The sequence below is a fragment of the Enterococcus ureilyticus genome, assembly GCF_001730315.1.
GTDB classification, from domain to species: domain Bacteria; phylum Bacillota; class Bacilli; order Lactobacillales; family Enterococcaceae; genus Enterococcus_L; species Enterococcus_L ureilyticus.
This window is the reverse complement of sequence record NZ_MIKC01000012.1, coordinates 230,687-288,357: the sequence shown is the minus strand read 5'-3', so window position 1 is coordinate 288,357 and position 57,671 is coordinate 230,687. Positions and strand designations below refer to the sequence as shown.

The following is a 57,671-nucleotide window of genomic DNA, read 5'->3' as shown; positions in this document are numbered from 1 at the left end:
GTCTGGTGAGAAAACTTCCCCTTCTCTTCCGCCTGTATTGATGATTGTTGTTGAATAGATTTTTTTCATGATTTTTTCCTCCAATTCCTATTATCATAACCGCATCGTACAATTAAATTGTACACAACATTTATAACGATGTACAATAGTTTGCTTCAAAAAAATTACAGTTACTAAAAACTTCAAAAAGTTGGCATTGGAACAATCCACTCTTTTTGAAGCCTTTTGGTTCATATACTAATGATTGATTTCACCAATTTGTTTACTTAGAGAGTTGATTTGTTCAATCAATAAAAAATAATCTTTTTCATCAAAATCAAGTTGATTTAAACACCCTTCTACTTGATCATAAATCTCCATTTCTAATAGACTCGCTTTTTCTGAAAGCGAAATGATCACGATTCGCTCATCTTTTGGCAATCGATCGCGATGAATGTACCCATTTTTTTCCATTCTTTTCAGCATGGGCGTCAATGTTCCTGTATCAAGCGCTAGTTTTTCACCAATATCCGAGATTCTTTGATCTGAGTATTCCCACAAAACGAGCAATACTAAATATTGGGGATAGGTTAAATGAAATGGCTTCAACGCCTTTGCATACATTCTATTGAATTGTTTTGAGGCTGTTTGTAAAGAAAAACACAGCTGTTCTTCTAATCTTCTACTTTTTTTATCCACTGGATCCCTCTTTTAAATTGTTGATATAATAGTTAGATTCTACACAATATCGGTTTTAAAATCAATTTTTTGTACTTTAAAAAAATTGAGATAGCTTTACAAAAAGCTACCTCAATTTCCAATTTATTCTTCTATCGGTTCATTTTTAAACACCAATTGTTCATTCAATAAACTAATCGTTACTTTTGTTTTTGGCAATACTCGTCCTGAAACGATTTCTTTTGCTAAAGGTGTTTCAACTTCTTTTGTAATGAACCGTTTCAATGGGCGTGCACCATATGCTGGATCATAACCACTCTCTGCGATCCAGGTTTTTGCCTCATCAGAAATGACTAATTCAATTTCTTGATGCTCTAAACGTTTCGCTAATTGAGCTGTCATTTTCCCGATAATGCCTTTGACATTTTCTAAGCTTAGCGGTGTGAATAAGATTGTATCATCGATTCTATTTAGAAATTCTGGTTTAAAGTTGCCTCTTAAAATCGTCATTACTTGTTCTTCAACTTCTTCTGGTATTGTCCCTTCTGACGTCACACCTTCAAGTAATAGTTGCGAGCCAATGTTACTTGTCATAATCAAAACAGTATTCTTGAAATCAACGACTCGTCCCTTAGAATCAGTCAGGCGACCATCATCTAATACTTGGAGTAAAATGTTGAACACATCTGGATGTGCTTTTTCGATTTCATCTAATAAAACAATTGTATAAGGGTTTCGACGAACGGCTTCTGTTAATTGACCGCCTTCTTCGTAACCGATGTAGCCTGGAGGTGCTCCGACTAAACGAGATACACTGTGTTTTTCCATATACTCACTCATATCGATTCGAACCATATGATCTTCCGAATCGAACAGATCTTCTGCTAAAGCTTTAGCAAGTTCTGTTTTCCCAACACCTGTTGGTCCCAAGAATAAGAAGGAACCTAATGGCCGATTCGGATCTTGTAAACCAGCACGTGAACGAATCACAGCATCGCTAACAGCATCTACTGCTTCATCTTGCCCAATAACACGTTTATGAAGGGTTTCGTTTAATTTCATTAGTTTTTCACGTTCGCCTTCAACTAGTTTTGTTACCGGAATACCTGTTAAACGGCCAACCACTTGAGCAATTTCATTTTCAGTCACCGCTTCTTGTACCATGCGTACATTGTCTTTCGCATTTTTAGCTTCAAGTACTTTTAGTTCCTCTTCTAATTGAGGAATCGTTCCATGGCGGAGTACAGCTGCTCTTTCTAAGTCATAATTGTTTTCGGCATCTTCAAGTTCATGTTTAGCTTTATCAATTTCGCCACGCTTGTTGCTGACAGCATTGACTTCTTCTTTTTCAGTCTCCCATTGCATCTTCATCGCATTGGTTTCTTCACGAAGATCTGCTAATTCTTCTTGCAATGCGTTCAATCGTTTTTTGCTAGCATCATCGGATTCTTTTTTTAAAGCTGCTTCTTCGATCTCTAATTGCATCAATCGACGTGTTACTTGGTCGAGTTCAGTTGGCATAGAATTCATTTCAACCCGGATCGTTGCACTCGCTTCATCAACTAAATCAATGGCTTTATCTGGTAAAAAGCGATCCGTGATATAACGATCTGACAAAGTTGCAGCTGCGACTAAGGCATTATCGTGGATATTTACGCTATGATGGATTTCAAAACGTTCTTTTAAGCCACGTAAAATACTAATTGTGTCTTCAACAGTTGGTTCTTTTACTAGAACTTTTTGGAAACGACGTTCTAATGCTTTATCTTTTTCCATGTATTGACGATATTCATCTAATGTTGTGGCACCAATCAAATGTAGTTCTCCGCGAGCCAACATTGGTTTTAATAAATTACCAGCGTCCATACTACCCTCTGTTTTACCAGCACCAACAATATTATGAATTTCATCGATGAATAGGATAATGCGTCCTTCACTTTTCTTCACTTCTTTTAAGACTGCTTTTAGACGTTCTTCAAATTCACCACGGAATTTAGCGCCAGCGATCAATGCCCCCATATCTAAAGAAAAGATTGTTTTGTCTTTTAAATTTTCAGGCACATCTTTACGGACGATTCGTTGTGCCAATCCTTCTACGATTGCTGTTTTACCCACACCTGGTTCACCGATCAAAACAGGGTTATTTTTTGTTTTACGAGAAAGAATCCGAACGACATCACGAATTTCTTCGTCACGACCGATAATAGGATCTTGATTGCCGCTTTTCACTTGTTGGACTAAATCTACCCCATATTTTTCTAATGCTTTGTATTGTTCTTCTTGATTTTGAGAAGTCACACGATCTCCCCCTCTCATGTCTTCGATATTTTTGCGTAGTTCTTTTTCAGTGATTCCTTGACTTGTTAGATATTTAGTCAAACGATAATTTTTTAGTTTCATCAATGCTAAAATCACGATTTCTGTTGCTAAAAATTCATCTTGAAATGATTCACGTAGCTTATCTGCTTCAGCTAATAAGTTGAACAGATTTTGACTCATACTTTGACCATATTGAACATTGCTGCCTTGTATACTTGGATATTCGTCGATAGCTTGATCTATTTCACGTTCAAAAGCTTCTACATCAACGCCAGCATCTGTATAAAAATTACGACCAAAATGATTTGGCTGTAAAAAAATCTTCCATAAATGAGCAATATCGATTTCCTGATGATGACGAGTAACCGCAACCTGTTGCGCCTCAGCAATAGCCTCTTGTAATGTCGTTGTCATTTTTTCGATGTTCATAGAATTACCTCCTAAATTTAAAAGCTGAACAGGCTCACTTAGCTCCGACTGAAAAATAGGAAAATATAACTGAGGTGCTTTTTGCCTCATTTATATTTTATCTTTTTTCCGAAGAGCTAGCCCGCGCAGCTGATAATGTAAAGTGGAACAAGCTTGTCCAGCTTTGACAGGAAAAAATATCTATCAATCTCCACTCTCTAAATAGTATCCCTAATTTATCAAAAAGACAGTAGGTCTTTTGTACTATTTATTCAAAGTCTAAAGTCTGATTAATTTTGACCTTATGAATTTATTATACTCATTTGGTCAATAAAGGTCAAATAAAAACCATTGAATTTTGACCAATGTTTCTACTTAATTTTATCATACAACTTATTCATTTTTTCGCAACTATTATTATCGCTCAAACAAAAGAAGAAGGTATAAAGTCTAACACGCTTTACTCCTTCTTCATCTATTAATATGATCTTTTTTATTTAATAAAAAAACCTTCTATTTTTTCTTTTTCATTGATCGAGATTGTAAAGACTCTTTTCTCTTTTTCATATTTGGCAACTAAAACAACCACATAAAAATTGTCTTTCTTTTCAACAGTACTTTTATCAACTGTTTCAAACGGTCCTGATTTTTCAAGAACTGGTGCAATAGCTTTCTCAAAATCCGCTCTATTCAATTGTTCTAGCATTTTATCAGAAAAGGATTCACTAGCTTTATCATAATTCCCATCATTGATCAATGTTACAATTTCCTCAGCTTTAGCTGTCATTTTATTTGAAGTCTCTTGATCGACTTTTTCTCCGCAAGCGGTTAAGATCGTCATTCCAATAAGGATCGTGATTACTGATGATAAGACTTTTTTCATTTTAGGACACTCCACTCTTTTTTTAATTTTCTAACATAAAAACCTAAGCCTATCACAATGATGCCAAAAAGGCTTTCCGTTAAGATGAGTGATAGACTCCCAGAATATTGTGCAATCGCAATCACTGAATCAATCAGTCCGTGTAAAACTATTGCAAACCAAAGATAGTGAAGCTTTTGTTCTTCAACACTTTTCATTACAATTATTGATAATTCTACATGGAAAGTTATTGCAATTATTCTTTCTAAACTCCCCCACAAAAAGTCACTAGTTGCAATCTCTGGATGCACTGGACTTATTAAATAAATGAGAGCGTTCATCCCTAAAAATAAAAACGCTTCAATTCCGCCATGCCCTAGACCAAAAAATACAGCTGTTTGAAAAGAAGCATACGCTTTTAAACAATAGTTCATCATGACATATCGACCCACTTCTTCAAAAAGTCCAGCAGTAAAAGCTAGAAAAAGAAGGTAAACAATTGGATGCATCGTTTGAAAAAGATTGAATTCTAAACTATTCTTTGACAAAAATTGTAATAAAGGAAGCCTAAGGACTAATTGGAAAATTATGAATGTCAAAACACCTAAAAGAAACGCTTTTACATAGCTACGTTTGACTAAACAATAGCTCAAGATAACTATTGGAAGAATCCCACCCACACTTAACGCTATCACAGCACTAAACAGTTCACTCACCTCTTTTCATGTACTTCTTCAATAAAAGTATACATCTTAGTGCGCATTCTGTAATAGTTCTGTTCACAAGTGGTTCTTTTTCGTTCACAAGTGGTTTTTATTGAGTTTCAATGTTTGAATCAAATAAGGGTGCTCTATACATGTTTCTATCATTAAATTTGGCGAGTGATTCACTATTTGCTCTAAGGAAAATAGTCCATAACCTCTTTGATTCCACTTACTTTCTTTGCTGGATTTAGATTTGCGAAACATTTGATCAATCGGCAGAATATTTTTTGGACAACTATTTTTTGCGACAAAAATCTGATTGTCTTCTACTTCAAAAAACGCAATGATCAATTCTCTCTCATCAGATGCTTCTGCGGCTTCGATAGCATTGTCCACTACGATTGAAATACTTCTGATAAAATCAAGCAGATCAATATAAATTTCTGTTATTTCTTCTGGTATATCCACTGTGACATTCAAGTTTTTTTGACAAGCATCTATAACTTTGACACTCAACACACTTTTGATTTCAACAATTTTTATTTTCGTTAATTTAGTCAATTCAAGTTCTTTATTAGAAATAATCTTTGAAGTTGGTTTTATTACTTCATAATACACCTGCTGAATCGAATCTAAATCTTTTGAACGGATACTTTCCTCTAGAGAAAGAAGCACGTTCGAATAATCGTGACGAAAAGTCGCCAATTCTTCGTGTAAGATTTCCAACTTCTCTGTATATTGCTTCATCTCATAATATTCAGATTCTTTTTGCTTTGCTAAGAGTTTCTTATTTGTTAATTTAAAACTATAATAAAAGAAAAAAAGTGCCAATCCAAACGCAACAAACAACAAAGGATAGGCTAATGGCTCAAACTGCCAAAAATAATGCTGGAAAAAAAATGATGCAGGATTGAATGCCATAAAAAGAAAAAAATTACAAATCAGGATGCAAACAATACTTAAATACAGCATTGGGCTTTCAACCAAATAAGCAAATACTCGGCTGATTTTCTTTCGGAGTATCATGATTAAGCAAAACATAAACAAAGCAACAACCAATGGGAGGACTATAAAACTTGAAAAATAGGTTGGAAATTGAGAATAGATCAATAACCACGTAAAGATTTTATTCAATTCACTTTGTAAAAAAGTAATCAAAAAGACCGTTACCCCAGAAAAATATATATTTTCAACGATAGATAGTTTATGTTGCTTTTGCCTTACCCCTAAATAAAACAATAGTAAAAAAATAGTAACGACTGAATAGATATTGTATCCACTACTATTAAAAAAGCCTGTTACAATTGTCAAAATAGTATTCAAGATAAACAGTCTGCTCCAAGCTATTTTGCTATTGATCAACTCTAAATAAAATATAAAATAAACGAATCCTATTACTAAACTTGTACTTATTATTATCCCCATAACCATTGACCAACCATTCTCGATTTTTTACAAACCTGTTATCCAGTGATCACACACTGATTTCAACATTCGTCTTGAAACTGGAATTTTCATTCCATTAGATAAAATCAATTCCCGTTGAGTATGATCTATTTCCCCAATTTTATCTAAATTAACAACATAAGATTGATGACAACGCATAAATTGACTCTTGCTGGTTTCGATTTCTTTCAGTTCACCATAAAAGCGCAGCGATCGTTGTTGGGTGAAAAGGGCTAAGCGATGCGCATCTGTCGTCATTGCGTAATAGAAATCTGAAACAGGTACTTTTATTGTTGCATGACTGTTACTAACGATCAAATAATCATCGATCACTTGTTTTTGATTCAACTCCTGATATTTGATCAGACATTTTTCGATTTCTTCTTTCAAAATTGCTGGTTCAGTCATTTTTTCTATAAAGGCCAAGGCAGAAACCATATATTGATAGGATATCGGAGCAAATTCTGAATGTGTCGTTATAAAAACAATTAATCCTGTATCATCAATCATACGAATTTTCTTAGCAACCTCAAATCCATTATATACAGACTTTTTGATCTCGATATCGAGAAAATAAATGTTTGGAGATATTGAGTTGGGGATCTGTTCTAAGATTTGTTCGCCTTTTTTGGTAACAAATATAAACTCATAACTAACATTTTTTTCCTCACAAATGTCGGTTATGATGCGCTTTAACGCTTGTGCCTGAATAACATCATCTTCCAAAACAAAAATACTCATCTATTCTCACCCCTCGATCAATCAACGCTATAATTTTTTCAAACTAATTCAATTATACTAGCTTTTTTATAAAAAAACAGCGCAAGATAAACAAAATAAAAACAGAGAGGAAAATTTAGTAACCATTTCCTCCCTGCATTTATTTAGCAAAAATCTTCACTCATAAAATCGTTCTTACTATAATAATTCCCCAAAACGCTTCACATAGATTTTTTTTACGACCATAACCAATAGCAAATAACTTACTATTGTTAAACCTAGCCAAGCGAAATAATTTAATGGCAATCCTGTTAAGCCTAAACTTTCTCCAAAGCCTGTAAAGGGCAAAATTGTCCCGACCGCAATCCCTAATGAAGTAATTGTCGTTAGAATAAATGATGCGCGACTTTGTAAAAATGGAATCTTAGGTGTACGCAAGGTATGAATCACCAATGTTTGTGACCAAAGTGATTCAACAAACCACCCTGCATGGAAAATGGCAATAAAGGTTGCTTGTTGGGCTGGTGCTAAATCATGATAATTTCCGCCAACTAATTGGGGACAGATAACGAAATACATTAATAAGTAAGTCGTAATGTCAAAGACTGAACTAGTTGGTCCTAACCATTTCATGAAGGAACCGATTTTCGATGCATCCCATTTTTTGGGTTTTTCTAAATAGTCATCATCAACGTGATCCCAAGGAATCGACATACAAGAAATATCATAAATCAAATTCAAAAACAGCAATTGTAACGGTAGCATTGGTAAAAATGGTAAAAAGATACTAGCAACTACCACCGAAAACATATTACCAAAGTTTGAACTAGCTGTCATTTTAACATATTTCATGATGTTTCCAAATGTAGTTCTCCCTGCTAATAAACCACGTTCAAGGATCATCAAATCCTTTTCTAGCAAGATGACATCTGCCGATTCTTTTGCAATATCAACAGCCGTATCAACAGAGATGCCAACATCTGCTTCTTTCATTGCTGGTGCATCATTAATCCCATCTCCCATGAACCCAACAGTATGACCTGACTCTCTTAGAACTTGAACGATTCTTGTTTTTTGTTGCGGGGTTAATTTCACAAAAATATTATATTTTTCTGCAATCATTTTTAGTTCAGAATCATTCATTCGTGCGATTTCGCTTCCAGAGATCAACTCTTCATGGGCTAATCCAACCTGCTTACTCACTGATTTTGTTACTAATGCATTATCACCGGTTAAGACTTTGACCCCTACTCCGTGATTTTTTAGTGCTTCTAATGCAACTTTAGTCGTCTCTTTGGGTGGATCAAGAAAGGCAAGATAGCCGATCAAAACCATTTCATTTTCATCTGAGACAGAAAATTCATCGATTGTTGCAGGATTTGTTTTTTGGGAAACAGCAAGTACACGTAAACCGTCCTCGTTTAATTCTTCAACTGTTTTTAATAGCTCTTTTTTCAGCTCTTCTGTTAAAGGTGTTACTACGCCTTGATAGTCAACATAGCTAGAAATTTCCAGCATTTCTTCAACAGCACCCTTTGTGATCATTTGCGTTTTTCCAGTATTGTCTTCAATCACGACACTCATACGACGACGTTTAAAATCAAAAGGAATTTCATCTACTTTTCGATACTCAGAGGAATCGATTGAAAGTTCAGTTTTTGCTGCATCAATAATAGCGACATCCATTAAATTTTTCAATCCAGTTTGATAATAACTATTAAAAAAAGCATGGCGTAATACGCGATTATCTTCTTTTCCATCACAATCTAAATGATATTCTAAGATAATTTTATCTTGCGTTAATGTTCCTGTTTTATCTGTACACAAAACATCGATTGCACCAAAATTTTGAATAGCATTTAGATTTTTTATGATCGTTCCTTTTTTGGCCATTCTTGAAGCCCCTTTGACAAGATTGGTTGTCACGATCATTGGCAACATTTCAGGTGTTAGTCCAACTGCTACTGATAACCCGAAAAGAAAGGCTTCAAACCAATCTCCTTTTGTTAAACCATTGATTAAAAAAACAGCTGGTGCCATGACTAACATAAAACGAATCAATAACCACGAAGTTTTACTAATGCCTAATTCAAAATTCGTTTGAGGATTTTTATCAGAAACATCTTGCGCCACTTTACCAAAAAGTGTATCATCTCCCACAGAAACAACTATGCCTTCAGCACTACCACTAATTACATTACTGCCCATAAATACAATATTTTCATATTCTGTTTCTGAACTGCCTGCTTTTAGTTTATAGTCTGCTCTTTTTTCTACAGGGTAACTTTCCCCTGTCATAGCTGATTGTGAAACGAATAAATCTTTCGTTTTCGTTAAACGAATATCGGCTGGAATCATATCTCCTGCTGATAATTTTATGATATCACCGCAAACAATTTCTTCGATTGGAAGCTCTACTGTCTGTTTTCTACGAACAACAGTGGCTGTAACCTTGACCAAATTGTTCAATTTTTCAGCCGCTTGATTTGATTTAACCGATTGAATTAGTGTCATTGTACCACTGATCAAAACCATTGCTAAAATAATCAAGACACCGATGAGATCCCGATCTTCAGGTGGTGCAATCACATAATCAGTGATAAATGAGATGATTGCCAACGTGAGTAAAACGATTGTGAAGGGTGTAAAATAAGCTTTGATTATTTGAACAATCAGAGGCGTTTTTTTACCATGTGAGATAATGTTTTCCCCAAACGTTTCTCTCGATAAGACTGCTTGTTGATGTGTTAGTCCTCGCTTTGAAGAATTGAAATAGGTTACGATATTTTCTGCTGAATTTCTTGCAAAATATTCATAAGATTGGTTCTTTTCTTTAGTTAATGTTATTCTTTTTTCCATTTGTTTTTCCTTCTTTCTAAACTCTTACCAATGAGATAATAGATGATCGCATAGCGATTTAAGTTATCTCAATGATCAGATATTCAATCTTTTAAGAATCGGACCAATGGAAAAAGAGGTATGCTTATCGGAGTAAGTTTCTGAACTGCCCTAGAAACAAATAGACAATAATAAACTTATCTTCTTTAAAAACGGGGTTCTTTTTACAAAGGTCCTTGATCATCTGACTACTGTCATCCATTTGTTTCCATCTCCTTTAGCGTTATATATCTAATAAATTTAAATGATTCGATTTTCTTATTAGTGTAGATTCTTTTCTCAAATGTTTTTAAGACGACATTTCCGTTATTATAGGCTTGTCCTATACTTTGATATCCAAAATGTTCATAAAAACCCCAAGCCTGCATACGCCCGTTTAGAATTATGATTTGGCACCCCATAAGTTCTGCTACTTTTTCAGCAAATTCAAGTAATTTTTTTCCAATACCAAAGCCTTGATGCACTTCATTAATAGCTACTTGTTTGATTTGCCCTATTGTTCTACTCTTTTTTGAAAGAATTAATGTTCCCACAACATTTCCTTCGATCATAGCTGTCATATGAATATCTTTTTCTTCGTTCAAAGGCAACTCTTTGATCCATTCTTTACCAGCACTAGACTTAAGCAATTCGTTTCTTAATTGGACTCCTGCCCAATAGGCTTCACTATTCCAATTGATAATTTTAACCATCACTGTTTTACCATCTTGATTCCTCCGTTCTTTTAGTTAGTCATTTGATTGATTTCTATAACTTCTGAAAGCTGAGACAACTCAGAAATAATCGTATTGATTGCTAGACTACCATTTCTTGTAACCTCAATTTCCAAAAACAACCGGACTTTTTTTCCAGCTAAATCTGTACAAGAAAATTTAGTGAATGTTAGACAGTATTTATCTAACAACTGGATAATCTCAGTTCTAAGCATGACTTCACTGCTGTTACTAGCAATAACAGAAAGATAATGAATTGTCTCTGTTTGATCGTCTTCTCTTTGAACTGTATAATCATCTATTTTGAAAGATAAATTTCTCAACAGGATGTTCACTAACATTAAGATAACAGCACAAACTACGCCTTCTGTTACAAATCCAGCACCAATCATACTGCCCACAGCTGCTGAACACCATAATGTTGCTGCGGTATTGATGCCAGTTACGCTAAATCCTTCTCGTAAAATCACTCCCCCGGCAAGAAACCCAATACCACTGACGACTTGAGCCGCAATTCGTGTTGGACTATTATCATCTTGAATCAGCGATGATAGCGAAACGAACTGACATGAACCAAACGTTACCAAAGTCATCGTTCTCATACCAGCCAACTTTTTTCGCCATTGTCTTTCCGCACCGATGATCATTCCTGCAAAGATACTCGCAACAATATTAATTAAAAATGCATAGGCTTTCTCCTTTCTTCGGTTTGTTTGTTTTCAGCTCGTTACGTCCCTCTCTTCGATCGACAAGTACTGTTCAACATCTGCTCTGCTAATGGCAATCGTTGGGTTTCAGTACGTCGGGCACTTCTCTCTCTTCGATCGACAAGTACTGTTCAACATCTGCTCTGCCAATGGCAATCGTTGGGTTTCAGTACGTCGGGCACTTCTCTCTCTTCGATCGACAAGTACTGTTCAACATCTGCTCTGCCAATGGCAATCGCAGTGTTTCACAGCAAAAAACCTTCCGCCAAAAACTCAGCGGAAGGTCATAAATAGGCGTACAAAAAAAAGCCTGCATGATCTAATCGTTGAGTTTTGGCACTATACAACGTAAAAAGCAGAGCTTTTAGCTACCTTATGAAAAGCCTTGTAATCGACAATCCCTGTTCTACCCATTGGCATCTCTCGATGTTTTTGGGCAGTAGCCTATGTTTGTATAGGAGCCTCACCTAACAAATCTATTTAGTTGTCTTACAGAAAGAACTATACCACCATCACAAAACAAATGTCAATGTTTTTCCGTTTATTTTTTGAATAAGCAATAATCGTTTCACTACAAAATCAAAAAATCACTGTCAAAAAATACTTGAATAGAGCGTTTTTTACAGTGATTTTTGATAGATTAATTTTTTTCAACTTTGACTACTGAATTACCAACTACTTGAGGTGGGATCGACATTGTCATGGCAGGTAAACCAACTAAGGTAAATTGAATTTTATCTCCCTTTTTCAAATCATTTTCAGTAATACCATCTGCCAATTGTTCATTTGATACATTTAAGATTACGCCATCATTTTTCATCATACCGATTATTTTTTCTGGATCTTCAATTACTTCAACTTCATTTAAAACCAAACGTAGAGATTTGTCTACCGTCTCGTTTCTCCTAGCATCTTCCATTAAAGTGGCTATAAATACTGATTTTGCTTGTTCTTGTTCCACGTTATGAGATGTTTCATCTGTCACTTGATTTTGTTTACTACTCATAGATGTTTCTTCACTTCCTTTTGCAGAATCATGGTTATTTTTCGTACATGCTCCTAAAGAAATCAATGTAATGATAGTTAGCACTGCTAATGTGATTTTTTTCATAGGATATCCCTCCATTATTGATATCTAATTATAAGCTATATTTTTGATTCCAGTCTAATATCATCCTTAGTTCTCTTAAAAAAATAAAAAATGATTGAGACAGAACTCTTCGAGTTACATCTCAACCACATGGCTTCCATAAAAGCTGTAGTAGTCTGACCACCTTTAACCATTTCTCCGGTCATTGCCTGACATCGTAATTTCTTGTGCTAAATAACGAATCCGCTCCATGATTCGACGAGCCTTCAACGGCTCTTGTTCCCCACGCTGAGTCACGGTCAAGTGCTTTTCTAAATCCTTTAAATTTAGATTCGATGAAAAAAAAGTCACTAATTGTTCTTGCATCCGATATTGTAAAATCACACTAAGCACATCATCTCGAATCCAAGACGTCATTGATTCCGCACCTAAATCATCAATCATCAAAACAGGGGACTTTTTAACGGCATCCAATTTTGGGCCTACCATATCTTTGCCGATTGCTTGTTTCATTTCGACAGTAAAGGTTGGAAAATGAACAATCGTTGTAACGAATCCCCGTTCAGCTAAGCTGTTGGCAATTGCACCTAGTAGAAAAGATTTCCCTACACCAAATGTCCCTTGTAAATAAAGTCCTTTATGAAATTCTTTTGGATTAGAAGTGTAATCATTTAGAAATTTCATTGTTTCGGCCATCGCTTGAGCACGACCTTGAGATGCTGTATCAAATCTACTTAGGTTCGCTTCTCGCACATCCTTTGGCATATCCATGGCCCGAACTCGTTTACGAATTTCATCTTCTTTTTGCTTGGCAATCAGAGCTTCTGTCGGCACATAAGTGACATCGATATAATGGAAATTCAAGGTTAGTTTTGGCTCATATCCAGGTGCGATCATTGTTGGATCATTCAAATTATATTTACGTTTTTCTTGAACAAATTCATATAGTTTTGAATAACTTTTTCGAATATCATCATCTGACAAACGTTCACGATTTTCCTGAATAAATTGTTGAACATCCGTATCTTTCAATACAACTTCAACTAACTCATTGTACCGTTCGTTCATGTCTCTGTTTTGAATGATTTTTGACATTTCTTTCCCTACATCTTCCATTAATTATCGCCTCCTTTGCTTAAGAAATCTTGTATTTCTTTATCCAATCGCGCCTGCTCTTCTTTAGATAATTTTTGCTCCTCAACTGGATTGTCAACCCAATCTGGTAATGTTTCTTGGCGAATTGGTCGATTATTTTGACCATAGCGCTGTCTTGTTTGCTTTTGTTCTTTGCCTTTTTTAGCAATTTCTCGTACATGATCAATTGCTTTTTCTGGAGAAAAAATGCCACTTTGAGCCCATTCGTTTGCGATTCGATTCACATAATCGGCTTTCAATGTTGGTTGCTTTTGAATATTATAAACATAGTTGATCAAGACATTGATCACACTGTTTGGCAAGCCTGATTTGCTGACTAAATATTTAACTAAAGAGCGTTCTTGTGGAGTCGTATAGCCGCCACGCTCATTTTTCAATGCTTCCAAATAGTTTAGCGGAAAATTGTTCTCACTGTCCATGATCATCTGAATATCTTGCATTGAAAAGCCATTCATTTTTAATGAATTGTAACGGTATGTTTGTTGATCTTCAGCTGATAAATCAACTGTCTCATTTTTTTGAAACTGACTTGGTTTTTGTTTTTTATCAGGATCATAGGTCCTATAGACCGCACGCTCAAATTCTTTTGTGTCAATTTTTCCTGTATAATAGTCAAATGATTTAGAACAGAAATCGATCATGTCTAGTTCTGTAATTCCAAATAAATTATGAAAAACAAAAACTTCTTCTTTAAAACCAACATGATTATCTGGTAATTTGATACCCAGTTTTTCGATTCCTTGTATAAAATAGGACCAATCAAATTGTTCACTGACTGCACTTATTTTCTGTGCTGGACGTGGATCCTCAAAAGCTTGCTCCATTTGACTTAATTGGTTGCTTTGTGCCACAATTTGTTCTTCTTTAAATAGATAAGCATCTTTAAAGCCTACCGAAATTTCTTCAAAACCGTTCAAATTAATGAACTTTGGTTTGAACCGATCAAATAATTTATCTAATTTCCGCTGACCTACACTGTTTAAAAGTGTTAGCGATAATACTTCATCTTTAAAAAAACGTTCTGCTGTTTCAGGATGGTTCAAACGATATAAAAACAAAGTCCCCAGTTCAGCATCATTTTTTACAAAAGTACTTAATAAACCAATGCCTTCTAATTTCTTTCTAGCCAATTGAATTTGTTTAATACTCTTATCCATTATCGTAATCAATTCTGCGTGAAACAGCGACTCACTAATCCCAGTTTTTTCAGCTTCAGATAACAGTGTTAGATATAAACCAAAGGCATCCACACCGATAATAGGTTGGTATAAAAGGGTCAATATCTCTTGTTCCTGATTAGAAAGCGGACAAGCAATCGCCGCTTGAAATATACTTTTAGGATGGACTTCTTTCCAATTGTCTTTCAAGGAAAGACCTCCTTATTCATTTGTTGCATCGTCACTTGATGATTTCGCTTTGTCTACGATATCCTGCAATTCTTTTAGGAATACACTCATATCTTTGAACTGACGGTAAACACTGGCAAATCGAATATAAGCAATCTCATCTAGATTAACTAAATCTTCCATAACATATTCTCCGACTAACGTCGTTGAGACTTCGTTTTCACCTAAACTACGTACTCGATTTTCAACATTATCGACGATTTGCTCCATTTGTTCCATAGCAACAGGTCGTTTTTCAGCAGAGCGAATCAATCCGCGTAAAACTTTCTCTCTATTAAATTCTTCTCGATCCCCATTTTTCTTGATGACTAACAATGGCGCCGCTTCAATTCGTTCGAAGGTTGTAAAACGGTAATTGCAATTTTCACATTCTCTGCGACGACGAATTGCACGTCCATCATCTGCTTGACGACTATCGATCACTCGAGAATTATTATGATGACATCTTGGACAACGCATAGTGTTCACCTCGTTTATCTTATATTTTATAATATACATTATTTACGTATCTATATTATAACATGAAATGCTTGAGAAGCCATACATCTAGTAATAGTTCCACGAGAAATTAATGCTCATTTAATCCTGGTATTCAAAAAGAAAGAGTTGGAATAAATAATGAAAATTCCAATATAAAACATATTCATTTTTCTTTTTTTATTAAAAAAATCAAAAAAAGCGACAATAAGATTTATTCATCGCTTTATAATTACTGCTATTTAAAAAAACATAAAATAGATAGAGAACTTATCATCTACTTAAAAGTTTTTTTCAGAAACCCATGCTTCAATTAACTTTTTTGTTTTTTCAATATTTTCTTGATTATCAAAAACAATATCCGCATTTTTTTTCTTTTCTTCAATCGATAATTGGCTTTGGATTCGTTGCAAAGCTTCATTTTCACTTAGATGATCTCTTTTCATCAAGCGAAGTAACTGGAGCTTTTCTGGAATATACACGACAGCCACTTGATCGACAAATTTGTCATAACCGCCTTCATAAAGTAATGGTATATCAACGATTATTAACGATGCTTTATCTTTTTTTGATTCGATTTCAGCTAAGATTCTTTCTTTTATAAATGGAGACAGAATTTTATTGAGTATTTTTCTTTTTTGTGCATCGGAAAATATAAGTACACCTAGCTTTTTTCTGTTTAATGAACCATCAGAATTGATAATATTTGTTCCGAAAACCGAAACAATCTCAGCCAGTCCGATGCTTCCAGGCTCAACAACTTCTCTTGCTATAATATCCGCATCCACGATGGGGAAACCTAAATTTTTAAATACATTAACAACCGTACTTTTCCCTGTAGCAATACCTCCAGTTAAACCTAATATCAGACCCATCCATCAATTCCTCACTTTCAAGGTTTGACATTTTGGACAAAAATGCGTTCCTCGTTGAGCAACCTTGATTTTTTTAATCGGTGTCCCACATCTCGAGCAAGGCTTTTCTGTTTGACCGTAAACATTTAAAGAAATTTGAAACGTTCCAGCTTCTCCGAGAGCATTTAGATAGCTTCGAATTGTTGTTCCACCAGCCTCAACCGCACGACCGAGAACGTCAATGATCGCATGATATAAGCGCTCAATTTCTTTGGCTTTTAAGGTGTCTGCTGGCTGCTCAGGATGGATCTTCGCTTCCCACAATGCCTCATCTACATAAATATTGCCTAACCCTGTCACTAGACGCTGATCCAATAATAATGGCTTGATTGCCTTATGATGCTTCTTTAGACCTGAGCGGAATTCTGATAATTTAAATTGAGAAGGGACAGGCTCAGGACCTAGAGCTAAAATCCCTTTATATAGCCCTGCTTGATTTTTTTCTACTAAAGTCATCCTACCAAATTTACGCACATCTAAGTATCTTAATTCTGTTTCATCAGTGAATGTAAAAATAACGTGAGTATGCTTATTTCGGTCATTCTGGGGGTCATGGGTTTCATACTTTCCTTCCATTCGCAAATGAGAGATCAAATCATAGTTTGTTAATTTAAAAATCAAAAACTTGCCACGACGCTCCATGTTTTCAATTGTTTGCCCGATCAATTGTTGTGCAAAAACATCAACTTCTGGTGTTTCGATGATCCTTGGCCATAAAACAGTTACTTCTTTGATGGTTTTTCCAACGACTAATTTTTCTAACCCTTTTCTGACTGTTTCAACTTCTGGTAATTCAGGCACCTTTCATCGCTCCTTTAGAAAAAAAGACTGAAACCAACACAGCAATGTTTTTAACATTGTCGTTTAGTCAGTCTTTTCCACTTATTTTATTGCCTTATCTATTTAGCGTCATACCATGTTTTGCCCCAACTACTATCCGTTAGCAACGGTACGTGTAAAGCAACAGCATTTTCCATCACATCTTTAACTAAGTCATTTAATTTTTCTAACTCAGATTCAGGTGCTTCAAAAACAAGTTCATCATGTACTTGCAATAGCATTGTTGCTTGCATATTTTCTTCTTTCAAACGTTTTTGCATGTTGATCATTGCAATTTTCAAAATATCCGCAGCACTTCCCTGAATCGGTGTATTAATCGCTGTCCGCTCTGCAAATGAACGTAAATTAAAATTACGTGAATTGATATCTGGTAAATAACGGCGGCGATTATATAACGTTTCTACAAATCCTTTATCTTTAGCATCCCGAACAATAGCTTCCATATACTTTTTCACACCAGGATATTTTTCAAAATACGTGTCAATATATTCTTGTGCTTGCTTTCTAGTAATACCAAGGTTTTGCGACAACCCATAATCACTGATTCCGTAAACTATGCCAAAATTTACAGCTTTTGCTTGGCGACGCATATTCGGTGTTACATCTTCCGGTTTTTCAATACCAAAAACACGCATAGCTGTGCTAGAGTGAATATCTTGACCTTCAATAAAAGCTTCTTTCAAATGTTGATCATCTGAAATGTGTGCTAAAACACGTAGTTCAATTTGAGAATAATCGGATGAAAAAATCAACCAATCATTTTCTCTCGGTACAAAAGCTTGACGAATTTTCCGTCCTTCTTCTAAACGGATTGGAATATTTTGTAAGTTAGGATCAACTGAACTCAAACGTCCTGTTTGAGTCAATGTTTGAACATAGCGTGTGTGGATCTTGTCATCAGGTTGAATCACTTTTAATAGCCCCTCAACATAGGTTGATTGGATTTTGGCGATTTGACGATAGACCAAAATATCTTCGACGATCGGTGCTTGCTCTTTTAATTGTTCCAGCACGTCAACTGCGGTTGAATAGCCAGTCTTTGTTTTTTTAATAACAGGTAGACCCATTTTTTCAAATAAAATCACGCCCAATTGTTTAGGTGAATTCAAATTGAATTCTTCGCCAGCTTCTGCATATATTTTTTGTTCGATTTCACGTAGTCGATCTGAAAATTCGATACGCATTTCTTTCAATCGATTCGCATCCACACGAATACCTGTGATTTCCATATCACCCAATATTTTTGAGAGCGGTAGTTCCATTTTATAGAATAGATCAGCTTGATTCTTTTCAACTAATTCTGCATCTAGTTTTTCAGATAGAAAATGAATAGCGTTGACTTTCCGTGCAAGATGGCTGAAAAAAGCCTCATCATCTTCTGGTAAGCCTTTTTTCGCACCTTTTCCATAAACTGATTCATCCGAGTGGATATCAGTATAACCATAGTGCTGCGCTACACCCTCAATATCCGCATTGTTATCATTTGTATCTAATAAATAAGCAGCTAATAAGACATCAAACGTAATACCTTGAGGTTTCCCAACGTAGCGGTTAAGAGACACATAGGTACGTTTTGCATCGTACACTATTTTTTTATATTTTTCTGATAACAGCCAATCAACAAATGGTTTGCTTTCAAATAATTCTAAACTGTTTGTTGTGTATACTTTGTTCCTTGTTCCCCACGCAACACCTACAATCGGTGAAGTATGGTAATTATCTTCCAACATTTCAACATATAAGGCCATATCATCGGTAAACATTTCTTCTGTGAATGTATCTACCACATCAAAATGAACATCTTCTAGCTCAACTACTTCTTCTTCAACATTCAATTTGCTTAGCATTTGTTTGAATTCCATTTCTTTATAGAAAGGAATCAATTTTTCTAAGTCTTTTCCTTCATATTTTAGTTCATCAATATTGATTTCAACTGGAGAATCGATATTGATCGTCGCTAAGCGCTTTGACATAAAAGCTTGTTCTTTGTCGTTAATCAAATTCTCTTTCATTTTGCTTTGCTTCAAGCTATCGATGTTTTCATAAACGCCCTCAACTGAACCGAATTCTTTTAACAATTTAATAGCTGTCTTTTCACCAATTTTTGTTACCCCAGGGATATTATCTGAAGTATCTCCGGCTAAACCTTTCATATCGATAATTTGACTGGGGGTCAACCCATCATATTTTTCAGCTACATGCTCTGGTGTATAGGATTCTAAATCACTGACACCTTTGATCGTAATATCTACTTTTACTGAATCTGTTGCTAACTGAGTCAAATCTCGATCACCTGATAAGACGACCACATCAAATTGGTCCTTAGGTACTTTAGTCGCTAATGTTCCAATGATGTCATCTGCTTCATAATTATCTAATTCATAATATTTTACACCTAAACCAGTTAACAATTCACGAATGTAAGGCATCTGCTCTTTAAATTCTCCAGGTGTTTTTGAACGTCCTGCTTTATATTCTGGGTAAAATTCGGTCCGAAATGTGGTTTTCCCTGCATCAAATGCGACTAAAACATGAGTTGGTTTTTCTTTTGTCATAACATTTTCAAACATATTATTAAACGCATAAACCGCATTTGTATGTAACCCATTTTTATTTTTAAAACGTTCTAAGGAATTGTGTAAAGCAAAAAATGCTCGAAACGCCACGCTGTTTCCATCAACTAATAATAATTTATTTTTTGTCATTCTTTTATCTCCTCATCTTAAGCAAACTGGTTTCCTATCTATTCTAACAAAAATTTGGTAACTTTGCAGTAGGAAGGAACTAAAGTTCGTAAAGTCTATTAGAATTATTAAATTAAGTGCAACACGCTTTTAAATACTTTAAAAATAAGAACATTTTAGTTAAGTTAATCGCCTTGAATTTATTTTTATAGTAGGTCAATCTTTCTGTTGGACATTTTTTTAATGCCCTTTTCTTTCATTAGCTTCTTTGATAAAATAAAAAATATATTTGACTATAACGATTCAATACAATGGAGAGAAGGAATAATTTTGAAAAAATTAGGTCAAGACTTAACTCAAAGTCGAACAAGTGTATTTTTATTTACGTTTTTTTTGTGTACAATTATCAATATATTCTTACAGAAGACTCTAACAGTGTCTGATTTAATTGGTATCTTTGTGGAGACAACAGTCATTGCCTTTGGTATATGGCAAGTGAGAAAAATGAAACGTTACGTTAGGTAGTCTTTCTTTAATAAGTTATAATGGACTTGTTATTTTTGATTCCTTTCATTTGGTTAAAGATAACAATTTATCATAAAATACCTTAGACTAGTAATTAAAACAAAAAGAAAACCCCCTCTGCACACTCAGAGGGGGTCAATTAGGAGTTCACACAAATGAAATTGATTTTTTGTAACTATTGTCTCTTTCTTCTATGTCTTTATACTACAAGGTAAATGTGAAAAATATATGAACGAAACATTTCTAAAGTGTAACTTTTTTAATGACCATCATCTTAATTCTTTATTATTCAACAGAATCAGTAACTGCTGATTTGTTCAAAAACATTCTCATCAAGGTAAAATATTTCCAGCTGCACAATAGATTTCATACCATTCTTCTCTGTTTAATACAATCTCAGAAGCTTTTGCAATTTCTTTAATTCGCTCTTTATTCATACTTCCAGCAATAACTTGCATGTTTGCAGGATGTCTTAAAATCCAAGCAGTAGCTAAGCCAGTGGCTGTGCAATTATGATTTGCCGCAATTCGATCTAAAACGCTGTTTAATTCTGAGAATTTCTCATTTCCAATGAATACCCCTTCAAAGAAACCATATTGATAAGGCGACCATGCTTGAATTGTCATCTGATTCAATCGTGAATAATCTAAGAGACTTCCATCTCTGTCAGTACTTGGTTCATCTGTCATGTTCACATGGATTCCTTGATCAATCATTCCTGTATGTTTGATCCCAAATTGCAATTGATTCACTATTAGTGGCTGCTTCACTGTCTTTTTCAATAAATCGATTTGCATGGGTTTTTGATTGCTAACACCAAAATATTTTACTTTTCCTTGTGCTTCTAACTGGTCAAAAGCTGCTGCAACTTCTTCAGGTTCTACTAGTGTGTCTGGTCTGTGTAATAATAAGGCATCTACATACTCAACATCTAAACGCTTCAAACTGTTTTCAACTGACCCTACGATATGCTCTTTGGAAAAGTCGAACATTCCTTTACGAATACCACATTTTGTCTGGATAATGATATCTTCTCTTTTAATCGACGTTCCTTTCAACGCTTTTCCAAAAATAGTTTCGCATTCTCCTCCACCATAAATATCTGCATGATCAAAAAAATCGATCCCATTTTCATATGCAGTTTCTATAATCTCTCTAGGATTTTCAGCGCCATTCATTCTCATACAGCCGAGAATAACCGATGCTACTTGTAAATCGCTTGTTCCAAATTGAATTTTTTTCACTAGAAAACCTCCTCAAATTATATTGACTAGTTTAGTTTAACACATTTTTATGAAAGGGTTTCATTTTCTAACTTTTTTTAATATCTTTTCAATTTTAATAAATCCCTCCTCAGAAAATTCTGGCTCAATAAGTAAGGTTGGTAAATTGTACTTTTGCTCCACTTCCTGACAAAGGACTGTTGTTAAAATGATATCTGAGTATGAGATGTTTCTAGAAATTCTGGCATAAATAACAGCTAAATTGAATTTGTTAAGAAAAAAAGTATTAATTCTCTTTCCTAGTTGCGTTTCGATTTCAAGTGGTAAATCCGTCATCAAACAGACCACAATTTTTTTCTCATTATAAACAGGTGGAATACGAGAACTTAAAATCATAAAATACCGATGGAATAAAGATTCTTTTGGTATATTGCGATAACACGGGGACTCTTTTACCAACTCACTTATCCCTTCTTCAAGTTTACTTGAAAAGCTAGGATAGCATTCTTGGAGAGCTTTAATTGGCTGATTCCTTTCAAATGAAATATTTGAAACTAATTCATAATGTAAATGGAATCCTAAAAATGCATTAACGCTTTCCATTGAATAGGTGAAATTATTATTCCAAAAGACTCGTCTAAATTTGTGTGCTGCAATCAATGTTTTATAAAAACAAGATGTCTGCCTTAAATAATGCTCTTCAATAATATAGGCCTGTATGCGTGATTCATAGTACTGAAAAAAATATGCTTGAGAAATTAAATACAAATAAGCTAATTCTTCAAAAGGCAAGTGCTTCGTCATTTGTTCCATTCTCATTGCCTTCATAAATTTCAAGAAAATAGAACTATTTTCAATATATTGCTTCCAGTTAGTTCTTATCTGAACTTTGTTCCCTTTTTGATAACGCCAGCTTGCAATTTGAATCATTCGATAAAGACCTTTTTTTTGAAGATCATTTATTTGTATTTGAAAAAATAAAATGAATTGTTCTGTTAGGCATTTGCTTCGATTTTTCCCATTAAGTAAAAACTTCGTTTCCGTCCCTTGATAAACAAACCAGTAAAAATGGAAAATCATCGCTCTTATCTGTTCCTCATTTCCTTTAAATTCGTACGTTCCTCGTGTCAACTGAATATTAAATTTTTTAAGCCACTCGTTGATCTTTTTCATACGTTTTCTCATACTTGACTCACCAATCAGCGATCTTTCTGCTAATTGTTTCATTAAAATATTCTCCTCTTCGATAATTGCTTTCAGAAAAACAATCTCAGGTAGATTGCTTAAATAGCGAACTAAAAACGTTTCTACATAATGTGCATTGTCTTTTTTTAAGTAAATATATTTTTTTGAATTAGCACAAATGGTTAAATGCTGATCCAATTGATATCGTTTGAATAATTTTTGTAATTTGACCAATGATCTTTGGATCGTTTTTGAATTGATTCCTACTTCATTTGAAAGTTGTTTTAATGAACAACTATTCTCATTTGATTTGAGTACATTAAACAGGTTAAGTAACTTGATTGATTCAAAATCAAGGATTTCTTTAAAGTCCATTCCAAACCTCCGCTATAAAAATGAGCCTCTATTCTATCACTCATTTTCACAAAAAAAGTAATGAATAGGCATATTAAATATACGCACTATTCATTACTTTTCATTTTTTTAATTATGGATACGTAAAGTCATAGCATTTGCTGCAACTATTACAGTGCTCAGAGACATCAAGATTGCTCCAACTGCTGGGTTTAGTATTATTCCCCATGGTGCTAGAATCCCTGCCGCTAGTGGAATCGCAATAATATTATAACCAGCGCCCCACCAAAGATTTTGAATCATTTTGCGTCGTGTTTGTTTGGCTAAATCTAGGAAACGGAGAATATCTTTTGGATCACTATCTGTCAAGACTACATCAGCTGAATCAATTGCAACATCAGTTCCCGCCCCAATCGCAACACCGATTGTCGCTCTAACTAAACTTGGTGCATCATTAATTCCGTCTCCAACCATCATTACTTTTTTGCCTTCGCTTATATATGTTTGAATGATTTTCTCCTTATCTTCTGGCAATAACTCTCCATGAAATTCATCAATCCCTAGGTAATGAGCGACTGATTCTGCTGCTTTTTTATTATCACCTGTTAACATTATAGGAACGATTCCTTGTATTTTTAACTCAGTAATAAATTGCTTTGCTTCTGATTTTACCACGTCTCCTAATGCAATCAACGCCACAAGTTGCTCCTCAACGATCAAATAACTTAAGGTATTTCCCTGTTCTTGATAGCTTTGTTTTAATAAACGGTCAAAGGTAAAATTTAATCGATCCACTTCTTTTTCATTCACAATTTTTACGGATTGTCCGTTGACCATCCCTGTTAAACCAATGCCGGAAATACTTTGAAGGTTCTCTGCCTTGTCTGGTATAATTCCTTGTTCTTTTATATACTTCATGATGCCTATCGCTAATGGGTGATTCGCATTATTTTCCAAGGCACCGATCAATTTTAGGGCCTTTTGTGTAGTCATCTCTTTGCTGAGCATTTCAACCCCAGTTACAGTAAATTTGCCTTCAGTCAGTGTTCCTGTCTTATCTAACATAACATATTGAATGTCATTTGCTTGTTCAAGGGCATTACGGTTTTTCAATAATAATCCATGTTTTGCTGCAATTGAAGTGGAACGTGCCACAACCAAAGGAATAGCTAAACCTAGCGCATGAGGACAAGCAATAATAAGGACCGTCACCATTCGTTCAAAGGCAATGCTTACATCTCTATCGATGATCAGCCAAGTAAAAAATGCGAACAGTCCCGCAGCGAATGCTATATAGAACAACCACTTTGCCACTCGATCTGATAACGATTCAAGTTTTGATTTTTCGCTCTGAGCTTTTTTTACCATCCCCATAACTTTTGAAAGATAGCCTGTTTCGCCAGTTCCTGTTACTCTTATTTCAATTGTTCCACTTCCGTTAACCGAACCTCCGATAACCTTATCCTCTTTATTTTTTGTCACAGTTTTTGACTCACCTGTAACCATTGATTCGTCCACTAATGTTTGACCGTTAATGATCACACCATCAGCTGGTATTTTATCGCCCGCCCGGACTATTAAATGATCATTTTCTTTTACTTGCTGCAATGCCACCTCTTCCTCGTTGCCGTCTTTGTTTAATCGTTTCACTGTGTTAGGTAACAGTTCAGCCATCTTTTGCAAAGCATCACTTGCATTGGAAATAGCATTCATCTCGATCCAATGACCCAACAACATAATAACAATCAAGGTGGCCAACTCCCAGAAAAAATCCATCACATGATTTTGCGGCATTAACTTATTCATTATGAATGCGTACACGCTATAAAAATAAGAGACAGAAATACCCATAGCGATCAAGGTCATCATCGCTGGACTTTTTTGTTTCAGCTCCATCTTAGCACCATTTAAAAAAGGTTCCCCTCCATAAAAAAATAAAATTGATGCTAAAACCAAGACGAGCCAATCAGAACCAGGGAAAGTAAACTGAAAAGACAAATCCACACCCATCATTGGTGAAATAAAAATAATCGGTATAGCAAGAATTAAAGAAAACCAGAACTTTTGTTTAAAATTCCCCATATGCATAGAATGATCCATACTAGACATATGTTCATGCGACTGATGCCCAAATATACTGTGATCCATACTTTCCAAGTTATGCATTTGATGATCACTATGTTCTTCATCGTTCCTCTTCATTAAAATTCCTTCTTTCCTTCTTTTCAATTCATTTATGTCAGAGCCAATCTCTCATTTTAAGCATAGCACAATCTAGCATTTGGAAAAAATAAAGTAACTCATTTCATATAAACAAAAATTTCTTGCGTATTTTATATTAAGTCACTCTGATTAATGCCAAGTATAACTCTTAAAAAGCCAAATAGCATAATCTCTTTTTTCTTTAATCCTACTATATTTTCTTACACAAGATTCCTTAAAATATTTATACACGTTTTTTTCAGATTCTCGTTTTATTTCACTATACATTTGTTGGATTGCTTTTCGATTTGCTTTATATTTTTTACGGTTTCCACCAGTAAATCCATAAAAAATATCAATTCCTTCTGATTCTTTAGTAATGGGAGAATGACGAACTAATTCATTTTGAGTTTTTTTGAGCTTTTTTAGTATGTCTTCTGTTGCACTTTGCTCAAAGCCTTCTTTGATGATCATCTTGCATAATCGTGTATATTCGATCTTTGCCACATGATTATATACATGGCTTGCATAATCTAAGCCTTTATATAAAACATTTGCGCTAAACGACATGTTGACTAGTAGCTTGTACTGTTGAATACACGTCTCTTCCATTCTTTCTTTATTTTCTTGGTAAGGAATCTCATTATTCAGTCTAACCAAGAATTGATATAAAAGATGATTTTTTTGCTCCTCAATTTTAGCTATTTTTTTCATGTGTACTTCTCCTCCTTAAATAATGAATGTTTTTCGGTATTTTTAAAAAAGAAATTAATGGACTAAAGTAAATTTATTGGGTCTTATTTTTTTATTTTCTTAGTGGTAAAATTTACTTACACTCTCATTTTATAAAACAAAGAAAAATAATTGAATATATTTCGGTATAAAGATCATATCACTCCAAACGATTTATTGCAACGACAAATTGAAATAAAAACGGTACATTTATTCTTAAATAATGATATAGTAAAAGAAAGAAATTTTAGTCAGCTTTACGAAGAGCGTAGAGTATTCATACCAAGGAGGTATTATTTTGGAGATAGATTTAAAAGCAGCTGGGAAAAGAATCAAAGAAATTCGAGATCAACATAAGTACTCAATGGCTCTTTTTGCTAATTTAGTAGGAAATGCAAGTGCCAGCACAGTAAATAACTGGGAAAAAGGAAATAATCTACCTAAACCAGAAAGATTAGAAAAAATTGCGATTCTTGGCAACACAACAATCGATTGGATTCGCTATGGAGCGTTCAAAGATTATGTGAAACAATTATTGAGTGAAGCGAATTTACAACATCAACTTGAGAATGAACAGCTTGAACTATTAATACACTCACTAAAAAAACAGAAGATCAGCTATAGCCAAGATTTAAAGATACTGACTACTGCAAACGAGCTATTCCCAGATTTATTTGAAATAAATTATCAATCAGAACTTTCCGAACAATTCTCCCTTATTTCTGAAGATTCCACACTTTACAGAATCGAACAAAACGATCGTTATAGAACAGACTTTTTACCAATGATCGAAGAATTATTGTATCATTCTAACCAAAAAGAGATTAACGCTTCTGTCTTATTTTTAGTCTTTGATTTATTAAAACGATCAGAATCATGTAAACTTTTTTCAGAGGTTCCACAAATTTTTGCTTTATTATCAGAAGTTATCACTAACGATATAGTTTATAGAACGAAACACACCATGAAATCCATTGATTATAACAGTTCTATTAAAAAACCTAAGCAAGGTAAACTATTAACTGAGAAAACAGTGACAAAAAAATATGCTCAGGTAAAAAAAGAACTCATCTATTTACTTGATGAATTTTATGCTGATTATAATATTTAAAACGAAAATAAGCTTTTTTTAACTATTACAATTATTGTTTCTTATTAATAGTAAGTTTCGCATATTACAATTAGATGTTACCATTATTGCCATATTTTAAATTTCATTTTTTTGATTGATCTGATAGTTTAAGCCTAATTATTCTTAAAAAAATATGGTATACTTTGTCTTGTATCATAAACGATGATGAACGGAGACAATATCTAAGCTGTCAAACGTTTAAAATAATCAATAAAAAAGCGAGGAACATCACTTGAAGAAAAAACTACTGATTACACTGTCATTTATTTTATTAGTACACGCTGCACCAATGAGCGTATCAGCAGAAGATATCGATCAAAAAATCCAAAATCAAACAAAGAAAATAGACGAAATTATTAAGACCGAAAAAGATGCAAAAGATTATCTAACTACTTTAGAAAAAGAGATTACGACGATCGAAACAGAATATCAGGCTGTTCTTTCTGAAAAACAAAAGCATGAAAAAGAAATGAATCAGTTAAATACTGATATTGCGAATTTAGAAACAAAAATTCAAAAAAGAAATGAGCAATTACAAGCTCAAGCTAGAGTAACACAAACAAACCATGAACAAGAATCTATGTTGACTGTGTTACTAAGTGCTGAATCTTTTTCTGATGCTATTTCAAAAGCCATCGCTGTGAATACATTAGTTACAGCAAATAATGATATTTTAACGGCTCAAAAAGAGGATAAAAAGGAACTGGATACGCTGAAAGTTTCATTAACTGAAACCTTAACAACTCTTGAGAAGAAAACAGAAGAACTTGAAGAAAAAGAAACTGCTTTGGCCGAAGCGAAGCTTGAGCAAAACGTAAAAATCAACGAAATTGCTGCAAGTCTTGCTACTGAAACAGCTGAAAAGGATAAATTTGTCAAACAAAAAGATGAAGCTGTAAAAAGAAAAGAAGCCCAATTAAAAGCAATTGCTGAAGAAAAGAAAAAAGAAGCTGCGGCTAAAGTTGTTGCTGAAAAGCAAGCTGCCGAACAAGCAAAAAGAGACGAACCAACTGTTCAATCGGCTCCTGTACAAACAACTGAAGAAGCTGTTACAGTTCCCGATACAACGACGAATACGAATAATACTCAACAAGTACCTACTCCTTCAGTATCCTCTGGCGGTTGGTCTGCTCCTGTAGCTAGTATGAGCATTACTAGTGGATTTGGTGGTCGTGAAGACCCTACCGGAATTTCTGGCTCATTCCATGATGGTATTGATTTTGGCGGAGCAAGTGGCACGCCAATTATGGCCGCTCGATCTGGTGAAGTGGTTAGTGCAAATTATGGTGGTATGGCTGGCAACCATGTTGTAATCAAACATGATAATGGCTACTACTCTTACTATTTACACATGAGTAGCTTAAGTGTAGCCGCTGGTCAAAACGTTAGTGCTGGTCAAACATTAGGCGGTATGGGCACTACTGGAAATTCTACAGGAGTTCATTTGCACTTTAGTATTTCAACCAGTTTATGGGGTGGATTTGTTAATCCGGCTCCCTTCCTTGGATTATAAATAATGTGAAACGATAAGAAAGTCAGAGCGATTCTGCTTTCTTATCGTTTTTTTCATCTAGTCAAGCTAGTCGTCACTTTTATCAATTTGTTTAACCTCTACTAGGGAACATGTTATAATAAAGGTAGATAAAGAAAGGTGCTGATTAAAATGATCAATAACTATTCTACTATTTTAGTTGCTGTTGATGGATCTAAAAATGCTGAGTTAGCGTTGCAACATGGTGTTGCTATTGCTAAAGAAAAAAATGCTACCTTATATTTATTATCTGTTGTTGACGAAAATGCAATCAGTCATAGTTCTTATGCTTATTCAAAAGTACTTGCACAAGAAAAAGAAGCTATTGAAAAAGAGTTACTAAAAAACATTTATTATGCCACTGAACAAGGTCTAGATGAGGTCATTCCAATAGTCGAAATCGGCAATCCTAAAGAAATGATTGCTACCACTGTACCTACGAATCAGGCAATTGATTTAATCGTTGTAGGTGCAACTGGTAAAGGGATGATCCAATCAAGCCAGCTTGGCACGACAACAAGTTATGTTGTACAGTTCGCTCCTTGTAATGTACTCGTTGTAAAATAATCAATGCTTTAAAAGCATGTGGTCCACTCGTATTCGGTGAACCACACGCTTTTTTTTCTACAAATCCATTAATTTTCCAATTAAAATAAACCGATGCTGCTGATTAGAAATGAACCCTTTTTCACATAATTCTTTTTGTCTATCGAGTAACGCTTCAAAATGAGTTTCTACAGAAAAATTTGGGTATTCCCATGGAATTCTTTTGATATAGTAAATGAGTCCCTCCATATCTAGGAAATGTTGTGCTAGAAAAGATTCCGCAGCAAACAAAATATCAAAATTTTCTTTTAGCAGCGCTTTTTTCGCTGTTTCTAAAGACCAGTCAATCCGTTGTCGTTGAACATTGTTGAATAGCTTTTGTGAAAGGGCACGTCCATTTTGATCGCCAACTTGCTGTGTAATAAATAACCCGCCCGGCCTCAATACTCTGCTCACTTCAGTCAAATCATAAGATTCATGACTATTTAAGACAATATCAAAAGAATCCTTTGGAAATTTCAATTGATCATCTTCCGCTACAAATACGACTTTTGCGCCTAATGGTTGTAATGTTTCTTTTAATAAACGATAGTTGGGCCGCCAGCCTTCGGTTACGGTAGTTTGATGATACGGATGCTCAAATGTCAGCAGTAATTCTCCCCCACCAGTTCCCATATCTAATAAGTCCATTTCCTTAGATAAGTGTTCACGAACAAGCCTTGAATAACTCCAAGGTAATTCATCTTGACGCCAACGATTGCACATATAAGAAAAATCCCAGCCATTAAATGGCAATTGCTCAATCGTTTGCCAATATTTTTTTAAGTCTTCATTGTTCATAACTAACTCTCCCTTACACTGTCTAATTCTTCATTGTAAGTTGGATACAGTTATAAAGGTTGTCCTGATAGCAATCATCTTACTCTATACAGTTTCTATCAGCCCTCTAACTGTATCGAGTTGTTACTTCGTTGCATCACTTTTCGTTGCATTTCACTCAACTCCTATCATTTTTTCACAAGACTTAATCCGTCCTAAACTTATAATCAAGCAAAAGTGATTCACTTAAATTCCATCTATACCAAAGATAATGCCAGTTAATGTACATACAAGCACTTTATCAAATTAGGCCATTTCGATCAACCACTTCTTTAAACCAATGTCCACTCTGTTTTAGAGTACGTTGGTCATTTTCCAAGTCTAATCGGTAAAAACCATAACGATTTTTATATCCGTTCAGCCAAGACCAACAATCAATAAATGTCCATGAATGATAACCAAAACAATTACTTCCTGCTTCAATCCCTTTATGCAGTTGCGCTAAATGTTCTTGCATAAATTCAATTCGGTAATCATCTTGAATCATTCCTGTTTGGTCCATGAATCGCTCTTCATCTGCCACACCCATGCCATTTTCAGAAACATACCAGGCAATATTTTTATATTCATTTTTAATCATCAGTGCCACATCATATAAAGCCTCAGGATAAATTTCCCACCCGCGATAGGGGTTGATTTTTTTACCTGACCAATCGTAATGCTCATAAAAATCAGCCGGGGAAAGAGCAGGCTGATTGATTTTTGTAGGTGCTTGAACCCGACGAGGTTGATAATAATTCATGCCAATAAAATCAACAGTATTTTTTTTGATCGTGTTTAAATCGTTTGTTTCTACTTTTGGCAGTAACTCATTCGCTGCTAAAAGTTCAATCAAATTTTCAGGAATTGTTCCTAAGACTGTTGGGTCTAAAAAGCTTTTTGTGTTTAATAAATCAGCCAGTTGAGCTGCTTCTAAATCTTCTTTGCTCTGACTTTTTGGGTAGCAGGGGGAAACATTTAATATAATACCAATTTGGCCAGAGTATTTGCCTTCTTTAAATGATTTGACCGCTAAAGTATGCGCCATCAACGTATGAAAACCTACTTGAATGGCCTTTTTCAAATCATGTATAGCTGGATAATGATAGCCATATAAATAGCCACATTCAACATGAACCATCGGCTCATTAAAGGTCGTCCACAGTTCGACTAAATCACCAAATAATTCAAAGCAAGTGTTGGCATAAAAGGCAAACGCTTCAACTGATTCTCGCGCTTCCCAGCCCCCTTTTTTCATTAACCACCAAGGCATGTCAAAATGAAATAAGTTAATGATTGGTTTAACACCATTTGAACGCAACTCATTAAAATAGCTCCGGTAAAACGCAACAGCTTCTGAATTCACTGTTTTACCATCCGGCAATAATCGCGTCCAAGCAATTGACGTTCTGAAAGAATTTAGGTGAATAGCGTTCATTCGTTTGGCATCCTCACAATAGGTTTCATACATATTTGAGGTATGTTCAGGCCCTTGATTTTTCGAGAATTTTTCTGGATTCATTTCATACCACTTATCCCAAGTTGAGGGTGATTTTCCGTTTAAAGAACCATGGCCTTCTGATTGTGGAGCGGATATAGCTGCGCCCCACAAAAAATCTTTAGGAAATGTTTTCATTCTCTCTTCTCCTAGTTGGTTATTTTTAAATAATCTAAAAGTAACGTACAAAACATCATATTTGCCCAAGAAAACCATTCACGTGTATATTGAGCAGGATCATTCACATTGATCCCTTCGTGCATATGATTCGTACCTGCATCAGTTTGAACTAAGGTATTTAAAAGCTCGACTTTTTCCGTTTGATCTTCAGTTGTCAGCCCTTGAATACATAAAGCAATCGGCCAAACATAATTTTTTGGCGTATGCTCACTTCCGATTCCCTTTAACTTATTTCCTTCAAAGTAGTAGGGATTTGTATCGGATAAAATCAAGTCTCGTGTATTTAGATAAACTTCGTCCTCCATCGAACAATAGCCTAAATATGGTGCGGCTAACAAACTAGGGACATTGGCATCATCCATTAAAAGATAATTACCCAAACCGTCAACCTCATAAGCATAAACTTTTTTCCCTTGATATTCAACAACTCCCCATTCTATAATCCCCTGCTCAATTTCGTTTTTTAATTGTCTAGCCTTTTCAGCTAAAATAACATCATTATACATTGTCTCAAGAATCTCTGCCAGATAATCTAAGATAACTACCGCAAACATATTGGCTGGGATAAGATAATGGTAGGTACAACTATCATCACTAGGACGAAAGCCAGACCACGTCATACCAGTATAACCACAAGGTTCGCCTAATCCATTATTAGACAGAGTATCTTCTGGTCTTTCACCGAATCGTTCAAAGCGATAGCTTGAATTTTCATGATTCTGCTCTATTTTAAAAACATTGATGATTGTTTCAGCCGCTTGTTTAAAGTTTTTAGTGAAATGGGTTGTTTCCCCCGTCTTTTTCCATAATAAATAAGCAAGCTCAATAGGATAACACAAGGAATCTACTTCGTATTTTCGTTCCCAAATCCAGCCGTTCATTTCGGTGCTATCGTGATGATAACAATGCCCGTTTTCCGATTCATTAAAAGCATTCGCATAAGGATCTATCAAAATACACTTGATTTGGCGGTTAATTAATCCTCTAATCAATTGTTTGACCTGTTCATCTTCAGTGGCTATAGCGAGATACGGTTTGATCTGTGCGGACGAGTCTCTTAACCACATAGCAGGAATGTCTCCGGTAATCACAAATGTATCATCTGCGGTTGTTTTAACAGTTGTCTCTAATGTATTATCAAAACAATTTGCGAACACTTCACTCCATCTGGGATTGTCAACTTTCTCAGCGACTTGTTTTTTTAAATTTTTAATTATTTTTTTTGAATAACTGACCGTCATAAATAGGCTCCTCTTTATTTTCCTTTTAAAATCACTTCTGATTTTATCCAAGATTTGATTGTATCTTCATGATACATCGCTAATATCTCAGTATATAAAATATCGATTACTGTTAACACTGGAATTTGTGGAGAAATCCCGCCCATATCTTTTTTCCCCATGGAACTAGTTAAGCAAAATGCCTCAGAAAGCTTTTTATACGGACTTTTTTCATTCGCTGTAATAACGATTACTTTGGCATTTTTTTCAGAAACAACTCTGATTGCCTCCAAAATCGTTTCATTGTCACCAGAAATTGAGGACATGATCACAAGGTCTCCTGATTGAACGCCGTGAGCCATCATTGCAATTGAATGCTCGTCTTTGATCACATTAACAATTTTACCTAAACGAGAAAATTTAAACTGAAAATCTTCACCACAAAAAGCATTATAGCCCGTGCCCCAGTAATGAATGATTCGCCCTTTGTCAATCATCAGCGCAGCTTTTTTCACTTGTTCCTTATCTAGTTTCTCGATAATGTCATTGAGAAGCAAAGAATAATTTAAATTTACATAGTTGATGCTTGAATCCGTTTGCTTCTTAGTTCCTTTACTAGAATATTTATACAAATAAATCAGTTCTTTATAATTCGCTAAACCAATTTTTTTACAAAAGCGAGTAATCGAAGAATTGGAAACACTCAATTTTTGGGCAAGCTCTTGGATACCCAGCTCCTTATTTCCATCAAGAAAATAGTGCGCAATCACCCGCTCAACATCCGTAAATTTCTTTTCGTTTGCTTGAATGATCAGTTCAATATAACTTTCCATAATCAAGCCCTCCTTTCACAATCTGGAAACAAAATAAGAGATATTTGGATTGAAAATACGGTTGGGTCAAAAGTATTTAACTTCGAGAAATCAACAGAAAAGAACAAAAATGACAAGAAAAGTAGGATTTTTAGCTTTGATGTAGAATGGTTCCTACTGATTGCTCTTCAAATTCCTATGACCAAGTAGATACTATTCTGCATCCGTTCGTATCCCATTTTATTTCACAATAATTTCAGCTTATTTCCGATGGAACTGCTTTTGTTTCCACCTTTTGATCAAAACCTAGAACTAATTTTGCGCGTTAAGTAATTGGCTTTCATCAAATTTCATATTCATCCGTACAAATGGTGCATAGATGAAAATATCCAGTACAACTAACACGGCTGTTAAAATTACAGGACTAAGATGGAACGCACCTAAAATCCAAGTACTGATAAATATCGGCTCATTTCCAGAATTTAGAACGACCAACGGAACGACCCAACCAATTTTGGTTACAATATATGCGACAATTGCATTAAATACTGGTACAAATACAAATGGTATAAACATCAATGGATTTAGTACGATTGGAAAGCCAAAAATAATTGGCTCATTGATTCCGAATAATCCAGGAATAAATGAAAGTTTGGCTACTTCACGACCACTATAGGTTTTTGGTGTGAAAATCAAAATGGCTAAAATCAACCCAAATGTTGCACCTGATCCACCAATCATTGCGTAAACATTTGTCATTGTGTTCGGGGCAACAGAAATGTCCGCAAAACTTTTTGTTTCAGCAAATTTTGCCACGTTTTCTAAGAAGATCGGCAACCATAATGCTGACACAACGCCCCACACAATATTAAAGCCATGAAGTCCTAAGAACCACAAGATTTGCTCTAATAAAATAACTACAATAATTGCGGGCAAGCCTGTTCCAACTGAGGTCAATGGTTGCACAAATAATTGACTAACCATGTCCATGAAGGAATTAAAATCAAAGGCTTCAATCAAAACTTTCAAAATAGAACAAACCAATAAAACTATCGAAATTGGAATTAAGGCAAAAAAGGAATCAAACACGTTTGGTGGTACATTTCCGGGTAGTTTGATGGCAATTTTGTGTTTTGCCAGTACTGAATATAAGAAAACTGCTAGCAATCCGACGATCAAAGCTGTAAACATTCCTTCATAACTAAAGAAATTATTTGCATAACCTTGAACGATTTCAGCGGAATCATCTGCAAAGTTCACATTATTTGGTACCATAACAAAGTAGGCTGCAAAGGCAAGTAACGTTGCTAATAGCGGGTTGATATTGGCCTCAGGATGTTTTTTCATCAACTCTTTTGCATAATTATATGCAGTAGAAAATACAATCAATAACGCGACGATTCCCAGTGTTCCTAGATAAACATTGCCGAATATTGCAGAAGCTGTTTGACCGATTGCCGTTTCCCCAAAGAATGCATCAATCTGCATTTTGATCAAATTCGAAAATGAGCCAACTACAGTAAAGGGAATACTGCTAATAAATGCATTCTTAATTGCTTGTAAAACGCTGTTATTATCTACTTTATTTGCAATTTTTAATAATGGATCTTGAATCTTTTCGATATTTATTTTCATCTTAATTCGACCTTTCTACTGCGTTCTTTCTATTGCAACTGTTTTAATTTCACCTGGTTTAAATTTCCCTAATTGAATTTCATGCAGCTTTCCTAATGTTTCAATTGTATTACCATTTAAATCAACAAAATGGATGTTGGATTTATTTTTCAACATTATTTTTTCGTTTTCAACACTCGACGCTAGCGATGGATTATACAAACGAATCTGGACCCATTTTTGATCTCTACTCAATTCTAATGCACTATATACCAAATTTGAGTCACTTAAATCAATAAGCGTGTTCAATCCATTTAATTGGTCTACTTTATTACTCTGGAAATATTGAATCGGATTGGTAAAACGATTCAATGTTTGGATTTGATAATACGGACTTTCGTTTGAATACAACTGATATTCTTTTTGCACCATCACTGGGTCAAACACTTCACTAATAATTAGTGATATATCCATCTCTAACTCACCTAACAGCTGACTGTCAGGCGTTGGAATATAGCGGTATTGATTCCCAGAAGCATCTCCTGGCCTCCTTAACAATTCGGGTCTGCCTAAGAATCCTACACCTCTGAATAAAGTAATATATAAATCACTATCAATTACTTGATATTCTTTGATTCCTCTACTTAAAATCGTCCAACTAGTCGTTGCATCATGAATAGTTGAATAGTGAATCATTGGATAGATTTCTGTTGGTTCTTCTTTCCAACCAAGCTTTTTCCAATCATGGATATGTGGGTCTTGATTCTTTCTTTCTACGATTCCAAATAACGTATCCGCATAACTGACTTGACTTTTTACTGGTGTTTTCACAACTAAACGCATCCGGTGGTCCAACACTTGATTATCGATTTTCAATTTCATATCAATACGTTTTGATTCTTTACTTAAGGTCACAACAAAGGTATAGTTGACTTTAGCGTTTAATTGCTCTTCTTTTCTAGATTGTAAATCTTTCGGCAAGGACCAGCTACCTTTTAAAGTCATAGTTGAAAGAAATGGCCCTGTCTGAACAACAACGTTACTCGTATCAAAGTTTAAATGATGAACTTTATCATGGTAGGCTGGTGAATAATCATAAGTATCCCCTTCATCACCAGATTCTTCCACATACAGGCAATTTTCATATGTTTTTTCTTGTCTTTTATCTAAAATACAGAACTGTCCGTCTGAAAAAGAAAGTTTGTACGCTTCATTTTCGACAACCGCTCGCTCATTGGTTATCATTTTATTATGAACCAGTTCAGCTTGCTCTTCTATTGTAACGATTGTGTATGCTAATGGATCTGTTTCCTTTATGAAACTAATTTTATGGATATAGTAGTATTTTGCTTCATCATAGTCACGTTCTAAACGTCTGACTTCACCTGCATAAACTTTTTCTGATGATAAAATTTGATGCTCTAATTCTTGATGATTGTCATCAAATAATTTGATATGTTTCAATTTTGTACTCACTTCAACTATATAAGGATCGCATCTTTTATATGGCAAAGTATTAAAGAGAATCAAATCATTTGGTTTAATTTCAGCTATTGATTCAGAAATTTTCCGTACGAGATAGTCAACTGTTGAGTATGACAGCTGATCTGCTTCTTTGTATCTAGCTAAAATCATTTCGTTTGTTTTGTCCGTATTACAACCGCCAATACTATCGTGAGCATGATTTTTTAATAATAGTTTCCAAATGTAATCCAGCAATTCTCGTTTAAACGGAATCCCTAAATCATCCGCCATCAGCATCAATGGTTCTAACTGAAAAATCAAACGGTTTTCGACCTTATCATTTAACTGTTTCAAGTCATATCTTGATGAATAAATAGAGCGGTGAATTTTTGAAACGCTACCACTCATAAATTCACCTTGAACAGTCGGTAAATTTTTGGTTTGTTTTCTTAATAAATTAAAAATATGAGGATAATTGCTTTCTTCAATGGTATATTCTTTTCCAAATTGCTCGTTCACTTCTTGAATAATCTCTTTTAGGTTTCGATCGACCGCTCGCTGATCTCCACCCACTGGTAATGTCACTACATCTGTTGCGCTATCTTGTGAGACAATATCAAGGATCTCTTTTTTCTGGTACAGCTCACCTTCAACAAGTGCTACTCCTGCATAGTAGCCATTGCGAATATTGATCGTCAATACTTTTGAACCATCTTCGGCTGTCCAATAGAATTCTCGACTTTTTGTAACTTCGTTTGGCATCCCCCGCCAAAATACAGCATCTTCAATGCCAAAACCATTATAAATTTTAGGCATATCTTTCCCTTGACCAAATGAATCTGGTAAATACCCTAATGAAGTATGGCCACCCAAACGTTTTGACATTTCAATGCCGATTTGCAAATTTTTTACAACTGATTCACCGGCTACTACAAATTCATCCATCTGCGTATACCAAGGTCCAATAAATAGTTTGTTTACTTCCACTAATTTTTTAAGTGTTGCTTCTTGATTTGGATATACTTTTAGATAGTCATCTAGAATACTTAATTGCCCATCCAAATAATAGTAGTCGAGTTCCTTATTTTCTAATGCGTAAATCACCTCATCCATATGGTAAGAAAATTGAATAAATGCTTCATTATCACTAAAATACCACTCACGATCCCAATGGGTGTGAGCGACGATGTGTACCTTCTTCATCATCTTTTCTCCTTTCATCTCACTTCTCATTAAATATACTCTGGATTGTTTGAAAAGAAAACGATTTCGGTAATATTTTCAAGTATTTTCTTGAATCTAGAAATATCATGAAAATATTACCAAAAAAATACGCCGATTTTCTTTTTGGCAACTTCCTTTTTCCACTTTATTTTCTTTTGTTTGTCATACTAAATAAGAAGAAGATTCCTATCTATTATGCTAGACAGAAATCTTCTTCTTGATTAAACTATGTCAATACTTCGTATTCAGCGATCGTACTTGAAATAATCCCAGAACGTTTCTTTTCTTCAGCTACATCCTGTTTTGGTTCCTTTCTTTGATGCATATTTTTAAACGACTGGCTTTGTACCCAATTTTTTTGATGCTCTTTTGAGCTCCAACGGCTTAAAACAACAAGCTCGGTTATTTCTGGATCATGAGGCAATGTACGGTGCATTAATTGAAAATTTAAGAATCCATTGACTGCCTCCATGCTTTCCTTTGTATGAGCGGCTGTAAACTGTTGAATAATTCTTTGAGAATGAGCTGTTTCTGTTTGGATCGTATTTGTGACTATATACATAGTTATTCCTCCATTTCTTTTTAGTGTGTTTCAATAAAGTAGTCTTCAATAATTTGTCCTTGATCAAAATGAAGAACTCGTTGACAGGTTTGATTCAGAAATTCTTTATCATGGGTGATTACCAATACTAAAATATTTGCCTGAAGCAGCCAACGAATTGTATTGCTGACTTCTTCCATATGCAATAAATCCAACCCACTGGTCGGTTCATCAAAAATAAGTAACTTTTTACCAGATAAAACAGCACTAGCAATTGCTACACGCTGCTTCTCACCTCCCGATAGTGTTTGGGGATGTCTCGTCAAAAGAGATTCTAGGTTAAGCATTTTCACAACTTTATCAACGTCATGTATATTTTTGGCATTTAAACGAATTTCTTTTTCTACTGTTTCAAAAAACAACTGTAAATTGACATCTTGCATCACAACAAAACTTTCCTTGATCAACTCTTTGGCTGACATTACAGAGCCATTCAACTGGATCATTCCCTGTTTTACCTTGACCAATCCTGATAAAATCTTAGAAAATGTCGATTTTCCTGCTCCATTATGACCAATAATTCCTGTAATAGAACCACTTGTCAATCTTAGTGAAGGAATGTTCAACACAGAAGCTTGCTTGCGGTAATGAAAATCAAGACCTTCGCAGGTTAACACAACTTCCCCAATCTCTTTTGTTTCTACCCTACACTTTGTGAAATACGTCTGCTCAAGGGATCTTAATCCCATTGCCCGGATATCAGCTGGGGATTTTCTGTCCATTTCTTGTCTAGAATAACTTTTGATGATTTCACCTTTATCCATCACTAAATATCGGTCTGCAAGCTCGGTTAAATAATACAGCCGATGTTCAGAAACAATGATCGTCATTCCTTGCTCTTTTAATACTTGTAAGTAGGTTTTCAAGCGATCAATTGTTGCTTCATCTAAATTGCTTGAAGGTTCATCCAATAAAAATAGCCGATGCTTCAACATGCTAGCTGATGCAAAAGCGATCAATTGTTTTTCTCCACCAGACAAATGAAACATACTTCGCTCTAAAAATTCCTCTAATGAAAACAAACGAGTTATTTCCTTGATTCGTGCAATCATTTCATTTTGAGGAACACCATAATTTTCCATAGCAAAAGCCAGTTCAGAATACACATCACTCGTAAAAAATTGGGTCTTAGGATTTTGGAACACCACGCCGATTTCTCGAACATATGCGTTGAATTCTTTCGTCAATAGATCTTGCTCTAAGACAGTTCCTGTTCCCGTTAGATCACCAGCATACAATTCAGGTATCAAGCCGTTTAAAATCCTTAATAACGTCGATTTACCACAACCGCTTTTACCACATAATACAATAAATTCACCCGCTTTGACCTCTAAATCCACTTGTTGGATGATCTTAGCTTGGTCCTCATAAGCGAACCCCACATTATGCAAGTCAATCATTCAATCAACCTCCCAATAATTCCAGATAACACTAAAATGCCGATCAAAACGTAATCTTGTATTTTCAAACGAATCTCATAAATACTTGTATGAGTCGTCGGATTAGCTAAGCCTCTTACTAAAGCGGCAGAGGATAAGTCTAGTGAAGTATTTTCAGCAGACATTAAAATTGGAACAATGATATACTCCATCGTTTGAAATGGATGAAGAAACAAATCCACAGTAGAAACTGCAATCCCCCTATATTTCATAGCATTACGAATACTTTTAAAATCTTGAAAAAGAGTGGGAAAAAAACGGAACAACACGGTTAATGGAATAATTAAACTAAACGGTATGTGACATTTCTTCAAAGCGGCGATCCACTCACTGATTCTTGTTCGATTCATTGCAAAAGCGGCTGCCATAATGGTGGGCAGCATCCGTCGATTGCCAACAAACAAGAAGTCAAAAAAAGCGGCAAAAGAGTTGTCGATATAGGGGAAAAGTAAATAGTCGCCTAAAACGAGCAACCAAAAAATACTATAAAAAATTGTTCCTTTTTTTAGGCTGCCATTTAAAATAAATAGGCTATATAACAGTGACACAAATAAGATCTCGGCTTTAAAAGGCAATGGGAACATCAACAAAAAACTGGCAAACAAAATCGTACATAATTTACTTCTGGGATCAAACGTTACGTATGTTTTTTCCATAATTTTTTCCTTTAGTTTTATCAAAGTGCTTTTCATAAATTTTTTGGCCAATCAATAGCCCTACAATACTACACAGAATTACAGAGACAACACACACATAAAAGGTCGTTGTTGTGATCGGCGCAAAAACTTTATCGATATAAACAGTATCTTTACCACGTGCTACCAGTGAATCAACATATGCATTTTTCATGAACCATAAGGGTAAAACTGGCCCCATTAAACCAAAACTAAAAACCGTATAACTAAGTAGCGTTCGGATTTTTTCCGATAATTTTGTACGATATTGAATCCAATCAGCTGCTACCGCACACACTATATTGGGCAAAAAGGATAACGGAAAGTGACCGGAAACTAAGAAGAACAGCCCCATTACACTACCCATGATTGTAATTGCCCCAAAACGAGGAATTCGATGGAGCACTAATAGATACACGATTCCAGCAAAAAGAGCAGTGGCACTTGGGATTAACACTGAATTAAATGCGGGAATCGTAAAACGTAAAATAACCATTGCAATTGTTACGACTAAAAAATAAATTGCTGTATAAATGCCAACTGAAATAAAATCTTGAATTTTTAACTTTTTCATTTTTGTATTGACCCTTCTTGTTTTAATGTGAATAAAAATAATAGCTGTCCATATGTTTCACTAATAATTTTTAACTGATAACGTCCCGCTTTTTCAAACTGCGCACCAGATAGTAAAAGTTCCTCTTCAAGTAACTCAAAGTCTAAAGAATAGCCATTTTCAGAAATTTTCTTTGATTTGACTAATTCAAAACGAGCAGTTTGCTGTTCTAATTCTTTCACCAAGCCATTGTCGATCGATAGAGAAATCGTCTCGCCAAGTATATAGTCAGATTTAGATAGGTGTGGCGAGAATCGCATGGGTTGCTTTAAACGAGTCCTAAAATGAACATCTTCAAAGCCCTCCGCTAGGATGTCGAGGCTCACTTCTTCCTCTTTTTCCCACTTGTCAAACAGTTGATACCTTAGTTGATTTGAATTCGCTAAAAGACCAAATTCTAAATGATTTTCTGGTTTGTGGTACAAATAATCAGGCCATAAAAGTGGGACAGTCTTACCATTTTTAGTTATTGTAACACTATATATATATTTACCATAAGCTTCATGAAACTGATCATAAGTTGTTATCTCATATTCTGGTAAAAATTGAACCATTGCAGCATAACTATAATGAGAAAAATAATACATTTCATTCACGTATTCAAGTTGACTTTGAATAGCTTTGCCATTTTTTTCCTGACTATTTTCAAGTAACTCTCTTGCCCCATAGGTACCATCTAGAAATAGCCGTTTTCTTTTATAGCTGCTGACAAATGTTTGTTCATCGTCATTCACAGGTTTTAACGAGTGAATCGTTTCTAGCTTTTCTTTGAACTCTGGATAAGCTTCAGGAGAACTACTGGCTAAGATATAGTCAGTAACCGTGATATAAACTGGTATATTTTTAATGCTATAGCTATTGTCATCAGTCAAAAGTATTTTTTGTTGATTTGTATGCGGAAATCTACTGATAATTTGCTGAAATTTTTCAGACAACGTATAATCGCTTTCTACAAAACCTGAGCAATCTGCTTGATAAAAATCAAAAAACGACAATGTTGATTCACCAAATAAATAACTTGGTAGCTGTTTATCCTCAATGTAGGTGTGCTCATCAAGCTTCACCGAACAACGCTCTGTTGCTTGTTTATCATATTTAAGTGAAAATGTTGCCAGATTTATTTCTTTCATTGAATCACTCCTTTCCTATTTCGTTAGTATAGCACAACAAAATGATAATGAGAATCATTATCATTGAAATATAATCATTTATACATTCTTACGTTTCATAATGAAAAAGGAAGAACAAAACAAGTGTTTTGTTCTTCCATGTTTGATCAGCAATGTCTCTAATGTGTTGTTCCAGTATTCTCTTCAATATCTTCTTTCGTTATTACTGCTGCTTCAATTGCATAGAGCAATGAATCGGCAATTGTTTGAATTGGCATTGAAGGTGTTCCAACCGGTCGATCGATGACTTGAGTCGGTTCAAACGGCACATGGATAAAACCACCTTTGATTTTTGGGAATTCTTTGTCGATCATATACAATAAACGATACATGATATCATTGCAAACGAAAGTACCAGCTGTATATGAAATGTAGGCAGGCAACCCGTGATTTTGAACATTCTTCATCATCGCTTTGATTGGTAAAGTCGTAAAGTAAGCAGTTTGACCATCCTCTTCAAGTTTTGCTCCAATTGGTTGATTTCCTTTATTGTCAGGAATTCTTGCTTCAGCTAAATTGATGGCTACTCGTTCAAAGGAAACAGCACTGCGCCCGCCAGCTTGCCCAACACAAATAACGATATCAGGTTGATGTTCTTTGATTGCAACTTCCAATACTTCTCCACTCTCTTTAAAAACCGTGGGAATCTCTAATTTGATTATTTTTGCTCCTGCGACTTCATCAGGAATCATTTTTACCGCCTCATACGCTGGATTGACAGAATCCCCGCCAAAAGGATCAAAACCCGTTACTAATACTTTCATAATAAAAACCTCCTAAAATTTAAAAGCTTAACAGGCTCGTTTTGCTTCGACTGAAAAATAGGAAAAATCTAAAGTGACGCTTTTTTTGTCACATTCTATTTTTATCTTTTTTCCGAGAAGCTAGCCTGTGAAGAGTTGTTTGACTTATTATTTAAATAAGATCATATAAATAACTTGAAAAACAAACATAAATAATGCGATAAACCATTGATTTTTAATTACACCATATTTATCCTTCATTTCTAACATTGCTACTGGTACGATATTAAAGTTTGCAGCCATTGGTGTCAATAATGTGCCGCAATAGCCACATGTCAAAGCTAGCATACCAATCAATGCTGGATTTGCTCCATAGGCTAAGACAAATGGTGCACCGATGCCAACCGTCATCACTGTAATTGCAGCAAATGCGTTTCCCATAATAATCGTAAACAACATCATGCCAAAAGCGTAGATGATAATCCCAACAGTGACATTTCCTTGCGGTACAATCGTACCCACCGCAGATGAAATCACTGTACCTACCCCAGCACTAGTAAACACCGCCCCGAGTGATGCCAGTAGCATCGGTAACATACTTAATGGCCCAACTGTGCCAAGCATATCTGCTGCATCATCCAAAAATGTAGTAGGTTTATTGTTTTTAGAATAAAGCATCAGGATCATAATTGCTACTAAAACACCCACGCCCACACCAACAAGTGCGCCAAGTTTTGTAAACAATGCAAATATAATGGCAAAAACCCCAATACTTAAAGCTGGAATAAAGATTTTCATTCCCAACTTATCAGACATTTGCTGCATATATTCTTTAGAAGGTAGTTTACTTTGCCCCTTACTAACTTTTTTCAAAATAGCTGGAATCGTCATTGAAAAAATTAGGATACCGCTGATCAAAGATGGGATAAAACGTCCACCACCAATTACGATCCCCAAAGCACACCAAAAATAACCTGTTCCATAACGATGAGGATTACTTTTATCTACTAAATTCTTCACGCCTGTGTATATCAAAATTAAGCCCATTAAAATATATAAAACTTCTAATAACTTCTCACCAAGCAAAATATCTGAGTTCATAAAATAATTCATGATAGCCCTCCTTTTTGTTTGGTAGTACCATAATATTTTTTCATCAAGCGACGATCCTTGGTATAGAAATAAATGCTTGCCGTAACTAATGCTACTAAGGCTACAGGAATTTCAACAGCTGCGAGTTGCACTAAGCTGACTTCATACCCTAATTCTTTTAAAGTTGATTGAACCAACAGTCCTCCAGAACCACCGATAAATAATACTTGACCAAAGAACCAGCAAATATTTTCCATTGCTGAGGCCATTCCTTTTAACTCTTCTTCATACTCTTTATTTAATTCTAAATTTTGAGATTCAACTGCTCCCAGCGACATTGGTAAGATAATTGGTCGAACAAATCCTGCCACTCCACCAAAACTAACGTTGAAAGCGGCAAAAATCATTCGAAAAACGCCATAAATATCAATAATCAATCCAGCTGAAACTTTTTTGAATCGTCTGATCAAAGAAGCTGCTGATTCTTTTAAGCCGTTTCTTTCTAAGGTTCCTGTTGCTAACATAATAATAATAAAAATAGCCATTCCTCTGTTACTTACAAAACTTGTACCTAGAATATCTAGCATCCCTTCCAAACCAATGCCGCCCACCAAAGCGGTAACAACTAAAGCAATCATTACAATCAAAATTGAGTCTAGTTTCATAGTAAAGCCAACTATGACAATTAGTACACCTAATAAACTAAGAATATTTTCCACTCGTCACACTTCTTTCTTCATTTGATAGTTTGGTTCATTTTTTGAAAGGTATCAGAGTTATCAACTCAATCTGATTCCCATACAAAGAATGACCTCTTTATTATACACATTTTTTGATTATTTTTTAATTTTTACCATAATAATGAAATAAAAAAGTTACTCTGAAATCAAGAGATGTTCAGATATAACTTTCTTTCAATCTATATTCAATTAAAAAAGTTTATTATCTCTTCCTCAATGCTCTATCAGTAAACCCCCACTTCTTCTTCGGCTTTATCGTAAATCAGCTTGGTTTTATTCGCATCTAATTTTTCCCAGTTTTCTCCATAAATATGTTCCAAGCGTCCATAGGTGTCATAGGAGAGAATATAACGATGGTCGTGTTTTTCATCATTGATGATTGTGTATAGTTTGTCCTCATCATCTTGGCTGATCTGCCAAGTCCCCCCTTCGAACTCATCTGCTTTAGGCATTTTACTATTTTTCTCCAACAATTGTTTGACATTATCTGTAACATATTCTGAATGATCTTTTAAATTTTGATCACGTTCATCAGATAATAAATAATAAACAACAAAAAACTTTTGCGACATTATTGGCCGAACTTGAATATCCGCCCACAATTCCTCGAATTTATCTTGTGGTAATAATTCCCAACCCTCTCCATAAACATTTTCGATTTTTTCATCATTTGTTTCTTGAAGAATGATGAACGGTTCCTCTTCATCTAGTAAATTCAATGCTGTGACAAAGCCATATTCTGAAACGTTATCTGGTGAAGAATAGAAATCATATTTGGATTCGATCGTTATTTTGGGTAACTCTGAAACTACCATTTGCTTAGCTTGTTCCTTGGCTTTTCCAACTAAATGTTCTTCTACAAACGTATCACGATCCGTATCTTCTCGATTGATAAAAAAGTAATAAAGAAATTGATCATACAAATTCTCACTTTCTTTTAAATCTGATACTTCATCTGTAAAATAGCTAGCTTTGGATTCACTTTCTCCACTGACAAAGGATTGAATATCAGAAGGAGTGGTATAAGAATTCCGTTCTTCAAGTCGAAACAAACTATTACCAATTTTAAACAGTGCCAAGAGGATCAAACAAACAGCCCATATATTTCTGCCCACACCCTTTTCTTTTTTGAGAGGACCTTGGGGCGGTTCTATCACTTGTAACATAGCCAATTCTTTTGATTGAAATAATGCCGGGTCTTTTTTGGCTAATTCTGCCCAGCATTCTTTTACACGAGAATGACGTTTTAAGCGAAAATAAACATAGCCTGTTAATAAATCAATCGTTGTCGTTGGAATGGTTACTTCGCTTTTATCATAAATCAAGACAGCGTTGGCAGATCCTTCATTTTTGACCCATTCATAATAGGTTCTAAAAAAAACACTCGTATTCGTCTCATTCAAGGCAAGGACTTCAGCCAATAATTCATTCAATGAGCTGACCGTATGTTCCTGTTCTAGTCTAAAATCATTCATCAAAAGATGCGCAATTTGCAAATTGATGACATCTTGATCTTTTGTCGTCACAGCGTGACATGAATTCAAACGCTCTTGCCAAAGAGCTTGATCTGGAAGACCATTGTCGAAAAGGTGAAAAAGTTCATATCGATCCGTAAAATAGGCAATCCGCTGTTCTAATTGAATATTCTGATAGATGTCAAATGAAAAAGATGGAACCTGCTTGATCGCTGCCCATGTATAACAAAAATAATCGCCAGATTTATAATCTTTGATCAACGAATCAAAATCAAAAAATTCACCAATATACTCAATAACTTGCTTGGATAATACACGATAATTTGCCAGTAAAAATCCCTTCATTATATCTGAAATGTCACCATGTTCATCAATTGACCACTCCAGATCTTCTGAAAATAGCAACGTCCATTTTTCTACTTCAGAAAAGAACGCCATTTCGTCATAAAGTGCTGCTAATTTATGATCAAAGTGTTCAACGTTGTTCGTTTGGCTTTGAGTGATTGTCTCTGGTTTCGTTATGCTTTGATTATTTTCCTTGCGCTCAAACGAGTCTTGTTCGAATGTTATTTCTTCATTATTTTGAACAGTCTGTTGTGTCTTTTCATGTTCTAACTTACTTGTCTTTAGCTCGACTTTTTGTTCTATATCGTTCGGTGGCTCTTCATCTGCTGCTTCAATTGCGGCTATAGTTGTTGATTTTTCGATAGGTCGACCACTTTCAATAATCGTTCCTGCTAGAAAAATAGCCGAATCAAAGGCTTCTTTTAGCTTTTGAAACGCAATCGCCTCATCTTCTACATTTATTGTTTTTAGTTTTGCAGCATAGGCCCGCTTTATCTTTTTTTTATCTGAAGTTGGTTCCAACCCCAATATTTCCCAACAATTCATAACCCAACGCACCTTCTCTTTCTCCAGAACCTGCTTCTATTTAGCTTATCTACCATTATGACAAAGAAAGGATGGAATAACAATACTAGAAATCCTTGATGTCAATGTTAATTCAACACTTTTCCAGATAAAAAAAACACGAATCATCAACTTTTTTTAGAAGTCAACAACACATGTTTTTCAACTACTCTTTCATAAATTGTTCCAAGTTTTTAGTCATTGTTTCAGCTTGATTGTGGTGTAGATAATGTGTACCAGAAAGTTCGACTACTTTTCCTTTTGAAACACTTGCTGCTTGTTCTTCATGAAGTCCAAGCCAATTTGCTAAAGACGCATCATTTTCTTTTGCAACAAACAAAAGTAGTGGCAGGTTCTTTGGAAAAGTTAGTTTTTTAGCATCTTTAAAGGTGTCGTCCAATGCTTTGCCTTCTTTGCGAACTGTTTCATTACTAAGGTTTTTCATATTTAGCATACGTAACTGCTCAAATGTTTCTTCAGACATCCCCTCAACTTTAAAACTTTCAGGATTAATCTTGACCAGAACTCTCATCAAGCCAGACTTTTGAATAAAATTAGGCAACGTATCATTAAATCCAGGCCAAGCTTGATTTGGCACACTTGTGTCGATGCCCACAAAAGCTTTCACATTTTCTGGGTATTGGTTTACATAATTGAGCCCATAAATTCCAGCAATTGAATGACCCATCAAAATAAATGAGTCAATCTTGAGTTTTGCAACAACTGTCTGAATTTCCTCGATGATCTTTGCAGCACTTCGTTCTCGTTTTGTCTGACTGCTTAATCCATAGCCAAATGGTTCAATTGTCACAACACGATATTTATTTTTTAATTCATTGATCAGTGCCTTAAAATCCATTCCTGGACTGGCCGTTCCATATCCTGGTAATAATACAATCGTTTCAGGTCCTTTCCCTTCATCTAAAACGTTCATAGTTCCATCAAAAACTGCTATTTTTTCGCCATAATCTTTGATTTGATTCACTTCACTTCGTAAACTGATTTGATGAGTAATATAGACACCAGTCATTGTCACGACAATAAAGCCTAAAACAATTAGACAGACAATTTTTAGGTTACGCAAGACACGTTTAAACCAACGTTTTTTAATTCCGCCCATTTCCTACCTCTTTCTCTTTGATGCCACTGATTATTTGTTCTATTATCTCATCACTTAATAAATGAACGTTGATTCCGTCCAATATATATCTTGTAGCATAGAGCTTATCCCAAAAAGTGTCGATCGTATTCGGAAATAGTGCCACGATAAACCAAGTTCCCAGTAGTAATACAATGATTTCTGCTACTTGTTTTGAGTATTTTACATTCAAAGAGCCATCTTTATTCCCCTCATTGATAAACTGCTCAATTTGAGGAGATAAACGATCATTGCTATTCATGATGTACAGCATAAAAAATTTGGGGTTATTAAATAAAGAATAGGTCATTTCAAAGGAAGCACCCACGTCTTTATTAAACAACGTTTCTAACAATAACTGCTGCATCTTTTCTAAGCCATTAAGATCTTTGCGTTGATTGATCTCATCAAGGTATTTGGAAGAAGGGATTAACCGTTTGACTACGCCATCAATAATCTCTTCTTTTGAACCAAAATGATGATAAATAGCTCCACGAGACAAACCATCTAATGCATTGACGATATCTTGGATCGTTGTTTTTTCGTACCCTTTTTCTATAAATAATCGTGTGGCTGCATCTAAAATATCTTGTACCGTTGCTTCGGTATCGTATCTTTTTGTCAAAATTTTTGCTCCTCTCAAAACATACCAAATGAATGTTTTTTTAAGAGTAGCCTTTATTCTCATACTTGTCAAAAGAAATGAATAGGAAAACCTGTCAAAATAATGATAAACATCATCTTTCAACAGGTATTTCCTTACTTATTCAGCGTAATAATTTGGGTGGCTATTTTTTTTAAGAAGACTTGATCATGTTCAACTAAAAGCATGCTTGGTTTTATCGACAAAATCAATTGCTCTAATTGTTCTTGATTAAAGACATCCAAATAATTTAATGGTTCATCCCAAATATAAAGTTCAGCCGGCTGGGCCAATGATTTAGCGAGTTCAACTTTTTTCCGTTGCCCCATACTCATTTGTTCAATTCGATTTTGAAAGACTTCTCGTTCCATTCCTAGTTTATGCAAGTTATTGAGAAATTCTTGATGATCGAGGTTTTGTTCTTCAGAAAATTCCAGTAGCGTTCCTCGATTGTCTTCATAGTTTTGACGAACATAACTGATTTTTAATCGCTCTGGACGAATCACTGTTCCTTGACGACCACCATCAAATTGATTCAATAAAAAGCGAATGATCGATGATTTCCCTGAACCATTTGGACCAGCTAAAGCGATTCTTTGGCTTTGGTTTAACTCAAATGATATTGCTCGAAACAAGGATTGTTCTTGATAATTTAACTGTAAATTCTCAACTGTCAATAATCGTTTGAGATGTCCTGGTTGATAATTCATCGTTAATAAATCGATATATTCAATATCTTTAAGTAGATTTTCTTTTGCCGTCAGCTTTGTTTCCATCCGATGTTCGATTGTTTTTGCACGTTTCATCGTACGAGCTGCACGTGCACCGATTGCACCAGTATCATAAATTGCTCCACTCCCCTTTTCAGAGGCTCTACCATATTTATCTTGTTCTTTAGAACGCGACCATTCTACTTTTTCAGCAGCTGTTTTTTTCAAGCGGCTGACTTCTTTTTTTAATTTTTCACTTTGCGCCAGCTCAAAATCATCTTTGATTTTTTTCTGTTCTTCATAAACTGAAAAATTTCCGTGGTAAAGCTCTATCTGGCTTTTCTCAATAGATAATACATGATCTACCACTTCATCCACAAAGGAACGATCATGACTGATCACAATGAATCCTTGACGTTTCTTTTTCAGATACTCCGCTACTTGTTTACGTCCAACAATATCTAAATGATTCGTTGGTTCGTCAATCAAGGGAAAGTAATGAGCATCAATAAACAATAAAGCTAATAAAACTTTTGTCTGTTCACCGCCAGAAAGGCTTTCAAACTCACGCCATAAGATTGCAGGATCTACTTGGAGAAGATTTAACTCACGTTCGATTTCCCATTGCTCAAACTCACTGATTTCTTGCAATACATAGTAAGTCAATTGCTTACTATCTTTAATTGGTTGAGGAAAATACAGAAATTCTAATTGATGAATAATTTTTCCACTATACACCAATTGATCCTGTAGAATTTTTAGTAAGGTTGTTTTTCCTCGACCGTTTCTGCCAATCAACCCTAATTTCCACTGAGTATCAACGTTTAAATTTGCTTGATCGAATAGTAGTGTTCCTTGAGTGTCATACCCGAATGTTATATTTTTTAGTTCAATTTTTGACATCGTCTCACCTCGTTTATGAAAAGCTGAAGGAAGTTCAATGATTCCTTCTACACTTTTCAGAACTAGCAACGGGATTTCGAGTACACAAAAAATCCGTACCTTGAAAAATCATGCCAATTCTGAAAATCTGCACACTGCTCCCCTGAGATAGCTCAAGTTACAGTCTGAATGCAGCTTCAACAAATTGACTTAATTTTTCAATGCACGGATCCCTCACTTCGTCTTTTTATGCTTTTACTATATCATGATCTTTTTCTCTCTGTCAACAATGCTTGGTTCTCTATTCTAAAAGAAACTACTAAAATGAAGAAAGTAACGTATACTATGAAGTATAGTAGCTATTATTTATGATTATTCGCTGGGAGGTAAACACTTGAAAATAATAATTTGTATTCACGCTCATTCTTCTAACATCCCCTATTTGACTCAACTATTTCAAGATAAAGACAATGTTATTTTAGAGCATTATGTCATGACAGATTTTTTTGAGATCATCACAAAAGAAAGACTCACTCAATTTATTGAAGGTAAAATAACAAAAAATGTCTGCAACGTCATTATTACTTGCACTATGTATTCCAACTTGATTCAACAGGAATCGATCAAAGGTGTACCAATTATTCGTGTAGAGCATCCATTACTCGAACACACTACAACGAATCCTCATCAAAAACACTTGATTTTTTCAAATCCTAAAACAGTCGCTGAAACGGTTAAAAAAGTCGAAGCGTTCTACAAAAAAAAGCAGTTGGTTCCTGACTTTACTATCTCTGTTATTCCTGACGTTTTCGATTTAATCTTAACCAATCAAAAAGCAGCTTACCGGCAGTCCTTGATTAACTATTTGACCTTACATAAAGAAAAATGGTCAGGTGATATTTATTTAATGCAACTTTCTATGGCAATCGTTTCAAAAAAAGATCTTGTCCCTCTGACTAATTCTGTATTCACGATTCTTGAAACTTTAGATAGAGCCATCAATGAGGAATTATCAAAAAATCTTGAATGAAAATTATCATATTTAGTCTTTAAGAACGAGCAATCTTGAGAAGATTCTTTCAACCTTCTAGAAAGTCTGCTTTTTGATTTCGTTTTCCTATATACTATACTCACAACTAACGATTAAAGGAGACTTTACAATGAAAATTGAACATATTGGCTTATGGGTAGCTGACTTGGAGAAGATGCGGACGTTTTATGAAACCTATTTTGATGCGCACTCTTCAGCTCTTTATCATAATAAAAAAACGAGCTTTCAATCCTATTTTCTGACATTTACGGATGGTGCAAGACTTGAAATCATGAGAAGAGTTGATGTTGTTCAACACCTTTCTGAGAATGAGGGTTTAGGATTTGCTCATTTAGCAATCTCTTTAGGGAGCAAAGATAGTGTTGATAATCTAACCAATATCTTGGTTACGGAAGGATATGAACTATTAAGCCCTGCTCGTACAACTGGTGATGGCTATTATGAATCGGTCGTTGCCGATCCTGAAGGAAATCGTCTAGAATTAACAATTTAAAACTATAAAATCGATGCTTATTGGAGGAAATAAAATGGACATAAAAGCAATTGTACTAGATATTGATGGCACACTCTTAAATGATGACAAAAAATTGATGAAAAAAACGAAAGAAGCGTTGATCAAGGCTCAAGAAAAGGGAATCAAAGTCATCTTAGCTTCTGGTCGACCTACCCCTGGAATGTTAAAATTCGTGGATGAACTGCAAATGAACCAATACGACGGGATGATTGTATCCTATAATGGCGCTCACGTTCTTGATGTCTGTAGCCAAAAAGAACTTTTTAGTCAACCTCTTTCAATCGAAAATAGCAAGAAAATTTTAGAGCATCTAAAATCATTCGATGTAAAGCCGATGATTGCTAAAGATGAATATATGTACGTCAATAATGTGTTCGACGGCATGTTAGACTTAGGGGCTACTGACGGGCTATTTAATATTATTGAATATGAATCACGTGGCGGTAATTTCCAGTTGTGTGAAAAAGAAGATTTAGCAGCTTTTGTTGATTTCCCACTACACAAAATCCTAGTTGCTGCTCAGCCAGAATATTTAGAAGAACACTGGGAAGAAATACTTGCACCATTTAAGCAATCCGTTAGTGGCATGTTCTCTGCACCGATGTACTTTGAATTCACTGACCAAGGTATTGATAAGGCGAATGCTTTGGAGCAAACCTTGAAGCCTCTGGGCATTCATAGAGAGCACATCGTTTCATTTGGTGATGGGCATAATGATCTCTCTTTAATCAATTACGCAGGCCTGGGGATTGCAATGGGCAATGCGGTTGATGAATTAAAAGATGTAGCGGATAAGATCACAACATCAAACAATGAAGATGGCATAGCAACGGCTTTAGCTGAATTACTTTAATCTGTTAGAAGTAGATCTGAATCAAAAAAACGGAGCTATCTTTTTATGATTCACACATTCAGTCATATTCAGGTATAATTCACTTATACAGACTGAATTGAAAGGTGTCTATCCCATGAATCTTATGCTTAAACTAAAAAATTTAGATAAACTCACAACGAGTGAACAAGTTCTTGTTGACTATATTCTTGATGCTCCTGAAAAAGTGATCCATTTTTCTCCAAAAGAATTAGCAGTACATTCTTATGTATCGATTTCGACAATCTACCGATTGATCAATAAACTTGATCTTGATGGCTTGAATGATCTTAAATTTGCACTAGTTACCTATCTGAATGAACACGGTACAGAGCCAATGATTGATATTGACTACCCCATTTCTGCTGAGGATAATCACTATGCTATGACCCAAAAACTCAAAACAGTTTATGAACAGACTATTCAGTCGACAATTGATACCAATGATGTTGAAATGTTAGCACTTAGTAGCGCTTTACTTGAAGAAGCAAATATTGTCGATATCTATGCATCATCAGCAAATATTTACTTTGCTCAAAATTTTCAATTTCAAATGCAGGAAATCGGTCGCAACATCAATGTACCAATTGATGATTATCGGCAAAACCTAACGGCTGCAAATAGCACACCTAATCATTTAGCCATTGTAGTCTCTTACGAAGGGCGTGGCTCAAGTGTCAAAAAAATTCTTAAAATCTTAAAAAAGAATCAGTGTAAAATTTTATTGATTACCTCATTGCATAGTCCATTGTTACAGGAAAAAGTGGACGGTGTCTTTTATTTTTCATCAATGGAAAATCATTACAATAAAATTTCATCTTTTTCCACTCGAATGTCTTTGATGTCCATCTTTGATCGTTTATATCTTAGTTTCTTCAACCAAGACTATGACAAAAATTTGGCTTATAAACTCGCTAACTATCAAAAAATGAACCCAAATTTAATCTAAGATGATTCTGCACAAAAGACAGCTCACTTTTTACACTGAGCTGTCTTGATTTTCGTTTATCCAAACAAGTTAAAGAGAACAATCGTAATCAACTGCGAATCACCTAATAATAAACAGGAAAAAGAAAGTACGATAAAAGAAAATAATAATAACAACAATGTCAAACTAAATCGTCCCAAAGCTCCCTCTCTTTTCCAAATATTATCTGTAAAAGATAAACTGACGATTAAAGCAGATAGGAAAAATAGCCCTGCAACAATCTGGAAAGAATTAGTTACTAGAAAAGCAATCAACACTGAAAATAGACTAACATATACCGTCAAACTTGCTGGACTAAAAAGCCACCCAAACGCAGTTAGGAACGATACATCCTTTTTCAGGAGCTTATTCATTATTAGGAAAAAGAGTAAGATAAAAACAAAAAAATAAGCACTTAACAACAATACTATTTCTTTAGAATAACGAATTTCAGCAACACTTCGACTGATCGCAATACTATTAAGAACAATCAATAATAAAAAATTAACTACGCCAAAAATTGGTATTGTTTTTATTTGTACCGCGTTTTCCTCTTTTATCTGGGCATTTAACCAACGGAAATAATTTTTGCTCTCTTTTTTTAGCTGTTGAACAGTTTGATTCGTTTTTAATTGTTCATTTAGATTTTGTTGTAATTGAACGCTTTTTTCCAACACTGTTTCTCCAGACTTTGTTACACCAGATTCTGTTATTTGGCTTTGACCACAGGCTGGACAAAACTTAGCTTCCTTTTTAACTTCTTTTCCGCAACGATTACAATTATTCATTTTTTACACCTCTACCCTTTTATTAATCCTATCTCCATTTTCATTTTTAATACTCGATAAACGGACTGATCCAGCTCTTTCATCGTATAAGTACCTTGTTCGATTCCTTGTAAAACAAAAGGGATTTGTTCTTGAAACGAAGAAGATAAAATCAAATCATTCCCTGCCTTTAAAGCAGCTAAACCCGCTTCTTCTTGAGAAATAAAATTAGCTAAACCTGCCATATCCATATCATCTGTCATGATCACACCTTGAAAACCTAACTCATTTCGCAAAATGTCATGAATAGGCTGAGAAATTGATGCTGGCATAGTTGCATCAATACTCGTAATGATATTATGAGAAACAAGAACACTATCCGCACCCGCAGCAATACCTGCTTTAAATGGTAAAAAGTCATTTGTTCTTAATTCTTCCAACGTACGATCATCATAGACGATTTCTATATGAGAATCACGATTATTCCCATAACCTGGAAAATGCTTTAGCGTTGATACTAATTTTCCCTTTTTTAATTCTTCTACACTAATTCTTACATATTCACTTGTTTGTTGGGCATCCAACCCTAAAGTTCGATCATAAATAAAGGCTTGGGGATCAGTTGCTACATCAGCATCTGGAAACAAGCCACCTTGAATACCATATGAGTGTAAAACTTCTGCTTTCTTCTGAATTTCTGAACGAATCCCTTCCCAACCTGCTTGTTGGTAGATTTCTTGAGGTGATTTAAACGCCTCCGGAATTAAATCGATTCCTCCACTTAAACGTGAAACTGTTCCACCTTCTTCGTCAGAAGCTATAAATAGTGGGAGTTTACTTACAGATTGGTAAGAAGCAATTTTTTCTTTTAATGATACTGGCGTTTCAGTCTCCATATCTCGACCAAATAAAAGATAACCACCTAAATGATAATTTTGAATATTTTCCAACTGGTCTTCCATTGGGACACGAGCTAAAAATAATTGTCCAACTTTTTCTTCCGCACTCATCGAAGCGATCATTTCTTCAATTACTTTATCTTGATTATTTTCAAGAATAATTTTACTTTCTTTAGTTGTAATCGTTGTTTCTTCAATCGTTTTAGTTAAAGAGCTTTCTTGATGATTTGTTCCTTCTTTTTGACTAAACAATAAAATCACCGCTAAACTAATGCCAATAATCACTAATAAAATGAATACTGCACTGATAATCGTCTTTTTATGATTGATAATTGTCCCTCCTAAAATTAAACGCTTTACACAAAAGCTGACAAAAATAGCCTGTAAGTCGTACTAATAAATCGTTAATCTGTTCATTCAATTCCACCATTATCAACGATTTCAAAGTTTTCTTTTCCGCCTAAACTTTGAATATTGAACTGCTTTTCTGTGTCATTATACCTCAGCGTTGCCTTTTGATAGCGAAAAATTTGTGTCACATCGTTTTGTTTATACTCTTTGTAATGGGTCTTATACTTGATCAAGTATTGCACATCATAACAATCTTTACCATTCATTTTAACAGATTCCACCGTAGGAGTTCCACTTACTGAACTCTTGCTTTTACTATCACGCACAGATTGAATGAATGTATCAAAGTCTTGGTACTCAACATTGCTTTTAGTATCTGTAAAGTAAGTAGAAAATGTTTGTTTGGTTGTTTCATCATACGTTGAATAAGATCCTGTATAACTAGAGACATCTCCATAGAAATGGGACAAAAAGGCTTCAACCTCTGATTTTCCTTTGATTCCTGAGAAATCCAGCTCAATGATCGATGCATACGATTCGGGATCATATTCGCTAGCATCAAAAGATAGCCCATCAATCGTGTGTTGTTTTGTTTCGATAATGCTTTTATCTGCTAATGTTTTTTTTAATCGAACAGTCATTCCCTGATTCCAAATTTGATTTTTTACTTCATATTCCCCATTAGAAAGTTGACCAATTTTTTTGTCATTGATAAACACTTCTGCATCAGAGATATTGGTTTTTACTTTAAATGAAAGCTTGCGAAAGTCAAGATCAACTTGATTCATTTTAATTAAGCCAGTATGGTGAGCTTGAATTAAATCAACTGTTGTTTCACTTTGCTCACCTAATAATTCTCCCTTGATAGTATATTCTGTCGGCGTTAAGGGGCCCCAGACTGTCTGAAATAGATCCTGATCGGTTCGTTCTTTTTCTTGGTCATCCAAAAATAACTGCATATCCTTCTGGTTTGCTGTAATGGTGATATACCCAGGTTTTAGTTCCCATTGATAGGCATCAAAAAGCAAAAACTTCCTGCCACTTCTTAATAATGATAACTCACCTGTCTGCTTATCCCCAGTTTCTAACTGCAAAATTAATTTAGAAAAGGCTTCTTTATGCT

At 34.9% G+C, this 57,671-nt stretch carries 49 protein-coding genes and 1 riboswitch (2 of these 50 running past the window's edge); of the genes, 7 read left to right on the top strand and 42 right to left on the bottom strand.

The annotated features are described in order from the left end of the window. The 21 genes from BCR24_RS07830 to BCR24_RS07725 form a co-directional block, all read right to left on the bottom strand. A protein-coding gene (locus BCR24_RS07830; RefSeq protein ID WP_069639990.1) for an organic hydroperoxide resistance protein crosses the window boundary here: on the bottom strand, nt 1–69 show its beginning. The gene continues 336 nt to the left of window position 1, outside the view; the window shows 69 of its 405 coding nt (coding positions 1–69); its start codon is at nt 67–69; its stop codon lies beyond the left edge, outside the window. Nucleotides 70–237: 168 nt separating this feature from the next. Next, entirely contained in the window at nt 238–678 is a 441-nt protein-coding gene (locus BCR24_RS07825) for a MarR family winged helix-turn-helix transcriptional regulator (protein WP_069639989.1), read from the bottom strand. 123 nt (nt 679–801) lie between these two features. Continuing rightward, nucleotides 802–3,405, bottom strand: coding sequence for an ATP-dependent chaperone ClpB (gene clpB, locus BCR24_RS07820; protein ID WP_069639988.1), 2,604 nt, complete (start codon nt 3,403–3,405; stop codon nt 802–804). A 472-nt stretch (nt 3,406–3,877) separates the two neighbouring features. Continuing rightward, complete coding sequence (locus tag BCR24_RS07815) at nt 3,878–4,267, bottom strand: DUF3887 domain-containing protein (protein WP_069639987.1); 390 nt, start codon at nt 4,265–4,267, stop codon at nt 3,878–3,880. Beyond that, nucleotides 4,264–4,962, bottom strand: coding sequence for a YhfC family glutamic-type intramembrane protease (locus BCR24_RS07810; RefSeq protein ID WP_069639986.1), 699 nt, complete (start codon nt 4,960–4,962; stop codon nt 4,264–4,266). The genes BCR24_RS07815 and BCR24_RS07810 overlap by 4 nt, the downstream gene beginning before the upstream one ends. An 84-nt stretch (nt 4,963–5,046) precedes the next feature. Next, entirely contained in the window at nt 5,047–6,273 is a 1,227-nt protein-coding gene (locus BCR24_RS07805) for a GHKL domain-containing protein (RefSeq protein WP_069639985.1), read from the bottom strand. 129 nt (nt 6,274–6,402) lie between these two features. Continuing rightward, complete coding sequence (locus BCR24_RS07800) at nt 6,403–7,137, bottom strand: LytR/AlgR family response regulator transcription factor (RefSeq protein WP_069639984.1); 735 nt, start codon at nt 7,135–7,137, stop codon at nt 6,403–6,405. Between the two features lie 177 nt (nt 7,138–7,314). Then, nucleotides 7,315–9,975: a magnesium-translocating P-type ATPase gene (mgtA, locus tag BCR24_RS07795; protein ID WP_069639983.1), complete on the bottom strand. Its 2,661-nt coding sequence runs from the start codon at nt 9,973–9,975 to the stop codon at nt 7,315–7,317. A 233-nt stretch (nt 9,976–10,208) separates the two neighbouring features. Then, the gene (locus tag BCR24_RS07790) at nt 10,209–10,706 is read right to left on the bottom strand and encodes a GNAT family N-acetyltransferase (RefSeq protein WP_069639982.1); all 498 of its coding nucleotides are present in this window, start codon (nt 10,704–10,706) and stop codon (nt 10,209–10,211) included. A gap of 32 nt (nt 10,707–10,738) precedes the next feature. Continuing rightward, nucleotides 10,739–11,386, bottom strand: a complete 648-nt coding sequence (locus BCR24_RS07785) for an MgtC/SapB family protein (RefSeq protein WP_280513423.1) — start codon at nt 11,384–11,386, stop codon at nt 10,739–10,741. A 359-nt stretch (nt 11,387–11,745) separates the two neighbouring features. Next, nucleotides 11,746–11,916, bottom strand: a riboswitch (M-box (ykoK) riboswitch). Nucleotides 11,917–12,074: 158 nt separating this feature from the next. Next, nucleotides 12,075–12,545 (bottom strand): hypothetical protein, encoded by a 471-nt coding sequence (locus BCR24_RS07780; protein ID WP_069639980.1) that lies wholly within the window; start codon nt 12,543–12,545, stop codon nt 12,075–12,077. Between the two features lie 165 nt (nt 12,546–12,710). Continuing rightward, a complete protein-coding gene (gene dnaI / locus BCR24_RS07775) occupies nt 12,711–13,640 on the bottom strand; it encodes a primosomal protein DnaI (protein ID WP_069639979.1) in 930 nt (309 codons plus the stop codon). Continuing rightward, nucleotides 13,640–15,046 carry a replication initiation and membrane attachment family protein gene (locus BCR24_RS07770; RefSeq protein WP_069639978.1) on the bottom strand — a complete coding sequence of 469 codons (1,407 nt, stop codon included), beginning with the start codon at nt 15,044–15,046 and terminating at the stop codon, nt 13,640–13,642. The genes dnaI and BCR24_RS07770 overlap by 1 nt, the downstream gene beginning before the upstream one ends. Nucleotides 15,047–15,058: 12 nt before the next feature. Then, entirely contained in the window at nt 15,059–15,544 is a 486-nt protein-coding gene (nrdR, locus tag BCR24_RS07765; protein ID WP_069639977.1) for a transcriptional regulator NrdR, read from the bottom strand. Nucleotides 15,545–15,843: 299 nt separating this feature from the next. Beyond that, nucleotides 15,844–16,437: a dephospho-CoA kinase gene (gene coaE, locus BCR24_RS07760; protein ID WP_069639976.1), complete on the bottom strand. Its 594-nt coding sequence runs from the start codon at nt 16,435–16,437 to the stop codon at nt 15,844–15,846. Nucleotides 16,438–16,440: 3 nt separating this feature from the next. Next, the gene (gene mutM / locus BCR24_RS07755) at nt 16,441–17,277 is read right to left on the bottom strand and encodes a DNA-formamidopyrimidine glycosylase (RefSeq protein WP_069639975.1); all 837 of its coding nucleotides are present in this window, start codon (nt 17,275–17,277) and stop codon (nt 16,441–16,443) included. 98 nt (nt 17,278–17,375) lie between these two features. Further along, on the bottom strand, nt 17,376–20,021 hold the full coding sequence (gene polA / locus BCR24_RS07750) for a DNA polymerase I (protein ID WP_069639974.1): 2,646 nt from the start codon (nt 20,019–20,021) through the stop codon (nt 17,376–17,378). Nucleotides 20,022–20,857: 836 nt separating this feature from the next. Then, nucleotides 20,858–21,769 carry an aldo/keto reductase gene (locus tag BCR24_RS07740; RefSeq protein WP_069639972.1) on the bottom strand — a complete coding sequence of 304 codons (912 nt, stop codon included), beginning with the start codon at nt 21,767–21,769 and terminating at the stop codon, nt 20,858–20,860. A gap of 60 nt (nt 21,770–21,829) precedes the next feature. Next, on the bottom strand, nt 21,830–23,308 hold the full coding sequence (locus BCR24_RS07735; protein ID WP_069639971.1) for a helix-turn-helix domain-containing protein: 1,479 nt from the start codon (nt 23,306–23,308) through the stop codon (nt 21,830–21,832). Between the two features lie 108 nt (nt 23,309–23,416). Further along, the gene (locus BCR24_RS07730) at nt 23,417–25,453 is read right to left on the bottom strand and encodes a heavy metal translocating P-type ATPase (protein WP_379896717.1); all 2,037 of its coding nucleotides are present in this window, start codon (nt 25,451–25,453) and stop codon (nt 23,417–23,419) included. 186 nt (nt 25,454–25,639) lie between these two features. Next, nucleotides 25,640–26,203 (bottom strand): hypothetical protein, encoded by a 564-nt coding sequence (locus tag BCR24_RS07725; RefSeq protein ID WP_069639969.1) that lies wholly within the window; start codon nt 26,201–26,203, stop codon nt 25,640–25,642. A gap of 316 nt (nt 26,204–26,519) precedes the next feature. Between BCR24_RS07725 and BCR24_RS07720 the strand changes: the two genes are divergently transcribed. The 3 genes from BCR24_RS07720 to BCR24_RS07710 all read left to right on the top strand — a co-directional run bounded on the left by BCR24_RS07720 (nt 26,520) and on the right by BCR24_RS07710 (nt 29,451). Beyond that, entirely contained in the window at nt 26,520–27,332 is an 813-nt protein-coding gene (locus tag BCR24_RS07720; RefSeq protein WP_069639968.1) for a helix-turn-helix domain-containing protein, read from the top strand. A gap of 253 nt (nt 27,333–27,585) precedes the next feature. After that, complete coding sequence (locus BCR24_RS07715; RefSeq protein WP_069639967.1) at nt 27,586–28,866, top strand: murein hydrolase activator EnvC family protein; 1,281 nt, start codon at nt 27,586–27,588, stop codon at nt 28,864–28,866. Between the two features lie 150 nt (nt 28,867–29,016). Beyond that, nucleotides 29,017–29,451, top strand: a complete 435-nt coding sequence (locus tag BCR24_RS07710; RefSeq protein ID WP_069639966.1) for a universal stress protein — start codon at nt 29,017–29,019, stop codon at nt 29,449–29,451. A 57-nt stretch (nt 29,452–29,508) separates the two neighbouring features. Here the strand turns inward: BCR24_RS07710 and BCR24_RS07705 are convergent, their stop codons facing one another. From BCR24_RS07705 to BCR24_RS07620, 18 genes are all read right to left on the bottom strand, one after another. Further along, nucleotides 29,509–30,270: a class I SAM-dependent methyltransferase gene (locus BCR24_RS07705; protein WP_069639965.1), complete on the bottom strand. Its 762-nt coding sequence runs from the start codon at nt 30,268–30,270 to the stop codon at nt 29,509–29,511. Nucleotides 30,271–30,550: 280 nt separating this feature from the next. Continuing rightward, nucleotides 30,551–31,924, bottom strand: coding sequence for a glycoside hydrolase family 1 protein (locus BCR24_RS07700; RefSeq protein WP_069639964.1), 1,374 nt, complete (start codon nt 31,922–31,924; stop codon nt 30,551–30,553). A gap of 11 nt (nt 31,925–31,935) precedes the next feature. Continuing rightward, a complete protein-coding gene (locus BCR24_RS07695; protein ID WP_069639963.1) occupies nt 31,936–33,207 on the bottom strand; it encodes a glycoside hydrolase family 125 protein in 1,272 nt (423 codons plus the stop codon). Between the two features lie 14 nt (nt 33,208–33,221). Beyond that, complete coding sequence (locus BCR24_RS07690) at nt 33,222–34,019, bottom strand: MurR/RpiR family transcriptional regulator (RefSeq protein WP_069639962.1); 798 nt, start codon at nt 34,017–34,019, stop codon at nt 33,222–33,224. A gap of 291 nt (nt 34,020–34,310) precedes the next feature. Continuing rightward, nucleotides 34,311–35,633 carry a PTS sugar transporter subunit IIC gene (locus tag BCR24_RS07685; RefSeq protein WP_069639961.1) on the bottom strand — a complete coding sequence of 441 codons (1,323 nt, stop codon included), beginning with the start codon at nt 35,631–35,633 and terminating at the stop codon, nt 34,311–34,313. Between the two features lie 15 nt (nt 35,634–35,648). Further along, nucleotides 35,649–38,279: a glycoside hydrolase family 38 N-terminal domain-containing protein gene (locus BCR24_RS07680; protein ID WP_069639960.1), complete on the bottom strand. Its 2,631-nt coding sequence runs from the start codon at nt 38,277–38,279 to the stop codon at nt 35,649–35,651. 247 nt (nt 38,280–38,526) lie between these two features. Continuing rightward, entirely contained in the window at nt 38,527–38,862 is a 336-nt protein-coding gene (locus BCR24_RS07675) for an antibiotic biosynthesis monooxygenase (protein ID WP_069639959.1), read from the bottom strand. Nucleotides 38,863–38,882: 20 nt separating this feature from the next. Next, nucleotides 38,883–40,301 carry an ABC transporter ATP-binding protein gene (locus BCR24_RS07670; RefSeq protein WP_069639958.1) on the bottom strand — a complete coding sequence of 473 codons (1,419 nt, stop codon included), beginning with the start codon at nt 40,299–40,301 and terminating at the stop codon, nt 38,883–38,885. Then, entirely contained in the window at nt 40,298–40,996 is a 699-nt protein-coding gene (locus BCR24_RS07665; protein WP_069639957.1) for an energy-coupling factor transporter transmembrane component T, read from the bottom strand. The genes BCR24_RS07670 and BCR24_RS07665 overlap by 4 nt, the downstream gene beginning before the upstream one ends. Continuing rightward, complete coding sequence (locus tag BCR24_RS07660) at nt 40,971–41,588, bottom strand: MptD family putative ECF transporter S component (RefSeq protein WP_069639956.1); 618 nt, start codon at nt 41,586–41,588, stop codon at nt 40,971–40,973. The genes BCR24_RS07665 and BCR24_RS07660 overlap by 26 nt, the downstream gene beginning before the upstream one ends. After that, the gene (locus tag BCR24_RS07655) at nt 41,585–42,757 is read right to left on the bottom strand and encodes a hypothetical protein (protein ID WP_069639955.1); all 1,173 of its coding nucleotides are present in this window, start codon (nt 42,755–42,757) and stop codon (nt 41,585–41,587) included. Before BCR24_RS07655 ends, BCR24_RS07660 begins: the two co-directional genes overlap by 4 nt. Nucleotides 42,758–42,915: 158 nt before the next feature. Then, the gene (gene pcp / locus BCR24_RS07650; RefSeq protein ID WP_069639954.1) at nt 42,916–43,560 is read right to left on the bottom strand and encodes a pyroglutamyl-peptidase I; all 645 of its coding nucleotides are present in this window, start codon (nt 43,558–43,560) and stop codon (nt 42,916–42,918) included. A gap of 147 nt (nt 43,561–43,707) precedes the next feature. Then, on the bottom strand, nt 43,708–44,652 hold the full coding sequence (locus BCR24_RS07645) for a DUF979 domain-containing protein (protein ID WP_069639953.1): 945 nt from the start codon (nt 44,650–44,652) through the stop codon (nt 43,708–43,710). Next, entirely contained in the window at nt 44,649–45,350 is a 702-nt protein-coding gene (locus BCR24_RS07640; protein ID WP_069639952.1) for a DUF969 domain-containing protein, read from the bottom strand. Before BCR24_RS07640 ends, BCR24_RS07645 begins: the two co-directional genes overlap by 4 nt. A 245-nt stretch (nt 45,351–45,595) precedes the next feature. Further along, nucleotides 45,596–47,737: a J domain-containing protein gene (locus BCR24_RS07635; protein WP_069640010.1), complete on the bottom strand. Its 2,142-nt coding sequence runs from the start codon at nt 47,735–47,737 to the stop codon at nt 45,596–45,598. A gap of 184 nt (nt 47,738–47,921) precedes the next feature. After that, the gene (locus BCR24_RS07630) at nt 47,922–48,875 is read right to left on the bottom strand and encodes an alpha/beta fold hydrolase (RefSeq protein WP_069639951.1); all 954 of its coding nucleotides are present in this window, start codon (nt 48,873–48,875) and stop codon (nt 47,922–47,924) included. Continuing rightward, the gene (locus tag BCR24_RS07625; RefSeq protein ID WP_069639950.1) at nt 48,862–49,518 is read right to left on the bottom strand and encodes a TetR/AcrR family transcriptional regulator; all 657 of its coding nucleotides are present in this window, start codon (nt 49,516–49,518) and stop codon (nt 48,862–48,864) included. Before BCR24_RS07625 ends, BCR24_RS07630 begins: the two co-directional genes overlap by 14 nt. 134 nt (nt 49,519–49,652) lie before the next feature. After that, complete coding sequence (locus tag BCR24_RS07620) at nt 49,653–51,149, bottom strand: Lsa family ABC-F type ribosomal protection protein (RefSeq protein WP_069639949.1); 1,497 nt, start codon at nt 51,147–51,149, stop codon at nt 49,653–49,655. A gap of 373 nt (nt 51,150–51,522) precedes the next feature. On the opposite strand from BCR24_RS07620, the gene BCR24_RS07615 reads away from it, so the two are divergent. From BCR24_RS07615 to BCR24_RS07600, 4 genes are all read left to right on the top strand, one after another. Continuing rightward, entirely contained in the window at nt 51,523–52,158 is a 636-nt protein-coding gene (locus tag BCR24_RS07615; protein WP_069639948.1) for a hypothetical protein, read from the top strand. A gap of 130 nt (nt 52,159–52,288) precedes the next feature. Continuing rightward, the gene (locus BCR24_RS07610) at nt 52,289–52,672 is read left to right on the top strand and encodes a VOC family protein (protein ID WP_069639947.1); all 384 of its coding nucleotides are present in this window, start codon (nt 52,289–52,291) and stop codon (nt 52,670–52,672) included. A 34-nt stretch (nt 52,673–52,706) separates the two neighbouring features. Next, on the top strand, nt 52,707–53,546 hold the full coding sequence (locus BCR24_RS07605; RefSeq protein WP_069639946.1) for a Cof-type HAD-IIB family hydrolase: 840 nt from the start codon (nt 52,707–52,709) through the stop codon (nt 53,544–53,546). Between the two features lie 115 nt (nt 53,547–53,661). Further along, complete coding sequence (locus BCR24_RS07600; protein WP_069639945.1) at nt 53,662–54,513, top strand: MurR/RpiR family transcriptional regulator; 852 nt, start codon at nt 53,662–53,664, stop codon at nt 54,511–54,513. A 56-nt stretch (nt 54,514–54,569) separates the two neighbouring features. Here BCR24_RS07600 and BCR24_RS07595 read toward each other — a convergent pair whose 3' ends face one another. The 3 genes from BCR24_RS07595 to BCR24_RS07585 form a co-directional block, all read right to left on the bottom strand. After that, on the bottom strand, nt 54,570–55,319 hold the full coding sequence (locus BCR24_RS07595; RefSeq protein ID WP_069639944.1) for a zinc ribbon domain-containing protein: 750 nt from the start codon (nt 55,317–55,319) through the stop codon (nt 54,570–54,572). 11 nt (nt 55,320–55,330) lie between these two features. Then, nucleotides 55,331–56,482, bottom strand: coding sequence for a glycoside hydrolase family 3 protein (locus BCR24_RS07590; RefSeq protein ID WP_240604477.1), 1,152 nt, complete (start codon nt 56,480–56,482; stop codon nt 55,331–55,333). 128 nt (nt 56,483–56,610) lie between these two features. Continuing rightward, nucleotides 56,611–57,671, bottom strand: partial view of a zinc ribbon domain-containing protein gene (locus tag BCR24_RS07585; RefSeq protein ID WP_069639942.1) — the 3' portion only. The gene runs 472 nt beyond the window's last position; the window shows 1,061 of its 1,533 coding nt (coding positions 473–1,533); the start codon falls outside the window, past its right edge; its stop codon occupies nt 56,611–56,613.

What these genes read in the sequence shown, in the direction of transcription:
- BCR24_RS07705 (WP_069639965.1), bottom strand. Translation starts at nt 30,270, where the DNA reads ATGAACAATGAAGACTTAAAAAAATATTGGCAAACGATTGAGCAATTG.
- BCR24_RS07620 (WP_069639949.1), bottom strand. Translation starts at nt 51,149, where the DNA reads ATGTCAAAAATTGAACTAAAAAATATAACATTCGGGTATGACACTCAA.
- BCR24_RS07635 (WP_069640010.1), bottom strand. Translation starts at nt 47,737, where the DNA reads ATGAATTGTTGGGAAATATTGGGGTTGGAACCAACTTCAGATAAAAAA.
- BCR24_RS07630 (WP_069639951.1), bottom strand. Translation starts at nt 48,875, where the DNA reads ATGGGCGGAATTAAAAAACGTTGGTTTAAACGTGTCTTGCGTAACCTA.
- BCR24_RS07815 (WP_069639987.1), bottom strand. Translation starts at nt 4,267, where the DNA reads ATGAAAAAAGTCTTATCATCAGTAATCACGATCCTTATTGGAATGACG.
- BCR24_RS07610 (WP_069639947.1), top strand. Translation starts at nt 52,289, where the DNA reads ATGAAAATTGAACATATTGGCTTATGGGTAGCTGACTTGGAGAAGATG.
- dnaI (WP_069639979.1), bottom strand. Translation starts at nt 13,640, where the DNA reads ATGGAAGATGTAGGGAAAGAAATGTCAAAAATCATTCAAAACAGAGAC.
- BCR24_RS07690 (WP_069639962.1), bottom strand. Translation starts at nt 34,019, where the DNA reads ATGGAAAGTTATATTGAACTGATCATTCAAGCAAACGAAAAGAAATTT.
- BCR24_RS07780 (WP_069639980.1), bottom strand. Translation starts at nt 12,545, where the DNA reads ATGAAAAAAATCACATTAGCAGTGCTAACTATCATTACATTGATTTCT.
- BCR24_RS07670 (WP_069639958.1), bottom strand. Translation starts at nt 40,301, where the DNA reads ATGATTGACTTGCATAATGTGGGGTTCGCTTATGAGGACCAAGCTAAG.
- BCR24_RS07800 (WP_069639984.1), bottom strand. Translation starts at nt 7,137, where the DNA reads ATGAGTATTTTTGTTTTGGAAGATGATGTTATTCAGGCACAAGCGTTA.
- polA (WP_069639974.1), bottom strand. Translation starts at nt 20,021, where the DNA reads ATGACAAAAAATAAATTATTATTAGTTGATGGAAACAGCGTGGCGTTT.
- BCR24_RS07725 (WP_069639969.1), bottom strand. Translation starts at nt 26,203, where the DNA reads ATGAAAAAAATAGCTAAAATTGAGGAGCAAAAAAATCATCTTTTATAT.
- BCR24_RS07790 (WP_069639982.1), bottom strand. Translation starts at nt 10,706, where the DNA reads ATGGTTAAAATTATCAATTGGAATAGTGAAGCCTATTGGGCAGGAGTC.
- nrdR (WP_069639977.1), bottom strand. Translation starts at nt 15,544, where the DNA reads ATGCGTTGTCCAAGATGTCATCATAATAATTCTCGAGTGATCGATAGT.
- BCR24_RS07685 (WP_069639961.1), bottom strand. Translation starts at nt 35,633, where the DNA reads ATGAAAATAAATATCGAAAAGATTCAAGATCCATTATTAAAAATTGCA.
- BCR24_RS07675 (WP_069639959.1), bottom strand. Translation starts at nt 38,862, where the DNA reads ATGTATATAGTCACAAATACGATCCAAACAGAAACAGCTCATTCTCAA.
- BCR24_RS07710 (WP_069639966.1), top strand. Translation starts at nt 29,017, where the DNA reads ATGATCAATAACTATTCTACTATTTTAGTTGCTGTTGATGGATCTAAA.
- BCR24_RS07595 (WP_069639944.1), bottom strand. Translation starts at nt 55,319, where the DNA reads ATGAATAATTGTAATCGTTGCGGAAAAGAAGTTAAAAAGGAAGCTAAG.
- mgtA (WP_069639983.1), bottom strand. Translation starts at nt 9,975, where the DNA reads ATGGAAAAAAGAATAACATTAACTAAAGAAAAGAACCAATCTTATGAA.
- BCR24_RS07735 (WP_069639971.1), bottom strand. Translation starts at nt 23,308, where the DNA reads ATGGACTTTAAAGAAATCCTTGATTTTGAATCAATCAAGTTACTTAAC.
- BCR24_RS07700 (WP_069639964.1), bottom strand. Translation starts at nt 31,924, where the DNA reads ATGAAAACATTTCCTAAAGATTTTTTGTGGGGCGCAGCTATATCCGCT.
- BCR24_RS07680 (WP_069639960.1), bottom strand. Translation starts at nt 38,279, where the DNA reads ATGAAGAAGGTACACATCGTCGCTCACACCCATTGGGATCGTGAGTGG.
- BCR24_RS07665 (WP_069639957.1), bottom strand. Translation starts at nt 40,996, where the DNA reads ATGGAAAAAACATACGTAACGTTTGATCCCAGAAGTAAATTATGTACG.
- BCR24_RS07655 (WP_069639955.1), bottom strand. Translation starts at nt 42,757, where the DNA reads ATGAAAGAAATAAATCTGGCAACATTTTCACTTAAATATGATAAACAA.
- pcp (WP_069639954.1), bottom strand. Translation starts at nt 43,560, where the DNA reads ATGAAAGTATTAGTAACGGGTTTTGATCCTTTTGGCGGGGATTCTGTC.
- BCR24_RS07695 (WP_069639963.1), bottom strand. Translation starts at nt 33,207, where the DNA reads ATGACGGTCAGTTATTCAAAAAAAATAATTAAAAATTTAAAAAAACAA.
- BCR24_RS07645 (WP_069639953.1), bottom strand. Translation starts at nt 44,652, where the DNA reads ATGAATTATTTTATGAACTCAGATATTTTGCTTGGTGAGAAGTTATTA.
- BCR24_RS07660 (WP_069639956.1), bottom strand. Translation starts at nt 41,588, where the DNA reads ATGAAAAAGTTAAAAATTCAAGATTTTATTTCAGTTGGCATTTATACA.
- BCR24_RS07600 (WP_069639945.1), top strand. Translation starts at nt 53,662, where the DNA reads ATGAATCTTATGCTTAAACTAAAAAATTTAGATAAACTCACAACGAGT.
- coaE (WP_069639976.1), bottom strand. Translation starts at nt 16,437, where the DNA reads ATGGGTCTGATATTAGGTTTAACTGGAGGTATTGCTACAGGGAAAAGT.
- BCR24_RS07605 (WP_069639946.1), top strand. Translation starts at nt 52,707, where the DNA reads ATGGACATAAAAGCAATTGTACTAGATATTGATGGCACACTCTTAAAT.
- clpB (WP_069639988.1), bottom strand. Translation starts at nt 3,405, where the DNA reads ATGAACATCGAAAAAATGACAACGACATTACAAGAGGCTATTGCTGAG.
- BCR24_RS07730 (WP_379896717.1), bottom strand. Translation starts at nt 25,453, where the DNA reads ATGCATAACTTGGAAAGTATGGATCACAGTATATTTGGGCATCAGTCG.